Annotated in this window: 32 protein-coding genes and 1 tRNA gene; 18 read left to right on the top strand and 15 right to left on the bottom strand. The window is 67.1% G+C overall.

Going from position 1 to position 40,618, the window contains the following annotated elements; all coding sequences use genetic code 11:
• Positions 1-153 precede the first annotated feature (153 nt).
• Positions 154-441: an EscU/YscU/HrcU family type III secretion system export apparatus switch protein gene (locus ACPEES_RS18230; protein WP_435105014.1), complete on the bottom strand. Its 288-nt coding sequence runs from the start codon at positions 439-441 to the stop codon at positions 154-156.
• Positions 428-1,528: a flagellar hook-length control protein FliK gene (fliK, locus tag ACPEES_RS18225; RefSeq protein ID WP_435105013.1), complete on the bottom strand. Its 1,101-nt coding sequence runs from the start codon at positions 1,526-1,528 to the stop codon at positions 428-430. Before fliK ends, ACPEES_RS18230 begins: the two co-directional genes overlap by 14 nt.
• Positions 1,529-1,681: 153 nt before the next feature.
• On the opposite strand from fliK, the gene ACPEES_RS18220 reads away from it, so the two are divergent.
• Positions 1,682-2,587 carry a GGDEF domain-containing protein gene (locus tag ACPEES_RS18220; protein ID WP_435105012.1) on the top strand — a complete coding sequence of 302 codons (906 nt, stop codon included), beginning with the start codon at positions 1,682-1,684 and terminating at the stop codon, positions 2,585-2,587.
• A 13-nt stretch (positions 2,588-2,600) separates the two neighbouring features.
• Here ACPEES_RS18220 and ACPEES_RS18215 read toward each other — a convergent pair whose 3' ends face one another.
• Positions 2,601-4,121, bottom strand: coding sequence for an SPOR domain-containing protein (locus ACPEES_RS18215; protein WP_435105011.1), 1,521 nt, complete (start codon positions 4,119-4,121; stop codon positions 2,601-2,603).
• A gap of 1,064 nt (positions 4,122-5,185) precedes the next feature.
• Here ACPEES_RS18215 and ACPEES_RS18210 point away from each other — a divergent pair.
• The 3 genes from ACPEES_RS18210 to ACPEES_RS18200 all read left to right on the top strand — a co-directional run bounded on the left by ACPEES_RS18210 (position 5,186) and on the right by ACPEES_RS18200 (position 7,376).
• Positions 5,186-5,262, top strand: a tRNA-Glu gene (locus tag ACPEES_RS18210).
• Positions 5,263-6,196: 934 nt separating this feature from the next.
• Positions 6,197-6,910, top strand: a complete 714-nt coding sequence (locus tag ACPEES_RS18205; RefSeq protein WP_435105010.1) for a Calx-beta domain-containing protein — start codon at positions 6,197-6,199, stop codon at positions 6,908-6,910.
• Positions 6,911-7,073: 163 nt separating this feature from the next.
• Positions 7,074-7,376: a fibronectin type III domain-containing protein gene (locus ACPEES_RS18200; protein WP_435105009.1), complete on the top strand. Its 303-nt coding sequence runs from the start codon at positions 7,074-7,076 to the stop codon at positions 7,374-7,376.
• Between the two features lie 84 nt (positions 7,377-7,460).
• Here the strand turns inward: ACPEES_RS18200 and ACPEES_RS18195 are convergent, their stop codons facing one another.
• Entirely contained in the window at positions 7,461-8,891 is a 1,431-nt protein-coding gene (locus ACPEES_RS18195; protein ID WP_435105008.1) for an SDR family NAD(P)-dependent oxidoreductase, read from the bottom strand.
• 178 nt (positions 8,892-9,069) lie between these two features.
• Here ACPEES_RS18195 and ACPEES_RS18190 point away from each other — a divergent pair, with 178 nt between their 5' ends.
• Positions 9,070-10,158: a DUF4185 domain-containing protein gene (locus ACPEES_RS18190; protein WP_435105007.1), complete on the top strand. Its 1,089-nt coding sequence runs from the start codon at positions 9,070-9,072 to the stop codon at positions 10,156-10,158.
• On the opposite strand, the gene ACPEES_RS18185 is transcribed toward ACPEES_RS18190, so the two are convergent.
• A complete protein-coding gene (locus tag ACPEES_RS18185; protein WP_435105005.1) occupies positions 10,151-11,764 on the bottom strand; it encodes an FAD-dependent oxidoreductase in 1,614 nt (537 codons plus the stop codon). The genes ACPEES_RS18190 and ACPEES_RS18185 overlap by 8 nt on opposite strands.
• A gap of 60 nt (positions 11,765-11,824) precedes the next feature.
• A complete protein-coding gene (locus tag ACPEES_RS18180; protein WP_435105004.1) occupies positions 11,825-12,595 on the bottom strand; it encodes a class I SAM-dependent methyltransferase in 771 nt (256 codons plus the stop codon).
• A 207-nt stretch (positions 12,596-12,802) separates the two neighbouring features.
• Here ACPEES_RS18180 and ACPEES_RS18175 point away from each other — a divergent pair, with 207 nt between their 5' ends.
• A complete protein-coding gene (locus ACPEES_RS18175) occupies positions 12,803-13,993 on the top strand; it encodes a glycosyltransferase family 4 protein (protein ID WP_435105003.1) in 1,191 nt (396 codons plus the stop codon).
• A 117-nt stretch (positions 13,994-14,110) separates the two neighbouring features.
• On the top strand, positions 14,111-15,820 hold the full coding sequence (locus ACPEES_RS18170; protein WP_435105002.1) for an HAD-IIIC family phosphatase: 1,710 nt from the start codon (positions 14,111-14,113) through the stop codon (positions 15,818-15,820).
• A 14-nt stretch (positions 15,821-15,834) separates the two neighbouring features.
• On the opposite strand, the gene ACPEES_RS18165 is transcribed toward ACPEES_RS18170, so the two are convergent.
• On the bottom strand, positions 15,835-16,827 hold the full coding sequence (locus ACPEES_RS18165) for a lysylphosphatidylglycerol synthase transmembrane domain-containing protein (RefSeq protein ID WP_435105001.1): 993 nt from the start codon (positions 16,825-16,827) through the stop codon (positions 15,835-15,837).
• A gap of 24 nt (positions 16,828-16,851) precedes the next feature.
• A complete protein-coding gene (locus tag ACPEES_RS18160) occupies positions 16,852-17,946 on the bottom strand; it encodes a hypothetical protein (RefSeq protein WP_435105000.1) in 1,095 nt (364 codons plus the stop codon).
• A gap of 270 nt (positions 17,947-18,216) precedes the next feature.
• Here ACPEES_RS18160 and ACPEES_RS18155 point away from each other — a divergent pair, with 270 nt between their 5' ends.
• Positions 18,217-19,419, top strand: a complete 1,203-nt coding sequence (locus tag ACPEES_RS18155) for a hypothetical protein (RefSeq protein ID WP_435104999.1) — start codon at positions 18,217-18,219, stop codon at positions 19,417-19,419.
• A 26-nt stretch (positions 19,420-19,445) separates the two neighbouring features.
• On the opposite strand, the gene ACPEES_RS18150 is transcribed toward ACPEES_RS18155, so the two are convergent.
• From ACPEES_RS18150 to ACPEES_RS18140, 3 genes are all read right to left on the bottom strand, one after another.
• Positions 19,446-20,447 carry an NAD-dependent epimerase/dehydratase family protein gene (locus tag ACPEES_RS18150; RefSeq protein WP_435104998.1) on the bottom strand — a complete coding sequence of 334 codons (1,002 nt, stop codon included), beginning with the start codon at positions 20,445-20,447 and terminating at the stop codon, positions 19,446-19,448.
• Positions 20,448-20,501: 54 nt separating this feature from the next.
• Positions 20,502-22,163 (bottom strand): glycerol-3-phosphate dehydrogenase/oxidase, encoded by a 1,662-nt coding sequence (locus ACPEES_RS18145; protein ID WP_435104997.1) that lies wholly within the window; start codon positions 22,161-22,163, stop codon positions 20,502-20,504.
• Positions 22,164-22,371: 208 nt separating this feature from the next.
• Complete coding sequence (locus ACPEES_RS18140) at positions 22,372-22,959, bottom strand: Spy/CpxP family protein refolding chaperone (RefSeq protein WP_435104996.1); 588 nt, start codon at positions 22,957-22,959, stop codon at positions 22,372-22,374.
• Positions 22,960-23,296: 337 nt separating this feature from the next.
• Here ACPEES_RS18140 and ACPEES_RS18135 point away from each other — a divergent pair, with 337 nt between their 5' ends.
• Positions 23,297-23,509: a SlyX family protein gene (locus ACPEES_RS18135; RefSeq protein WP_435104995.1), complete on the top strand. Its 213-nt coding sequence runs from the start codon at positions 23,297-23,299 to the stop codon at positions 23,507-23,509.
• A gap of 104 nt (positions 23,510-23,613) precedes the next feature.
• The gene (locus tag ACPEES_RS18130) at positions 23,614-26,505 is read left to right on the top strand and encodes an EAL domain-containing protein (RefSeq protein WP_435104994.1); all 2,892 of its coding nucleotides are present in this window, start codon (positions 23,614-23,616) and stop codon (positions 26,503-26,505) included.
• Between the two features lie 20 nt (positions 26,506-26,525).
• Here the strand turns inward: ACPEES_RS18130 and ACPEES_RS18125 are convergent, their stop codons facing one another.
• Entirely contained in the window at positions 26,526-27,191 is a 666-nt protein-coding gene (locus ACPEES_RS18125; protein ID WP_435104993.1) for a hypothetical protein, read from the bottom strand.
• Between the two features lie 198 nt (positions 27,192-27,389).
• Here ACPEES_RS18125 and ACPEES_RS18120 point away from each other — a divergent pair, with 198 nt between their 5' ends.
• From ACPEES_RS18120 to ACPEES_RS18105, 4 genes are all read left to right on the top strand, one after another.
• Entirely contained in the window at positions 27,390-28,346 is a 957-nt protein-coding gene (locus tag ACPEES_RS18120) for an AEC family transporter (protein ID WP_435104992.1), read from the top strand.
• A gap of 28 nt (positions 28,347-28,374) precedes the next feature.
• A complete protein-coding gene (locus ACPEES_RS18115) occupies positions 28,375-28,710 on the top strand; it encodes a DUF3301 domain-containing protein (RefSeq protein WP_435104991.1) in 336 nt (111 codons plus the stop codon).
• A gap of 81 nt (positions 28,711-28,791) precedes the next feature.
• The gene (locus ACPEES_RS18110) at positions 28,792-29,328 is read left to right on the top strand and encodes a phosphatase PAP2 family protein (RefSeq protein WP_435104990.1); all 537 of its coding nucleotides are present in this window, start codon (positions 28,792-28,794) and stop codon (positions 29,326-29,328) included.
• 247 nt (positions 29,329-29,575) lie between these two features.
• On the top strand, positions 29,576-29,890 hold the full coding sequence (locus ACPEES_RS18105) for a diacylglycerol kinase (protein ID WP_435105016.1): 315 nt from the start codon (positions 29,576-29,578) through the stop codon (positions 29,888-29,890).
• 24 nt (positions 29,891-29,914) lie between these two features.
• On the opposite strand, the gene ACPEES_RS18100 is transcribed toward ACPEES_RS18105, so the two are convergent.
• Entirely contained in the window at positions 29,915-30,487 is a 573-nt protein-coding gene (locus tag ACPEES_RS18100) for an NnrU family protein (protein WP_435104989.1), read from the bottom strand.
• A 204-nt stretch (positions 30,488-30,691) separates the two neighbouring features.
• On the opposite strand from ACPEES_RS18100, the gene ACPEES_RS18095 reads away from it, so the two are divergent.
• The 4 genes from ACPEES_RS18095 to ACPEES_RS18080 all read left to right on the top strand — a co-directional run bounded on the left by ACPEES_RS18095 (position 30,692) and on the right by ACPEES_RS18080 (position 35,232).
• Positions 30,692-33,040, top strand: a complete 2,349-nt coding sequence (locus ACPEES_RS18095) for a helicase-related protein (protein WP_435104987.1) — start codon at positions 30,692-30,694, stop codon at positions 33,038-33,040.
• A 118-nt stretch (positions 33,041-33,158) separates the two neighbouring features.
• Positions 33,159-33,608 (top strand): FxsA family protein, encoded by a 450-nt coding sequence (locus tag ACPEES_RS18090; RefSeq protein ID WP_435104986.1) that lies wholly within the window; start codon positions 33,159-33,161, stop codon positions 33,606-33,608.
• A gap of 12 nt (positions 33,609-33,620) precedes the next feature.
• Complete coding sequence (locus tag ACPEES_RS18085) at positions 33,621-34,316, top strand: CPBP family intramembrane glutamic endopeptidase (protein ID WP_435104985.1); 696 nt, start codon at positions 33,621-33,623, stop codon at positions 34,314-34,316.
• 76 nt (positions 34,317-34,392) lie between these two features.
• Entirely contained in the window at positions 34,393-35,232 is an 840-nt protein-coding gene (locus tag ACPEES_RS18080; protein ID WP_435104984.1) for a D-hexose-6-phosphate mutarotase, read from the top strand.
• A 226-nt stretch (positions 35,233-35,458) separates the two neighbouring features.
• Here the strand turns inward: ACPEES_RS18080 and ACPEES_RS18075 are convergent, their stop codons facing one another.
• A complete protein-coding gene (locus ACPEES_RS18075; RefSeq protein ID WP_435104983.1) occupies positions 35,459-36,589 on the bottom strand; it encodes a zinc-dependent alcohol dehydrogenase family protein in 1,131 nt (376 codons plus the stop codon).
• A 98-nt stretch (positions 36,590-36,687) separates the two neighbouring features.
• Positions 36,688-39,981, bottom strand: a complete 3,294-nt coding sequence (locus ACPEES_RS18070) for an SdrD B-like domain-containing protein (RefSeq protein WP_435104982.1) — start codon at positions 39,979-39,981, stop codon at positions 36,688-36,690.
• Between the last annotated feature and the right edge of the window lie 637 nt (positions 39,982-40,618).

Below are 40,618 nucleotides of genomic sequence, written 5' to 3'. Positions count from 1 at the left end.
ACCGATGTCGGGCACCGCCTGCGGCGGTCCCCGACCTACGTGACCGAACCCACGGAACCGACCGGGCAACGCCGCCGCGCTCGCCGAAGCACCGCCGCTGCACCAATGGCCGTAGGTCGGCTGCACTCGGCAGCCGACAGGCCTCGGTGAGCGCTACCGGAACCCCTCCGGCAGCCGGCCTTTCACCAGGTAGGCGAACGCGATGACCTCCGCCACCGCCCGGTAGAGTGCTTCCGGGATTTCCTGGCCGAGCTCGAGTTGGGCGAGTACCCGGACGAGGTCTTCGTCGGCGTGCAGAGGGACGTCGTGCTCGGCGGCGAGGCGCAGAATCTCCTCGGCGGTAATGCCGCGCCCCGATGCCGTCACGCGCGGGGCGCCCTCACCGGAATACTCCAGCGCCACGGCGATCCGGCGTTCTTCCCGGGGATTATGCCTGGTCATCGATCAACCCTGTCGGCGGGTGGTTGTCGTCGGTTCGCGCGGTCGGCGGGACCTGGCTGACGCGTAAGCCGTGAACGGGGATGTCCGCCTGCTCTAGGGCGTGCGCCAGCTCGGGCAGCTCCGCGGCCACGCGTTCGCGCAGGCGGTCCGTGCTCGCGCTCCAGGTCACCGCAAGGCCTTCCGCCGTGTAGTAAAGCCGTGCCTCGACCTCGCCCAGGCCAGCGAAGGTGAGGTGCACTGTCACCGACCACGACGCGGACGTCGTCTGCTCGCCGCCATGCCCGCTACCGGATTCTTCGCGGATTTCCAGGCGCAGATCGTCCAGCCCTTCGCCGTGACGCAGCGGAAGCTCGAAGGCGAGTTGCACGTGACCATCCGGTGTGCGCGCGTGTAGCTGGTTGAGAAGCTGGCGCGACAGGGCCCCGTCCACCGCATCCCGCGCCGTTGCCAATGCATCGCTGCCGGGAACGTTGCCGCCGCGAGCGGGCGATGCGTCGGTACCGTCGGAGCGGGACGTCCGCAGTCGGGCAGCGAGTTGCATCAGTTTCGCACGGAGGTCACGTCCGGCGATCTCTTTCGCCGATTCCGGCGCCGCCGTGATCAGGCTCTCGAACAGCGTGCCCGAGTCACGTAGCGCCTGCCGCAGGCCGTCGGCGGAGGTGAGCTGTGCGGGCTGCGGCAGTGCGGCGAGGGTGGTATCGACGGCGCGTGCCACCGGCGGCGGCAGGCGTCCCGTTTCCGCCACCGTGCGCACGGCATTCAGGCTCTCGGTGACGGGGCGTTGACGTGGCAGGTGGAGGCGCTGCAGACGGGTGACGCTGTCGGTCTCCGCGGGTCGGCGTGCGAGGACTTCGAGTCCGCGCTGGCCACCGGAACCGGTGACGCGCAGTGTCGCCGTGTCCCCGGCCTGAAGGCCGGTTCCGGTGGGCAGGGGCAGGCGCATGCGGCCTGCCAGGAGTGCGAGTTGCCCGTTGGCATCCCGCGCCACGGTCGCGTCGAGAGTATGACCCACGGGCAGCACGCGCAGCGTTGGCCGTGCGTCCGGGGGAATGCTCAGGCGTGGCGGCGTCGGTGGTGGGGTGAACATGGGTGACGGGGACCTGTCGAAAAACCGACGCTTGCTCGAACACCGGGCGCGAAGATCCCGACAAGCGGCAGTAAGCGATTGATTGTCAGGGTTTCATGGTTTGATGGCACGGAATTCGCTCCGCTCCACCCGTACGACTGTCAGGGTGCCACCATGAACCGGGAACGCCAAGAGAAACCGATCTTCTGGGAAGTCGGCCGGCCGGACGTCACTGCGCTGGCGGGTCTGGGTGAAACCGGGCTGGCCTGGCTGCTCGCGCTGCAGCAGTCGGAGCGCGTCGATGCCTACTGCCGCTGTCTGGTGGGCTGGCTTCGAGAGCAGGCAGGGGTCAGCGCCCTGCGATTCGTCGATGACGAGGGTGTCGTGCGCTTCGAGTCCGGTACGCCGGGGACGGTGGCACAGGTATGGCGGCTGCCCGCGGATGCCGGATACAACGGCACGCTGTTGCTCGGCATCGCCGATCCGCAAGCCGGTACGGCCGTGCCGGCGATTCTCGCCGCGGCGGCGCCGCTGCTTACCCGCGTACTATGCCATGAGCGCGCCGTGAACGCTGCGCGCCGGGACCCGCTTACCGGGCTGCACAATCGGGCCGTCATGGAGGTCTCCCTGGAACAGGAGCTCAGCGTGGTCACGCGCCACGAGACCGACTTTTCCATACTCGTCATCGATGTCGACGACTTCAAGGGCATCAACGACCGGTGGGGGCACCGGGCCGGCGACGCCGTGTTGAGCCGGGTCGCCGACTGCCTGTGCGAGCACTGCCGCGAGTGCGATCTGGCGTTTCGCTTCGCCGGCGACGAATTCGTCATCGGGCTGCGTCATACCGACGAAGCCGGAGCCCACGCTGCCGGACGACGTATCAAACGGGCGCTCGAGAGCGCGCCGGTCGTCCACGATGGTGCGTCCATTCCCCTGACAGTGAGTCTCGGCGTGGCTCATGCGAGTGCCGGCGAGACCGTTGCCCTGCTGTTCGATCGCGCCGATCGAGATATGTATGCGGCGAAGGCCCGGCGGCGGGCACTGGTCGCCGACGTCGAAACCCGAGCGTCGGCACATTGACAGCGCGGACGCGCTATCGACGAATCGAGCCGAAGCGGCGAACGTAGACGTTGTCTGCGCCGATGCTTCCGGGTACCGCCGCCATCGCCGCTGACCGGCTCGGGTAGTCCCCGAGCAGCACCAGAAACCACCGGCCGTCCGAGTCGTCGATCTCTACAACGCGCGCCTGTTCCCGCACATCGGGGTGATCGGCCAGAAAGCGTCGCGTCGTTGCCTCCTGTCGTCCGGCGATGAGCTGTAGCGTGTAGTGATCCGCCGGCCGGCTTGCCAGCCAATCCCGCGAGCCGGGCGGAGCCGGTTTCTCGGTGTCGGTCGCAGTGGCGTCGTCGTTGCCTGCATCGGTTCCGGAGGCCGGGGTAGGGTCATCCGCCGGCGTCGACGAGTCCTCGGTTTCGGACGTGGCGGCCGCGGAGGCTGGCTGCGCCGGCTTTCGGGTGTCGGTCGGTTGACGGGTATCCGCGGCAGTGTCCGCCGAGGCGTTTTCATCGTCACCGGACGCAGCGCCATTGCTCGGGCGTGATTCCACCTGCCGTGACGGCGCGACGTTCCCATTGTCCGTGGTGGGGTCCGTCGCGGCGATGTCGATGGGCGTGTCGTCAGGGGTGGACGTTTCATCCGGCCGGCGGGCGACGGGGATATCCTCTGCCGGCGGCAGCGTCTCGCTCGGCGATGGCAATGCGAAGGCGATCTCCGGGGGCAGACCTGCCGGCTCGGGCGGTGGTTCCGGCGAAGCCGGATCGGCCGGAGTATTCCCGGTCTCTGTTGCCAGGGCATCCGTTGCCGGCTCGTCACCGTCTTGCGATGGATGCTCCCTATCCGTGTTGTCACTCGTGACGGTGGGGGGCGTGTCGGCGGGGGGCACCGCTGGCCCGTCGGTATTCGCCGGCGCCGGGGCGCTCGCCCATTGCTGCATGCCGAGAAGCACTGCCACCAGGGCGACGACCGGCAGTGCGACCCACAGCGGATTGAGTCGCGGCCGTTCCATCAGGGGCATCGGGCGAGGGTCTTCCGGTGTCTGCAGGCGGATGTGATGAATCTGCTCCGCGCCACGCCCGGTCTCCTGGACAAGCGCCTGCAGCCGCTCGGCTTCGGCTTCCGGGCAGATCAGCGCCAGCGGCATCGCGGCGCCGCGGGCGGCGATACGCCGGCCGAGAATCACGAGATCGCGAACGAGGGGCACGGGTAGTCCATGGGCGCCGGGCACGATCACCGCCAGGCTCCGGCGGCGGTCCTTCAGCCGGCCGGCGAGCGTCGCGGCGGCGTCGGCATCCCCCGGACGCTGCTCGGCATCGAGCATGAGCCGGCTGGCAAGGCGTTCGGCGTGATTGGCCGTGGCACTGTCGATGACCACCGCAGCGGTTTCGCGGTCACCGGCGACGGCACGCACCAGCGCGGGCACCGCGGCGTCGGTGGTGGCCGCCGTCGATGCGCTGACGACCGCGACATCACCGGTGCAGCGCAACAGGTACGTGACCAGATCCAGCCGGGCGGCAACATCCACGTCGTCCGTCAGCGCTGCCTCAGTGTCGCGCATGGTGGAGCCCCTCTTCGTCCATGCCCCGGCAAGCACGCGTGTTCAATGGTCGCAGAGGTCTCGCCCCGCGTCAGCGTCGTGCTCGCCTGACATGCCTTGCGTCGGCGCGAGTGCGCCTTGCCCCCGGAGCGCTGTGGCGCAGGGCAAGGCCTCTGAAAGAGAGTAGTCGCAATGCGGGGCGGTTCAGCGCCCCGAATCAGACGTTCGTTGTTTGCACGCCATTGTCACGCCATATGCGCTGCGGCGGCGTGACGCATCCCTCGTTGAGCGACTTCCGACACGGCAGCGACTGCCGTGTCGGCGCCGGACAACGCTGCGACGACTCCGCTGCGTGGTTGCGCCCGAGCCGTCGACGGCCGATCGGTGCCGCCGTCGGTCATGTTCGTGTGTTCTCGCGTCGCGGAGAGGAGACACATCGGAGGCCGAATCACGGGCATGGGAGGCCGGGAACGACCGGCGCGACGAAACAGCCAGTGGGTGTGCAGGCGCCGCCCTCGGTGGCGCTGGCGCCGCGGCCGCATACGAGTACCAGAACCGGGAAGCGATGGAGGATCTGAACGACGAGTACGAGCGCGGCGAGATACTAATCTTCTCAGAAGTATTGTCATGCGTCAGCCGGTCTGTGCGCCGATGGGGCAAGGCGCGAGGCGCGCCGTGTAGCCGGGCTACATAAGCGGTGAGCAACGCAGATCCCATCGGCGCACAGACCGGCCCAAAGGGAGCGCCACAGCGACCCGGTGGCGGCGTTGCGCTCGCTTGACGTGACCCTGCCCCGCCGGCGCGAGCGCGCCTTGCCCCCGAACCGCTCTGGCGCTCTGACACATGACAATACCTCTGAGAAGATTAGTAAGCCGCGAGGAGTATGAGCGTCGCAAGGAGGCGATCGAGGAGCGCTCCCTGATCGAATAGGCGCAAGGGAACCGCGCCGCCATCGTGGCGCTGGGTCCGGGCGCGTTGGCATCCGACGGTCTTTCGCCCGCAGCCGTGGACGGGATGAAAATCCGCGTGTCGTGCTTGACAGTCACCCAGCGCCATCATAAGATTTGCGCCGCTTTCACGGCAGCGTCCCCATCGTCTAGTCGGCCAAGGACACCACCCTTTCAAGGTGGCGACACGGGTTCGAATCCCGTTGGGGACGCCATTTCCTCCCATCGCACCCGGTTATCCGGCTCGTTTCCGACGTCGGGTACTATCTCCCCCGTGTTTTGCGACCAAAGCGGCGGTCGTGACCATAGCCCGCGTCCTGACCGCCATGGTACCGGCGATGACACGCGCTCACCGATGGCCTCGTGTGGGGTCAGCGCTACCTGCATCCCGGCTTCGCATCCGTGAGCCCACTGTTCCGGCTTGGGATGCTTCGCGCTAGTGTCCCGGAGCAGACGTTTGGTGCCCCGGTAGCGTGCCGACGGCCGTGCGCTGGAACACGTGGTTTGCACGGGCGCAAGCGTGCAAATGCTTCTGTCGAAGCGATCGCCGGGGAAACGTGATCCCGTTGGGGGTCGTGTTTTGGAGTGGTTATCGCTCGTTCTGTGCCATCGTTAAAAGGCGACGGAATTTGCGGGAAAACGAAGGACACGTGCGAATCGCGAACAACCGCGGCAACAGGCGGTTCTCCGGCTTGGAACGTCGGTTTGAAACCGCATGTGTGTACGAAAATGCAACGGTGGTGGATGTCGTCGAGCGACGACAGGAATTGACCGAGTAAACAGAATGTTACGTGTGCGCCGGAATGTGACGGAGCTGACATAACCGGTCATGCCGCGACTGGTAGGCTCTCCCGCCAATAAACAACCACGCCGGGCACGGCGGTTAGCGTACACATTCAACATTGGAGGCGGTTCAAGGGCGCTTGCCTACGTAAGATATTCCGATTCACTCATATACCGGTGACAAGGCCGTTTACGAATCGATTGCCGATCGATTGCGTTTGCGATGTTGTCGTCGGGGATTTCATCCCGTTGCCAAGTATTCGGTGCCCGTACGGCAGCGACAGGGGAGGTCATGCCTGACGGGTCATTTTCCGCAACGGGTATTTTTGCCGCAGTTTTCGGCAGCACAGAGCTGGGGGGATCGCTATGCGACTCATCAAAACGTTACTGATCACCACCGTCATTGCGGGCGGCCTGTTGACCAATGCACATGCCGGAAACGGAGGACCTCGCGCATTCGCGTTGACCTCCAATGCGTATTCGGTCGATGAAGGCGCCGGGCATGTCACGGTCACGGTGACACGGACAAAGCATTCCAATGGAAAAGGCTCCGTTTCTTACTCGACACGCTATGTCGATGGCGCGTCCAATGCGGCGGAATCTGGGACGGACTATGATGCGACGGCCGGAGAGCTGACCTTCTCCAAAGGGCAGTGGACCGCGTCATTCGATGTTGCCGTTAATGACAATGGCAATGACGACGGCGACAGAGTCTTCGAAGTCTACCTCTACGACCCGAGCACCAACCTGACCTCGCCCAGCGAAGCGACGGTGACCATCGTTGACGACGATACGTCCTCCACGACCGAGACCACCAGCTCGCTGACGGTGCAGTGGAGCGCCCCCACGGAGCGGGAGGATGGTGAGCCCCTGGACATGTCGGAGATCGGGGGCTATCGGATCTACTATGGCACCAGCAGTGACGCTCTCGACAACTCGGTCGAGGTCGCCGACGCATATGCCACGTCCTATACCATCGACGATCTGAGCTCGGACACCTACTACACGGCGGTCACCACGTACGACACTGAGGGCGTGGAGAGCGCGAAATCCGACGTTCACAGCACCACACTTCCCTAGAGCCCCGGTCGGCGCGGCTTCATATCCGTGCCACGTCGGTCATCGTCCCCGCTTATGGTCGCCGTGCATCCGAAGCGCGGCCATTTGCGGGGACGTGCCACTTCTCGCACGCCCTCGTCCAACAATATTATTACTTTTGATCGTAGCCATTGTCGGTGGCCACATGAACGGCGCGCAGGCAGCGTCTACGGGCGACGCCACGGGTTCATTGACGGTGGACTGGACCGCTCCCTCGAAACGGGCGGACGGTGAACCCCTGGATATGTCCGAAATCGGGGGGTACAGGATCCATTACGGCACGAGCAGCGGCTCCCGGGACACGATGGTCGAAGTAGCGAACGCCTATACGACTTCGTACACCATTGACGGATTGGCATCGCAGACCTGCTACATCGCCGTCACGACTTACGATACGCAGGGCGTGGCGAGTGCGCGGTCCGAGGTTCACAGCGCCACGCTTCCCTGACGGCGGGTCGGCGTTGTTCCTCACATGGCTGTCATCCACGGCGGGCGTACCAGACCGGCGCCCGCCATCAGTTTGCCGGTTTCGTCAACCCGCGTTGCGCTCGCCTGCCGGCATTGCGAACCGGCGCAGGTGCTCCAGTAGCACGGGAACCGGATCGGCGCCGCTGTCCTGGAACAGGCTGACGGTCTGGTCCGTGGCGAGCTTCGGCAGTCTCGGACAGTAGATGTCCATGTCGCGCGAGTGTTTCCGCAGGTATCGGCAATGGGCTTCGCCTGCCGTTTTTGCGGCCACGTACTCGTCCATGCCGTTGGGGAGCTCTTCGGCGAAGACTGTGGATGGGTAGAACGCATGCTGGAGCCCTTTCCCTCGAAGCGCGTCCACCAGCCTGGCGAAACCCGATACGTAGAATTCACAGAACGTCGTGAATGCCGGCACGGAGAAGTTCGTGCCGTCGGTGCTGCCGATCGGCGGTGTGGCGAAATAGTACAGGTGTGTGAACGCAACCTGCGGGGACCGCGTGGCCGTGATCCCGGAGAGATCCGCCTGAATGTCGCAGTGCGCCGAATCCGCTCGTCCGCCGTTGCGCGTAATGTCCTCGACGACGCGTGCCGCTTCTTCGTTGCCGCTGCGATACGTGACCGTGACCACGGCGCCTCCGGCAGCCAGCAGCTTGGCGGTTATCTCGCCGAGACCGCGTGATCCGCCAACGATCAACGCGTTCTGATTGGCGAATTCGGCGGGGTCGACGTATGCCTTCAGCTCGGCGACGCCGGGTTGGCGTCGCGGGGCGGGGAGCACGAACGCCCGCAGGGAACCGGCGACGTTCGCGCCGTCCAGGGCGACACGGACCAGTCCGAGCCGGGGGTCGAACCGGTCGACCGCGTAGCCCAGCGAGCGTGTGCTCGGGCGATCGCTCCAATGTAGCTCGAGATCCGAGTACAGGGAATGAAGCCCCGGGCAGTGCATGCCGACCAGGCGCGTGGTGGCTAGCAAAACGGCCAGCTGGTCGGGGGGAAGACGGGTCTGAAGGTTCGGGAACAGAGCCCGTGCCGATTCCCCATCGAGATGAAGGTCCAGTGTTCCCCGGCAGGTGGCGATTTCGTCGATGCCGGGATCGCGAGGCTCGCATTCCGCTGGGCTACTCGATATGGGCGCCTCCCCGGTGCCCGGAGGATTCCCTCGCCATACGAATTTCAGAGTGACCGTTATCGCCCCGTTGGCTGACAGGGCGATATGAACCGTGTCGTGCGTTTCATGGGTAACGGCGCAGGTCACCTGCTGATTCAGAAAAATGGGTTTCGGAAAGCGCGCGGTAAGCGATTCGAGGGCGAAAGCCCGATCGTTCGTGGCGGCCCACCCATCGAGCGCCGAGAGCAGGGAGTGGATGCCGTGGACGACGGGTCTGCCGAACAGCAGTCGTCGTGCCTTGAGCGGGTCCACGTGGATGGGGTTATGGTCGCCCGACAGGCGTGCAAAGGACTCTTGATCGGCCAGGCCGAAGGCTCGCTCGTGCATGGAGGCTCCGAAGGGTGACTGCCGGAGAGTGGGCCATACGGGGATCGGCTCACTGCAGTATTGGCAGTGCGTATCTTGCGATCAAGTGATTCGGCGACCACGCTTTCGGAAACTCATCGTCGCGTGACCGGTGACATTGGCAGCGCTCGTCGCGGTCGCGTGCGCGGAGCGTGGACGCATGATTCGAGTCGCAGTCCTGCTGGCCATTGCATTCGTCGTGATTGCCGAGTTCATTACGACGCCACGCGCTGTGCATCCGCCCAGTCCCGTCATCGAGGGTGTCGAGTTCGATTTCGGCAGCCGCCGGCAATACGCGCCGGGTAGCGACAACTGGGCGGTAACATGGGCGTCGGACGGCCATCAGTACGCTGTCTGGGGCGACGGCGGCGGCTTTGGTGGCAGCAACGAGGACGGTCGTGTGAGTCTCGGTGTGGCGCGGATCGAGGGGGCGTTCGACGCGATGGTCGGCGTCAACGTCTGGGGCGGCAAGAATGCCGAGCGTCCGGCACGCTTTACGGGCAAATCCGTCGGCATCATTGCCTTGGGTGAACGCCTGTACATGTGGCGCAACGGGGATGCGTCCAACAAGTCCGCGTTCCGGTTCTCGCGGCTTTATGTGTCCCGCGATCACGCGCGTAACTGGCAACCGACACGCGTGGAATTCGACTGGCGGGGGACGGATTCGGCGAAGCGCCTTTTCGCACCGACGTTTCTCCAGTTCGGCAAGGCCTACGCGAACGCGCGCGATGACTATGTGTACATATACGCGCCCGAAGCCTTCTTCCAGCGCTGGGAAGTCCAGTATCCGGGCGAGATCAGCCTGATGCGTGTTCCACGGGACCGGGTCGCACGCCCGCAGGCGTATCGGTTTTTCGCCGGGTTGGACGCGTCGGGGCAGCCCCGGTGGACGCGCGACATCGCCGCACGCAAGCCCGTGTTTTCCGATCCCGCCAACGGTGTGATGCGGGCCAGTGTCAGTTACAACCCGGGAATCGGCCGGTATCTGCTCACCGTTCAACAGGTGAGCCGTTTTCGCAGCCGTAACGGCTATATCGGCATCTACGATGCGCCCGAGCCCTGGGGGCCGTGGACCACCGTGCTGTTCGAGAATGCGTGGGAGACCGGTCTTCAGACGGGGGAGAAGACCGTGTTGTGGAATTTTTCCAACAAGTGGCTGTCCCGGGACGGCCGGGATTTCGTGCTGGTCTACACGGGCCCCGGTGCCGACAATCTCGGCGTGATGCGCGGGTCGTTCACGCTCAGGTAGTGGCGGTCACCGACACGGACGCGGGCTCGGTGCCTGCCGCCGCCAGGTGGTCGGCGAGGCGGTGTGCCAGCGCGACAATGGTCAGCGTTGGGTTGGCGATACCCGAGGTCACGAACACGCCGCTGGTCACGGCATACAGGTTGCGGGTGCCGTGGACCCGCAGGTCCGCGTCGACGACGCTGGTGGCCGGATCGTCGCCCATCCGGCATCCACCCATGTGGTGGTGGGACCACGAGATGCCTGTCGGTTGCTTCACGACCTCGCCGCCAAGCTTCGATACCAGCTCATGGAGTGTTCGTTTCCCGGCTTCGAGGGTCCGGCGGTCCGCCTCGCTCAGCGCCAGTACCGTATTCACGCCGGGCGTGCCGAAATGGTCGCGGGAGGCCGTATCGATGTCGATGCGGTTGAAGCGGGAGGGTTCCATTTCGATGCCGAGCGCTATCTCGAGCGTTTCCGGCCGGCCCGCGCGCATGTAAAAGCCGAAAACGATGCCTCCCAGACCGAGTGCGTGCATCCGGGGGACGAACTGGTAGCTTCGGCGCATCTCGTAGTGATCCGGGACCAAGCCCGGAATGCGAGCCTGATACGTCCACCAGGGGTGTTCCATGAATGCGTGACCGAGCCAGCGCTCGGCCGGCGGCCGCGGGGTCGTCGATGGCTGCGCCGTGCGCCCGTGGAGCAGGCGGACCGTCTCCAGCGTACCGCCGGCGATAACGAACCGCTGGGCGGAGACGGTGTATTCCCCGCCGCTCGGAGACCGCACCGCCGCGCTTCGCACGTTGCCGGTATCATCCGTTGTCAATGCGGTGACCGTCGCGCCGGCCACCAGGGTGACGTTGGTCCGCTCCGAGAGCTCCGGCAGGTAGTCCGTTGCGAAATGCACGGGCCGGTCCGTCGTGACCAGGCCCGTGGATTCGGGAACGGGATCCAGGACAATGCCCTTTGGACCCAGGAGCTCGTCCAGGGTGATGTCGTAGCCGCCGGATACGATACGCTTGACCGCAGTGATCAGGGGCTCGCGAATCGGCGGCAGCGGCGCCTCGCGCGGACCCATGTACCGGGAGAGCTCGCCGGCGCGGACGTTGAGCGTCTCCTCCGCGCGTACGTAGTACGGAGCCAATTCGGCATAGTCGATAGGCCAGCCGGGCGTGCCGCGCGCGTAGGGGGAGGAGGCGAAGTCCGCCGGCAACAGCCGCAGGCACCGCCCCGTCCAGATATTCGAGGTGCCCCCTACAGCCCGTAATCGGGTGGCCGGTGTGGGGTACGCCAGCGCCCCCGAATTACCGTAACGATCCAGCCGGCTGCGATGAGCGCCACCGCCTTGTGCCCCCGGCTCCAGGCCGGATTCCAGCAACAGCACCCGCATCCCGTGACGGGCGAGACGCAGGGCGACCGTCGTCCCTGCCGGTCCCGATCCGATGATGCATATGTCGAACGGCTTGCCGGCCGGGAGCTGCTCCAAAGCGGTGGGCGTGAGGCGGGAGAGTGGATCCGGCGGCTCCCGCGATGCCACCCACGCGCCGAAACCGAGTCCGCCCAGGCCAAGTCCGCCTGCTGTGCCGAGCGCTGTGCCGATGAAGGCCCGCCGGCTGATGCGACTGCCCATTCCCGCCCCCTGCGGTGCCGCTTGCACCGGAGACTGCCAGCGTTCGCGCGTGCGCCCCGGTTACGCCGGTTGGCGGCGGCACACTGCGCCGATCTTCTTGGTGAAAAGCCGATTCTTCTTCCCGTACATGATGAAGCAGGCACGGAAGAACAGCGTGAACAGCCCGGAGGCCGCAATGAGTACGTAGTTCAATGGATTTTTCCAGAATACGTACAGGTTCAGCGGAATGACCCGAATCTCGCCGAAACCCGAATACTCCAGCACCTGCCGCAGGGTGTATTCCGTGAACGTATTGTAATGATCGAAGTTCTGCGCGAGTGCTTCAGCGCCGGTTATGGGGTTGGCCCCATTCAGCGCGTGGCAGATCAGGGTGCCCCCAGGGCTGAGCTTGCGTCGGACAAGGGCCAGGAACTCGAGAATCTCCTCCTTGGTGAGGTGATTGAGCTCCTGTTCACAGAAAATGCAATCGAATGGTTCCGGGCTTTGCTCCAGGAACTCGAACGCGTTCGCCGTTTGGCAGTTCAGCCCCTTGCGACTGGCGTACTCGATCTTCTCGGGGAACGAATCGATACCGAGCACGTTGCGGTAGCCTTCCCGGGACAACAGGTTCACGAAGTAACCGGGCCCGCAACTGATGGCGAGAATCCGCGCGTCGCGATCAGCCGGCACATGGCGGAGATAGTTGTACCGGTAGAACTGGAAGAACTTACTGTAGCCACTCTCGATGTCGTCGGGAGCCTCCCAGAAGGAATCGAACGGTTCGATGCGGGCGGTAAGCGTGCGCTTGCCGCCGCCTGCCTCGGTTTTCGCGCTGTGGGCGGTGTCCGGCATCGTTCCCCCTGTCCCGGCTGTTGATTGGTAATGCCGTTTACTGGAGCGTATACGCGCGGGTGTTGCGTTTCCACTGCGAACTGCCAACCGGTCGGTGGCGTAGTCGATACCTGTCGAATATAGTGAGGTGAGGGTGATTGTCTGCGGATCGAACCGACGGGCAACGGCAGCGAGAACTTCCAGCGCGGGGGGGTGGGGGGCGGAGCGGTGAAGCTACTCTTCTGCAACTTCGAGTATCCCCCGCTTGGTGGCGGCGGCGGTGTCGTCAATGCGTGGCTCGCCGAGGAGCTGGCCACCCGGCATGACGTCACGGTGCTCACCTCCCAGGGGTTCCATCTGCCCCGTGAGGAAAAGTGCGGCGGGGTCAGGATCTTGCGGGTCCCGGTGTTGTTCCGGCGTCAGCTCGCCGCAGCCAACCTGCCTTCCATGTTCGCCTATATGGTCAACGGTATCCGCGAAGGGGGGCGGCTGCTCGAGCGAGAATCGTTCGACGTGATCAATACGCATTTCGTGCTGCCGTCAGGCCCCGTGGGGGCCAGGCTCGCGTATCGCTTCGGCATCCCCAATGTCGTCTCCGTGCACGGCGGCGATCTCTACGACCCGAGCAAGCGGACGTCGCCGCATCGCCACGCGTTGCTGCGCAGCTGGGTGCGGCGGCTGCTTCGCAGCGCCGACCACGTCGTCGGCCAGTCACAGAATACCCTGGACAACATGCGCCGGTTCTACACACCCGAGCTCGGCGGCGAGCTCATCCCCCTGGGCATCCGGCGGCCGCCGGCGGCGGCCGGAAATCGTGGCGATTACGGCTTCGCCCCTGACGAGATACTGCTGACGACGGTGGGGCGGCTGGTGGCCCGCAAGGCCATCACTCAACTGCTGACCGTGACGGCCGCTCTCGGTAACGCGAACGTGCGTCTACTCGTGATCGGTGACGGTCCGCAGCGCGACGAGCTTGTGCGCCGGGCGGGCGAGCTGGCGGTCGCTGACCGGGTTCACTTCCTCGGCCATGTGGACGAGGACGAAAAGTTCCGGATCCTGCGCATGTCGGACGTTTTCGTCTCCACGAGTCAGCACGAGGGGTTCGGCCTGGTATTCCTGGAAGGTATGGCGGCAGGGCTCCCGGTGGTGTCCTATGACCACGGAGGGCAGACCGACTTTCTCGCCAGCGACCGCACCGGCTATCTCGTGGCCCTTAACGACGAGACCGCATTCCTCGATGCCTGCCGGCGGCTGGTGCGCGAACCGGCGCTTGGAAAGCACATGGGGCAGGAGAATCGCGCGCGGGCAGAGGCGTTCTTCATCGATCGATGCGCCGAACAGTACGAACGGGTTTTCGAGGCCGCGGTGACAGCCTCGACACGCTCCCGGCGGCTGACCATCGGTGCCGGGCGTTACTGACGCTTCCCGGAGTCCTGTCATGGACCGCGGCACCAGCGCGGCAACGCATGGCAGTCCGCACGGGAAGCCGGGAGAACGACGGCGGCCGTGTGCGACGCCGTCGGGGGGCGACAGGCAATGAATAGCGGCGATCAGCTACGCGGCCTGGTGGTGGCCGACTTCAACGCGGCCAATCTTCTCGCGTATCTGCGCAACCACGACGACTGGCCGGCGGTCGTCTGCGACACGCATCCCTATGGCCAGGTCGTGCAGACGCTGCTGGGGGAGAACGGGCAGGGCCATTATGACTTCGCCGTCGTATGGACACGCCCTGAAAGCATGGTGCCCGCCTATCGCCGTCTGCTCCGCGGTGAAGAGGGCTCGGTGGACGCTGCGCTCGCCGAGGTCGATGAATTCGTCGGTCTCGTCACCCGGCTGGCGGAGCGGGCCGACAACGTCCTGATTCCCACATGGCACGAGTCGATGGCACGCGAGGCGTTCTCGCTGCTGGGTCTCGATACGGAGATCGGCCCGGATTATGCCCTGTTGCGCATGAACGCGAGGCTGGTTGAGCGCGTGGCGGATGTCCCGGGTCTGCAGGTGCTGAACGCAGCCAACTGGTTCGCATCGGCGGGCGAGAGCAGCGTCAGCCACAAGCTCTGGTACCTTTCCAAGGTTCCCTTCGGCAACCGCGTCTTCAAGGCGGCGGCTGCCAGCGTCAAGAGCGCGCTCAGGGGGATCCGGGGCAGGGGCCGCAAGCTGGTGGCGGTGGATCTGGACAATACCCTCTGGGGCGGCACCGTCGGCGATGTCGGCTGGGAACAGCTACGCCTGGGGGGGCATGACCCCCTCGGCGAGGCGTTCGCCGATGTTCAGCGGCTGCTCGCCGATTTCGCCCGGCGCGGCGTGCTGCTTGCCATCGTCAGCAAGAACGACGAGGCCGTGGCACTCGAGGCCATTGGGCGGCATCCGGAGATGATTCTGCGCCAGGACGACTTCGCCGGGTGGCGGATCAACTGGCAGGACAAGGCCGCCAATCTCCTCGAGCTCGTCGACGAGCTCAATCTCGGCCTGGATTCGGTGGTGTTTCTCGATGACAACCCGGTGGAGCGAGCCCGTGTGGCGGAGGCGTTGCCCGACGTGGCGGTTCCCGACCTCCCCGGCGATCCCATGGATTACGCCCGCGCGATCGTCGCCCTGCCGTGGTTCAATCCGCCGTCGTTGACCCGCGAGGATCGGCAACGCGCGAAGGACTACGTCCTCGAACGCAAGCGTCGCGTTGAATGCGCCGGCTTCGAATCCCTGGACGACTGGCTGTACAGCCTGGAGACCGTTGTCGTGCAGGAGCCGCTGGCGCCGGCCAACCTGGCGCGGGCGTGCCAGCTGCTGAACAAGACCAATCAGATGAACCTGGCGACCAGACGCATGTCAGCGGAAGAGCTGCAGGCATGGTCACAGGCGCCCGGGCACGCCACGTGGGTCTTCCATGTGGCGGACAAGTATGGCGATTCGGGCCTCACGGGGCTGCTCAGCGTGGCGCACGAAACCCCGGAACGGATGGGCATCGTGGACTTCCTGCTGAGTTGCCGTGTCATGGGCCGGAAGGTCGAGGAGACGATGGTCGCCGCGGCGGTGCGTTACGCCGCGGAAGCCGGTGTCGCCGAGCTCCGGGCCCGCTACACGCCCACGGCGAAGAACCGGCCCTGCCTCGAGTTCTGGCAGCGCTGCGGTTTCGAGTCATCGGATGACATCGACTTCCGCTGGTATCCGACGCGGGAATACCGCGTTCCCGCCCAGGTCACGCTGCGTGATAGCGATGCCGCGGAGGGGGTGCGTGGCGCGGGCTGAGTGCGCCACTGGTCTCATGCCCGCGGTCGCGCGATGGCGGGGCGACCCATGGTGAAGGAGTAGCCCAGCCACCACGGCAGCCACGCCAGTATCTGCAGCACCCGCGCGAGCAGCGCCAGGGTCAGCGATTGCGTGCTGGGGATGCCGTGGAGGGCGAGAATCATCACGAATACGCCCTCGAAGACCCCGATGCCGGCGACCGAGATGGGCAGACGGGATACCAGGAACGCGGAGAACACCGCAGCGAGGATCACGGGAAAGCTCACCGGCAATGCCAGCCCAAGGGTGAGTACCCAGAAGATCGCCACGGTGAGAAGCCCCTCGGCGACGCTGAGGAGCAGAAACGCCAATAGCGTTCCGCGGTGGTCGCGAAAGCCGAGATACGCCTCGTGTACCTTGAATAGCGCCTTCACGGCTCGAGTCGCGCTGAGTTTCGTCGGCATCCATCGCCGTATCAGGCGATAGGGCCAGTCGGACAGCGATGCGCCGACGGCGGCGATGAGCCCCAGCAACGCCACGATCACCGGCCAGGCCATCAGCTCGACGACGCCGTCGACGCTCGTCGATGCTGCCAGCAGCGCAATGGCGATCGCTGCCAGGGCCGCCGAGGCGACGAAGCCGAGGGCGCGTTCCAGCACGATGGAGGCGACCACGGTGCTCCCGGGCAGTCCCTCACGCTGTGCACACACCGTGCGAATGGCGTCCGCACCGAGCGTGGAGGGGAGAAACAGGCCCCAGACCATGGCGGCGCAGTAGATCTGCGTCGCCCGCAGCACCCCCAGGCTGAGATGCGCCGACCGCAATAGCAGGACCCACTTGTAGGCCATCAGCAGGCGGTCGGCGGTGACCACGACGAACGCGGTGCCCACCACCAACGGCTCGACCGTGCCGAGCACCGCCCAGTGCGCCGCCAGGCCGTCGCCCCACCAGACGATGGCCGCGAGAATGCCGATTGCCGCCGCCGGGCGCAGCCAGCGTGCCAGAGGAGCCAGGTATCGGTATCGCATGCCTCGTCCTGGATGTGTTCGCGTTCAGTCATCGTGCAGGCGCAGCCGGGCACGGCGAATCGAGAAATGGTCGTCGCCGGAGAACACCAGGTGAAGCGTGCGGCCGCCGTCGCGGATCCACTTGCCGGGAAACGTCCCCGTTTCCCCGGGGCCGACGTCCCAGCGCTCGGTGTGGTAGGCGGTGGTCCACGGGCCCCATGGCTCGGGTGCATCGTACACGGCGAACCCCCCTTCGAACCGGGTATCGATTCCCTCGATGGAACCGGGAAGTTGCTGCCACCAGAGGTAGCGCTGGATACCTGGATTGTAGGTCACCGAGGAGCGCAGGCAGTTGCCCGGATTGCCGAATACCGGTCGGCGTTGGGCCACGTCATCCGTCCATCTCGGCGTGCCGTCATCCCCCTGGCCGGCGAAGAACTCGTAGCGGGCCTTGTGGCGCAGCTCGTCCTTCGGCACCCGCATGAGGATCATGTGGTCCGCCGGCCGATAGGCGCTGGGACTGTCGGGGCTGTAGACGTATACGTGATCGTCCCGCGCGCCCGCATAGTCGCGGCCGAAGTTGAGAAACACGCAGTAGCCGAATCGCCGGAACCGCCAGGCGGCCCACTGCCAGGTTTTCCCCCGGTCACCGGACCAGCCGATGCGGCAATGCCGGCCGTTACCGTTGGCGTTGCGCATGAAGGCGTAAAGGGTGCCGTCGATCATCAGCAGGCTGCTGGTCTTCTCCCCGGACGGCCCGTTGCCTCGGCGTTCGAAGGTGGGGGCGCGCAGATTATGGCCCCGGGGGGATGCCGGCCCGCCCCGTACCCGCGCCAGCCCCTGGCTGAGCTTGCGTTCGACGAAGGGTCTGAATCCGCGGCCATCGGCATAGGCCGTATACAGGGCGCCGTTGTCGCCCCAGGTGACTGGCCAGGTGTCGCTTCCCGGCGCGCGTCGAACGATGCTCCACTCGGGCGCCCACTCCATCTGCGCGATGACCGGGCTCGGCGGTTGTGCCGGGCCGTCGTGCCCGTCCGGGCTCACGTTCGCCAGCGCGGCGACCGCCAGCGCCGTGAACACTGCCGCGAAAGGCCAGCGTGCGCGACGCGGCCGTTCGCCCGACTCCTTTGGATATACCATGCCCCAATGTCCCGGTAGGTTGTTGCCAGGCAGCGGCCGTATTGCCCAGAGGATGACCTTGGACAGCGGGAGATGCCCGCGAGGTCGGCCGAATCATCCCGGGCAACGCGTCGAGGTACGCATGTTGCGTAGCACCCACTACAGTGTAAGTAATAGTAATAAGCAGCCCCCACGCCACGTGGCCGGGGGCCATTACGACCGGCGGCACCACAGTTTTGGCGGGCAGCGGACGCCCGCGTGGAAAGGTCAGTACCAGTCGGGGGTGGTCGTATGGACACAAAACAGCTCAAGGAGCTGGATCAAGGTGCTTACATTCGTGCGAAGGTCTACGCTGGTCAAAAGTCCGCACTGCGTCGGTATGCGGAGCTCGTCATCGGCGACTTCAGCCTGCCGAGGCTCATCAAGTACGAGCTGATCATCACGCTCTTCGGGCCGCTGCCCGGCGCCCTTGGGCTCCTTCTGCGCCGGTACTTCTACCGGGCGCTGTTTCGCGAAGTCGGCCGGGGGACGGTGTTCGGCCGCAACGTCACCGTTCGTCATGGCCACCGTATCAGCCTCGGCGAGGGCGTGATCATCGACGATGACTGCCTCCTCGATGGCCGCGGTTCCGGGGAGGAGGGTCTGCGAGTCGGTGACGAGACCATCATCAACCGTCACAGCGCCGTACAGTGCAAGGTGGGCCCGATTCACATCGGTGCCGGTGTCGATGTGGGGGCAGGCTCGTCCCTGGTCAGCCAGGGGGGCGTGGAGATCGGCGACATGGTCGCCGTCGGCGGAGGCTGCAAGATCGGCGGTGGAGTGCTCCAGCTCGAGAGTACGGACGACGAAGCCGACAGCACGGAGCCCGACAGGCATGATTTCGTCAACCGTGGACAGCGCCGGTACTCGCGTGGACCCGTTCGGATCGGCAGTCGGGCGGTGCTGGGCCGGAGCGTGATCGTCATGGATGCGGTGCGCATCGGCGAGGATGCGATGGTCTCGGCGGGCATGGTCGTTCGCGAGGATGTCCCTGCGGACAACGTCCTCATGCCGCGCGACCGGCCGCTGGTCATGCCACGGGAGCAGTTCCGGCGACGTGGGACCCCGGCGCCTGCCGAACCGTCGGCCGGGACAGCCGCTGCCCCGGAGGTGCCCGCTACCGCACCGGAACCCGCGTCATCGACTGACGTGGATGTGGTGGCGCTGATCAATCGCGCCCTGGAGACGGTCAACGAGCAGCTCCCCCCGGAGCGGACCATCCGGTTGACCCCGGATGCTCCGTTGCTGGAGCCGGACGGGCCACTGGACTCCATGGGCATCATCAACCTGGTCGTGTCCACCGAAGAGGTGATTCGCGAGGAGACGGGGGTGGAGACGAACCTCACCACGCTGATCACGGACGGTCAGAATGCCGCCTCGCTCGCGTCCGTCGGCGATTTTACCGCCGCCGTTCAACGCGCGGTGTCGGCAACCTCAGCGACCGCCGGTCAATGATGCCAACGTGAGCCGGCAGCCGCCCGTTACTGGCGGCGCCCGATCCAGTTGCGCGATCGATACCAGTCCGCGGTCAGGCGCGCGCCGTCGCGAAACGACGTTGCCGGTGCCGCCCCGAGGATATCCGTCGTTTTCGTGCACGAGAAATAGAAGCTCTTGCGGAAGAAGTCCATACGCCGGCGATGCAGCGGCGGTTGGATGCCGAGCGGCCGCAGCGCGGTTTCCATGACGACGGCGGCTGCCATGAACGGCCACAGGGGCGCCCGCAGTTTCGGCGTACGTGCCCCCAGGGCCGTTGCGATCCCGCTCACCATGTCTTCGGTGGTGACCACTTCCCGACCGGCCAGAAGCAGCACTTTACCGACTGCCGCCGGTCGGGTCGCCGCGAGCCACAGTCCGCGTACGAGATCATCGACGTAGATGAGCTGGTGCTTGTTGCGGCCGGTGCCGATCATGAAGAATTTGCCGCTGTCCACCGCGCGGAAGAGTTTCAGCAGCCGGCCGTCACCTGGGCCGAATGTCTCCGAAATGCGCACGATGACCGTTTCCAGGCGGTCGCCGAATTCGCGTACCACCTTCTCGCCCTCGGCTTTCGTCACGCCGTAGATGTTGTCCGGCCGCAGTGGCGTTTCCTCGTCGATTTCACCGTCGAGAGCCGCCCCGTACACGCCGATGGTGCTGCCGTGTACGAATCGCCGAACCTGGTGCTCGGCGGCGATCTCCAGCAGGGTGCGTACGCCCTCGACGTTGACCTGCCAGAAGTGCTGGTCCGGGACGTTGGCCTCGTGCTGGGCGGCGGCCAGGTGGAAGACGACCTCCACACCTGCCATCGCCTGTGTGAGCGCCTCGCGATCGTTCAGGCTGACGGGCATGATCTCGATGCCGTGCTGGCGCAGCTCCTCGCGCCGCTCGTCTTCCACGGCGCTGTTGACCTGCCCCAGCGCAGTCACCTCGTGGCCGTCTTCCAGACTCAGTACGGCCAGCCTTGCGCCGATGAAACCGGTAGCCCCCGTTATCAGGACTTTCATCGCGTTCACCCCCCGGGCACATGCGTTGGTGGCCGGCGGCTCCCGCGCCGCCGGTCAGTCGGTAAAGGTCGGGAATCGCCCTTCCACGCGCGCGAGCTCGTCGCCGGTCCGGGTCTCGCTCCATCCGCACGCCTGCCCGGCGATTCGCGCGCACTGCCCCAGGGCGTCGGCGCCGGGGTGGCCGGCCGTGCCCAGGTCCGTGCGCCGGAAGACGATATCCGCAAGGGTGATTGCCGCTTCATCGTGAATGGCGCTCACCACCGCCGCGGCCGGCACATCGGTGTCGGCCAGTGTGCCGGCGAGCTCGGGGCGTGCCGCGGCATGGCGCAGGACATCCGAATACGCCGTGCCATGATTGTGCGCGAGGGCACGGGCGGCGGCGGGTGGCAGATCCGGCGCCTCGCCGCGAATGCGTGCCACCAGCCCTTCGAAATCCGGGATTGCGCCGCCGTGGAGTGGCTCACGGTCGGTCGGCGGGCGTCGTGGCGTTCGCCCGAGCTTGCGTTCGACCAGATCGAGCGCATCGGCCGCATCCCCACGGGCCATCGTGTAGCGCACGCCGATGAGGGTCACGAGCCCTTCGATGTGTTCCTCGCGTGCGTGGTCGATCAGCGGCGAGCGCTTGCCGTAGCTGAGGTCGACGGCGTCCGGGGCGTTCTCGCCGAAGGGGACGAGCCCGAAGTTGGCCATCCGGATGCGGGAAGGCGTGAGCCCCAGCCCGGGGTAGGCGCCGTTGACCTCCTCGATGAACTGCTCGAGCTCCGCGTGCGGCAGGGAAACCTTGTCCGCAGGGGCGTCGGTGACCTTGTGCCAGACGCCCACGAGGCTGTATTGCCGCCACGGTACGACGAACAGGTGACGCGTCGAACGGCTTAGCACTGCGTCGGGATCGCGGGTCTGACCACGCAGGGCGACGCCGTAGTGCGTGTCGAATCGCCGCGGTATGACGAAGCAGGTGTCCCGTGAATAGCTCACCCGCGCGCTGGGTGGATTCATGTCGCCCGCTTCGAGCAGGTGCCTGGCCCAGGGGCCGGCAGCGTTGACCACGGTACGGGCGCGGATGTCCATCTCGGTGCCTGCGCGCGTATCGGTTGCGCGCACGCCGACGACACGATCGCCGCGGCGGAGAAACTGCCTGGCTTCCACGTAGTTGCAGGCGACCGCGCCGCTCGCGACGGCCGACTGGACGAAGGCCAGCACCAGCCGCGTGGGGTTGTACATCTGGCCGTCGGCGAATACGGCGCCGCCAGTCAGCCCTTCGGCCGGCAGGCCGGGGAAGTGAGCCAGCGCCTCGTCCCGGGTCATGAACCGGGTGAGCGGAATATGCCGGGAGCGGTCGGCGATGCCCCGGTTCCGCCGTGGGGTGAGCGCATCGTAGACCAGCATGCCGGTGCCGAGAAATGCCTTGCCATCGCGGCCCGCGCCGTACGTGGGCACGAGAATGGGCAGTGGCTGAACGAGGTGGGGGGCGATGCGCAGCAACGCTGAACGCTCGGCGCAGGAGGCCCACAGGCGCTTGAGGTCGGAGTGCTGCAGGTAGCGAATGCCCCCGTGCACGATCTTGAACGAGTTGGCGGAGACGCCCGCCGCGAAGTCCGTGCGCTCGATCAGGGCCACTTTCAGGCCACGCAACGATGCGTCCCACGCCGCCGCGGCACCGAACGAGCCGCCCCCCACGATCAGCACGTCGAATTCCGTATCGCCGAGCCGCGCCAAGCAATGGTCCCGAACTAGCAACCGGCGTCTCCTCATCCCGTGGCGTCGAGTATCAGGCCGCCGGGCCTACGTTCTGTGACCCTGTCTACACGAAATATGTGAACTGCCCGGCCCGAGAAGTATAGACGGCGCACCGTCGAAACCACGGGGCCAACCCCAGCGTACTTCGGCGGCCGGCGGTGCGGCCGCCGAAGTACGCTGGGGTTGGCTATTGACCCATCATCCCGCCTTGCCCTTGTCGCGGCATATCGGACGGGTCGCCCATGCGGTAGCCGCCGCCCATGGGCTCGCGCATAGACCGGCGCTGACCGAGCCGCTGGCGTTGCTCGGATGTCAGAACGTCACGCATGGCGTTGCGCAGTCGTACCTGGTCGGCGAGCATCTCGCCGTGCAGATCGGCCATCTGCGCGTGCAGGTTCTGGACAGCATCCGGATCGGGTTGGGCGGTGGCCATGAGGCTGAGCATTTCGTCACGCAGGTCCATGAGCTGTGCCATACGGGCGAATTGCTCCTTGCGGTGCTCGCTTCGCAGCTCACGCAGGCGGGTCCGCTGCTCGTCGTCGAGGTCGATGCCGCGCATCATGCCGAAGCCCGCGTGCATCCCGCCCATCAGGCCCATGCCGTAGCCATGGGGTCCATCGGCCATGGCCGCATGGGGCATCATGCCCCCATGGAACATGGAACCGGTACCGCCCATCATGCCGCCCCTGGGGGGATGGGCGAGTGCGGTTGCCGTCAGGCCGGCGCTCAGTGCCAGCACGAGAGCGAGTGCGGTCTTGCGTTGCGGGTGCTTCATGAGATGACCTCCTCAAGGTCGGGAGAGCCGTGTGCTCCGCTTGTCCAGGTAGCGTAGCAATCGTCGAATCGCGGGGATTGACCGGGGTCAAACGGTTGGCGAATCGTGGTGCTCTTTGTTCCCCCGTGACGGTGGGCAGTGAGCACATGGGCCAGCGTGTGAGACCGTGTCGAGCGATTTGGCGGGCATGCACCGGTTCAGCGAGGTTGTTGTCGCAACCCCATCCGGGGTGGGTGCGCATGGGAGTGTCCGCATGACCAAGCGGATCGTCATGGAATGCGTTGCGATCACTGCGAATACGTAACCGGGAGGCCCGGGCGATGTGGGAGAAAAGAGCATGAGCGATGAACGCCTGCTCCAGGCGGAAGAGAAGCTTGCCTACCAGGAGCACAGCCTGGACAGTCTGAGCGAGGTGGTGAGTCAACAGCAGCGCCGGATAGAGGTGCTCGAAGCGTCGGTTCAACGCCTGGCACAACGGCTGGAGGCACTGGCCGACGAATGGCGTACCGGCGACAGCCCGCCCGAGACGGAGCGTCCACCGCATTATTGACGGGCGCGTGACCGCTCCTCCCCGCCGCCCGGCGGCGACCGCTTCTCGTATCGACTAGGTTTAAACGCAGGATCGGTGGGTGCCGGGCAGGGGGGCGAGTGGACGTGAGTTCGTCTACTGAGGTGGAGTGTCGACCACGGTGGCACGCGGCACTGTGGGTGGTTGCCATGTGGGGCGTTCTGGCGCTGGCGATCTGGGTGGTCGCGGGACCTGGCGCCATGCAGGCATCCGCGGGGGCATCATGGGCGTGGCAGCCCATGTGGCTGCTTTCCGGGCTCGCGTTGGTGGCCGTGCTTCTGTGGGGGCCGGGTATCTGGCCCGGTCTGCTGCTGGGCGGCGTTATCGGGTATGCAGTGCACGGCTGGCAATGGGGGGCGGCCGGCGGAGCATTGGCACTGGCGGCCGTATTCGGCGCCTGGCTCGCCCGTCGTCTCACCGGTACGCGGCGGCCGGTCAGCACGCCCCGGGAGCTGTGTCTGCTCGCGGTTGCAGCGGGTGTTTCGGCCGCTGTGGTGAGTGCCCCCGTGGCGACCACTGCCGCGGCCATGACGACACCGGATATGCACGCCATCGCGATTGCCGCTGCGTGGGTGAACGGGGTGCTCGCGAGCGTGGTGGGAACGCTCATCGTCGCGTCGCTGCTGCTGTCTGCCACCGCGGGACGGCCTCCGCGCAGAAGTCTGAACCAGGCGCTGCTGAGCACCGCTGTGGCGGTGCTGACGGTATGCGCGTGTTATCTGATCTTCAGCGGAATCCTCGCGGACTCCGAGTGGGCGGATCCGCTGCTCGCTGTGTTGCTCGTCCCCATGCTCCTGTGGACGGCGTACCGCCTGAGAGTCCGCGGTACCGCGCTCGTTGTCGGGTTGCTCGTCATCGGGATCGTCCACGGCTCGTTCCAGGGATATGGACCGTTTCCCGTCGGTGAGTCTTGGATGGCGCTGCTGATGATGCAGCTGTTCATCGTGGTGATCGTGCTCACCGGGCTGACCTTCGCGACGGCGCTTGACGACAACGAGCGCACCCACCGCATGCTCACGCGGACGCTCGCGCGCAGCGACAAGCGCGTGCGTGAGCGTACGGCGGAGTTGCTGGCCGTCAACCGCACCCTTTCCAACGAGATAACCCGGCACACCCGAACGTTGCGGCTCAGCCGCGGGCGCACTCATGTGCTCGAGCTGATTGCCACCGGCGCGCCCCTGGAGCGGGTGCTCGCGTGCCTGGTTGCTGAGACGGAGTCCGTCCAGTCAGGGCTCACCTGTGTCGCCATGGTGACAACGCCGGAAAGCCACCGATGGCGCATCGCAGCGGCGCCCGGTGTTTCCTCCGATTTGGCCGAGGCGGTGAGGGACGCCGTGCAGCAGCGTTGCCAGCAGGGCATCCGCGTGGATGAGCGCTGCCTGGTCGCCGATGTGCGGCGTCACCCCCAACTCGCGATGCTCCAGGGGCCTGCCGGGCGCGCCGGCGTGCGCGCCGCCTGGTGGGAACCCGTGGCCGCATCCGACGGTACCTTGCTCGGTGCGTTCATGCTCCTTCGGCGTTGTCCGGGGCCGCCGAGCGCTTACGATCTGGAAGTGCTCGATGCCGCCGCGCGCCTCGCGGGCCTCGCCGTCGAGCGCAAGCGTGTCGACGATCAGCTCCACGAGCTTGCCAACCGCGACCGGTTAACCGGGCTGCTCAATCGTGCGGCGTTCTCGGAGGCGCTGGCCAGCGCGGTCAGCCACGCCGAGCGCTCCGGCGAGCGCGTCGGTCTGCTGTTCTTCGACCTCGATGGCTTCAAGCAGATCAACGACTCGGTCGGCCATGCCGCGGGCGATGAGCTGTTGACGCGGGTTGCGCAGCGTCTGCGTGAGTGCACCCGGGCCGAGGACCGCCTGGGACGGCTCGGCGGCGATGAGTTCACGGTGGCGGTCGCCGATGCGCCGGATGCCCATGGCCTGCGACATCTTGCCGAGAAGCTGCTCGCCGAGCTCGCCGCGCCGTATTCCTTGCAGGGTGGCGAGCGGATGGTCACCCCCAGCATCGGCATCAGCGTTTATCCCGACGATGCCGCGAGCGCCGATGAGCTGCTCCGTCAAGCGGATATGGCGATGTACTGCAGCAAGCGCAGTGGCGGCGCCGTGGCCCACTTCTTCGCGGCACGCATGAACGAGGAAACGCGCGAGCGCATGCGCCTGGAGGCCGAGCTGCGGGAGGCGCTGTGCCGCGACGAGCTGGTGCTCTATTTCCAGCCCCAGTGGTCGCTGCGCACCGGGGAGATGACGGGCGTCGAGGCATTGCTGCGCTGGACCCACCCCACGCGGGGGCTGCTGTCGCCTTCGGCCTTTCTGCCCGCGGTCGAGTCGTGTGCGCTCAGCCGGCGTATCGGTCGATGGGTGATGGAGCACGCAGTCACGCGGGTGGCGGCCTGGGAGGCGCAGGGAACGCGACCGTTGCGGCTGTCGGTCAACATTTCTCCCGCGCACCTCAGGGCGCCGGAGTTCCTCGATGACCTCGATGCCGTGTTCTCGGCGACGACGCTCGCCGCCGAACGCGTCGAGCTCGAGGTCAGTGAGACGGGACTCGGCGAGGCGGGGGCGCGGCTGTCCGAGCGTTTCGATGGGTGCCGGGCCCGGGGCATTCGCTTCGCCATCAACGAGTTCGGTATTGGCTCGGCGTCACTGGCACGTCTGCGCACGTGCCCTGTCAGTCGGTTGAAGATCGACCGTGCCTTCGTCAGCGAGCTGTCGGTCGAGTCGTCTCACGTCAGCCTCATGGCCTCGATGGTCGGTCTGGCGCACAATCTCGGGCTGAGCGTTACCGCCGAGGGAGTCGAAACCGGAACACAGTGCCGGCTCGTTCGGGACAGCGGCTGCGACGAGGTTCAGGGTCGTTACCTCGGTGTGCCGGTCTGTGCCGATGCGTTTCTGGACATCCACCGTCGCCAGCTGCGACCGCCGGCGGCGAACGAGCGGCCCATCCAGCGCATCCGGCCGCTGGCGGACGAACGCGCCAGTTAGCGGCGTTTCCGCGGCGTGTGTCAGCGGCCGAACAGGCGCGAGAGAAACCCGCCGTGCCGGTTCTGACGCTCCGCGACCAGTCGTTGTGCCGTTTCGTGGGCTTCGCTGATGAGCTCGTCGAGGTGTTCGGCGACCTCGCTCGCCGTATGGCGCTCGGAATCGCTGAACACCGAGCCGTCCCCCTGAACACCCGCTTCCAGCAGGGCGTCACTCCAGGCGACGATGGTCTGACGCACGGTATCGAGCACCTCGGCGACGGCGTTCGGCGGCAGCGCGAGGCTAAGCCGTGCGTCGAGCCCGATGCGTTGCTGCATGGCCCTCAGGTGCTCGTCGTCGAACTCGATACGCGGAGGCTCGCGGGGGTTACGCTTGGCTTCGTCCCGCTCGAGGGCTTCGACGCCGGTGCGCAGCTCGTAGTCGCCGAGCTCTTTGGCGAGAGTCGGTGATATGGGGGCCGCTGCCCAGCCCTGGCCCGGCATCCACGCGATGAGGGTGGCATTCTGACCGCGTCGGTACACAGGGAGTCGGGCGTCCGGCGGATAGCCGTTGAGCTCCGATTTCAGCCAGGCGGTCACCGCTTTCGTGCGCAGAGCCGTGGCCATGAGCACCGTTCGCTGCAGTACCCGGGCGAGCTCCACATCCTCGTGGCTCGCCTCGTCGCGAATGGACGTTATGACACAGGCCATCGGTCCCCCCTCTTGAAGCAAGCGCCGCATGGTCCGTCACTGGGCGGTGGGCGAGCGTTCAGCGCGCCGCAAAGCGAGCGCTCGCCCTGGTGTTATCTTGTTGCACGGTCACGAAGCCAGCGTCATGCCAACGAGAACCGTTGCGTCGAAATTACAACCGCTGTGCTCACAGGCGCAACTAATGAATGTATCGATGCTTTGCCCAAGGGAGGTCGAACACCTATCGCTATCGTCAACACGCTAGCGCCGGTTTTTCTCATCATCGTCCTGGGATGGGGGCTCACACGTACGTGCTTTCTCTCCGACCGGGCACTGAGCGAGCTCAACCGCGTTACCTACTGGATTGGCGTGCCGTCGCTGCTGGTCGAGCGCATCGCCGGGGCGACGCCGGCATTCGCTGCGGTCACGGGGCTTCTGGCGGTGGGAGTGGGGGCGACCCTGCTGGGCATTGGCGCGGCCCTGGTCACCGCGTCCTGGCTGCGACTGCCTTCGGCCGCCGTGGGCACGTTCGTGCAAGGGGTGTTCCGGGGCAACCTCGCCTTCATCGGCCTGCCGGTGGTGGTGTATGCGTTCGCCGCCGACGGTGCAGCGGCGGGTGCGGAAGCCAGCGCTCTGCTGCTTTTCGGGCCGCTGGTGGTGGTCTATAACGTGCTCGCCGTGGCCGTGCTGCTAGCCGCCGGGTCCGGACGACGCCGAGGCGTGGCACGGGGGGTCGCCTACGGTCTTGTCACCAACCCCATTCTCATCGCCTGTGCCCTGGGGGTGACGCTGTCGGCGGCACAGGTGCACCTGCCGGTGTTGGTGTCGCGGACGCTGTCCGCCATCGGGCAGATGGCGCTGCCACTTGCGCTGCTGTGTATCGGCGGTACGCTGCACACGGCGAGGCTGCGTGGCCGTCTCCAGTGGGCCTGGGTTGGTGGGCTGATGAAAGTCGCACTGTTGCCGGCTATCGGTTGGGGCCTGGCCTGGGCGGTTGGCCTGTCGGCGGAGCACACCCGCATTGCGCTGATTCTGCTGGCATGCCCCACGGCGACTGCTTCTTACGTCCTGGCCCGGCAGCTCGGCGGTGACGAGGGCCTGGCATCGAGCCTGCTGCTGGCAAGCAGTGTCCTCGCGATTCCGGCAATGGCCGTGGTGCTGTGGCTGACAGCATGAGTACACGTTTGATGGCGGTGGAGCATCCATGAACCTCGCGGGCCTGTTGCCGTTGCTGATCCTCGCGGGAATCGGCTTGGTGTGGTGGACGAACCTGCGCGCCCGGGGCCAGGCACTGGCGCGCTGCCGCCGGGTCTGCCAGGCGCGGGGGCTGGAGCTGCTCGATCACACGGTGGCGCTGGAGCGTTACGGACTGCGCCGCGATACCAGCGGCCGCCTGCGGCTGACACGTTTGTACCGATTCGATTTCAGTGCCCCGGAGCAGGAGCGCGGCCACGGCTGGGTGAGCCTGGTCGGCGCCCGCGTCGTCGCCGTGCAGGTCGATCGCGTCGACGGCAGCGCGGACTACGAGCTGCCGCGCTGACACGCGGGCGTCATCGCGCGGTCAACACCACGCCACATGCCGGGCACAGGCTGGTGCGGAGTCCGGATCACGGAGGTGATCATGCTCCAGGTCAGACCAGGTGCCGGGTTGGTTCGCTTCGCTGCGGCGGAGCTGGCACTGTGCCACCGCATCAATCGCGCCTGCCGGCTGGCGCCCATTCGCTGGGTGTTCGCCGTGGTCAGCCGCCTTGGCGACGGTGCGTTGTGGTATGCCGTGATGGTTGCCCTGCCGGTCGCCGATGGCCGGCGTGGCCTCACGGCGAGCCTGCACATGGCGCTCGTTGCCGTCGTCGGCGTGGCCGCCTACAAGCTCGTCAAGGTGCACACCGCGCGTCCGCGTCCGTGCTCGGCCAGCAATGCGATCGAGCTCGCCGTGGCGCCGCTCGACCAGTACAGCTTTCCCTCCGGTCATACCCTCCACGCCGTGGGCTTCACGCTGGTGGCGGTAGCCTACTATCCGGCTCTCGTCCCGGTGCTGGCGCCATTCGCCGTGCTCGTCGCGTGCTCTCGGGTGGTGCTGGGGCTGCACTATCCCACGGATGTGCTCTCCGGAGCCTTCATGGGTGCCGTGATCGCGATCGTTTCCCTGAACGTGTAGGCTTTGCGCCTGCCCGCGCGCGGCCGCCATCGGCGCGCACCGGCGCTCCGTCGCGCCGGTGTGTGAGCGCCCATGGGGCGTGTTCCCCGGCGCCCGCGTAGCCCGGCTACTCTGCGCGCCTTGCGCCATCATCGGCGCCCGGATCGGCCGCCGCAGGACAATACCTCTGGGAAGACTAGTTAGGAGCGATTGCGTGAAACCTGGCAGAACGGGGCTGGCCCGCATCGTCTACGCCACTGGGTACTCCATGCGCGGTCTGCGCGGGGCCTGGCGCCACGAATCCGCCTTTCGCCAGGAGGTGTGTGCCTCCCTGCTGGTCCTGCCGCTGGCGGTGTGGCTCGGCGAGGACGCTGTGCAGGTCGTGCTCCTCGGCGCGAGCTGGCTGCTGGTGCTCATCACGGAGCTGCTCAACACGGCCGTGGAGGCGGTGGTGGACCGGGTCGGCGAGGAGCCCCACCACCTGGCCGGCATGGCCAAGGACGTCGGCTCGGCGGCCGTGTTCATGAGTCTGGTTCTTGCCACCTTCGTCTGGGGCGTGCTCCTGTGGGCGCGGTTCGCCTGAAGGCCTGGAACTAGTTCCAGGCCTTCAGGCGACGAGGGGCATCCCTATGAGCCAGGCGTGCAGCCACGTGACGAACGCGCCGTAGAGCACGAGCCCGCCGCCCAGGGCGAGTGCGTCACCCCAGCGACCGACCGGAACGTCCGGCACGGTGCGGGCGGTGCGGTGTTTCAGCGAGATCCGGTCCGCCACCGCCCAGACCAGAAAGCTCCCGAACAGGAGCACGTCGGCGAGCATGCCGTTGGTCAAAAGATGCGCCAGCGCCCAGAGCTTGATCGCGACGAGCATGGGATGGCGGGTGGCGCGGCGGAAGCGTCCCGGTAGATACGCCGCCAGCAGCAGGGGGAAGACCGGCAGCATCAGTACGAGCGCGGGCAGCCGAAGCCACTCCGGGGGCGTGTACACCATCACCGGGTTGCCGCGCGCCAGGGCATACCCCCAGATGATCAGCACCAGGCCGGCGGCCGCGAGCAGTGAGTACACGCCTTTCCACAACGGCTCACCCCACTGCCGGATGCGCGCCTCCCGCCAGTCCGCGGCCACGATGGCCACGCTGTGGGGGGCGAAAAACAGTACCAGCCCCAGAATCAGTACCGGCATGTCCCCCAACTCCCGATTGGCCCTGAATACCGTCGGTGCGATGCGGTGGTGCGGCGCACCCCTGATTCAGGATAGCAACACTCCCGTGTCCGGGTCTGTTGCATTTCCGGGAACTCCGGCTCCGGACGGCGAGACGGCGGAACACTGCACGGGCCGCCGGCCACGTCTGGCCAACGCACGGCGCCATCATTAGCCTTGAGCGCCATGAGCGATAGTACCCATACCCTTCCGGTCGACGCCCTGCGCGAGGATTTCGCCGCGGCTCTCGATCGCGGCCACGTCGTGGTGTCCGCGGCGACGGGCTCGGGCAAGTCCACGCGCCTGCCGGTATGGGCTGCGGAGCGCGGACCGGTGCTCGTGATCGAACCCCGGCGGCTCGCCGCTACCAGCCTGGCCACGTTCGTCGCCGCCGGTTTCGGCGAGGACCCCGGCGGGCGGGTCGGTTACGCGATACGGCTCGACGCCCGGTACGGCGACGGCACGGAGATCGTCTTCGTCACGCCTGGTATCGCCTTGCGGTGGCTCGCCTCCGGTCGCCTGGACGACTTCGCCACGGTGGTGCTCGACGAATTCCACGAGCGCCGCTGGGATACCGACCTGCTGCTGGCGTTGCTCGCCGGCTGGCGGAAACCGCCGCGGCTGGTCGTGACCTCGGCGACCATCGACGGTGATCGCCTGGCCGGCTACCTCGATGCCCGCCAGCTGCGCTCGGATGTCCGTGGCTACGATGTCGAGCTCGCCTATTGCGGCGCGCAAGCGCGGGAGATGCCACAGTCCGCCGGCCTCGCCCCACGGGTTGCCACGGCGGTGCGCCGCGCCCTCGACGAGACCGCGGGCGACGTGCTGGTGTTCCTGCCGGGTCGTCGCGAGATTCGCGAGGCGGCCTCGGCGCTTCAGGCCGTCCCCGCCGATGTCATCGCGCTGCACGCGTCCGCGCCGGTCGCCGATCAGCGGCGGGCGCTCACCCCGGGCGCACAGCGCCGGGTCATCCTCGCGACCAATGTCGCCGAGACGTCGCTGACGGTACCGGGGGTGACCGCGGTGGTGGACAGCGGCCTGGAGCGCCGCACGCTGCGCCGCAACGGGCGTACCGTGCTGGCCCTGCAGGCAATCGCCCGATCCAGCGCCGACCAGCGCAAGGGCCGTGCCGGCCGCACCGCGCCGGGGCTGTGTCTGCGCCTGTGGGGCAGCCAGGCACCGATGCAGCGGGTCACGCCACCGGAGGTGCAGCGCGAGGATCTCACCGAGCTGGTTCTCGCCGCCGCCTGCGCCGGCCAGCCCGCGGCGACACTGGGGTTCGTCGACGCGCTCCCCGACGCGGCGCTCTCCGCGGCGCAGGACCGGCTCGCGGCCATTGGCGCCGTCGACGACGCGGGCGTTGCCACCGAACGGGGGCAGCGCCTGTTCGCCCTGCCTGTGGACGCCTGGCTGGCGCACCTGGTGGTGGCCATGCCGGATGCCGCCTGCGCCGGATTCATGGCGGACCTGGCGGCGGCCCTGGCCGGTGGTGGCCTGGTTGCCCCGCCGCGGGATTCCGACGAGCGTGAGCGGTTATCCGAATGTCTCGGCCGACGCTGTGACGCAACCCTGCAGGTGGCCGCTCTGCGGGGCGTGGAGCTGCCGGCGGTGGCGGCGGACCGGCGCGATCTCCGCGAGGCACGGCGACTGGCCGCGCGGCTGCGGGAGGCGATGGATTTGCCTGCCATGCCGGCGCATATCGACGTCCATCCACAGACCGTGTTCGAGGCGGCCGCGGCGGCGCTGCCGGATATGGTCTATGTGCGCCGGGTCCGTCGGCGTGAGGCGTTGGGCAATGGGGGGAGCGAAGCGTTGGTGGGCGAGCGCTCGCTCTTCGGTGAGGCCGACGAAGCTGCGCTGGTGTTCGACGATCACAGCGTGCCCGCGCGTCGCGGCACGCGTCAGACCGTGACCGTCGCCACCTGCCTGGCGCCGCTGGCGCTGCCGGCTCTGGCGGTCCACGGCGTCGCCGAGGCGAACGTGGAATCACCGGCCTGGGACGGCGAACGACTGACGGTGACGATGCGCTGGTATCACGCCGGCCGCCAGGTGGATGAAGCGGAAATGACACCGACCGGTGAAGCGGCACGGGCGGCGATCGCGGATCTGGTGCTCTCGGGGCGGTTGCTCGCGCCCGCCGGCGAGTGCCTGGTCACGGATATCGAGGCCTGGTCGCTCTATGTCGCGCTGGGCCATGGCAAGGGCGAGGTGCCGGAGCCGCGGGAGTGGCTGCAGCGACGGCTGGCGGCGCTCGGCGTCGATACCGGTGACGACCTGGTTCTCATCGAGCCGGGGGATCTGGCTTTCGAGGGGGTGCCGAGCTGGGAGCGCGAGCGCTTCGATCGCACCTACCCGCGCACGGTATCGTTGACGGACCTGGACATGCGCGTGCACTACGATGTGCGGCGGCGAACGGTGACGGTCGAGAAGGTGGCCGGTACCCGCAAGCGGGATCCCCAGCGCTGGGAGCTGCCGGTGTGGTCCGGCTGGCGGGTGGAGTACAAGCGCGCCAGCCGGGTGGTGGAGGTACGTTGACCGCCCGGTACAGCGTTGCCGGCAGCATCTCGGGCGCTATCGCACGGCAACGCGCACCCAGTGAATCCGGGGACGGCTACGCGATACACTGCCCGTCTACGCAATCGGAGGGTTTACCGTGCCCGTCTTGTTCCTGTTGTTCGTCGTCGTTCCCCTGGTGGAGATCTACCTGCTGATCCAGGTGGGCCAGGTGATCGGCGCGCTGCCCACCATCGCGCTGTGCGTGCTCACCGCCATCATCGGCGGCCAGCTTCTGCGGCAGCAGGGGCTCGCGACGCTGAGCCGGGCCCGCGCGAACATGGATCGCGGCAGCCTGCCCGCCATGGAGCTGCTGGAGGGCATCGCGCTCGCCGTGGGCGGCGCCCTGCTGCTGACGCCGGGTTTTTTCACCGATGCCATCGGCTTCGCCTGCCTCATTCCCTACAGTCGCCAGTACCTCATTCGCCATGTGTTGCGCCATGTGAAGGTCAGCTACGGTCCCGCCGGTGGTCCACCAGGGGGACATGGCGGCAGGGATGATGCAATCGAGGGTGAATACCATCGCCGGGACCGTGGTCCGGACTCGTAGCGCCGGCGTTGCATGAGCACGTACCAGAGGGGCACCGCGATGGCGGGTGCGGCGGTGGAGCTCGTGCTCGCCGTACTGCTCGTGCCGTTGGCCTCGGTTGCGGCGGGCCTCATCGTCGGCACGTTGCCGGGGCCGGCACCCGCACCGTTCGCCGCGGTGCTGTTCGTGCAGGGCGTGCTCGTACTGGCAGGGGTGGTGGCACTGTGCGGCGGCCGGCTATCGGCGCTACGCGCGCTAGGGCTGGGCAGACCGCGGGTACGGGATATCGGGCGTGGCCTCAAGCTCCTGCTCGCGGTGTTCGCCGTGAACGTCGTTTTTCGAGCGCTCTTGTGGCTGGTGCTGCCCGACGCCGTGGTCGCGCAGATGGAGCGCCTCATGGATGTGGGCGGACTGGTGGTCGGCGGCGTGACACCGGTGCTCGTGGTCGCGCTGAGTCTTTTCATCGGGTTCTACGAGGAGCTGCTGGCCCGCGGTGTCATTCTGCAGCGGGCGATGCGGCTGCTGCCGGGCGCAGCCCTGCCGGTGGCGGTCTCCTCGCTGCTTTTCGGTCTGGGGCATCTTTACCAGGGCGTGATCGGTGTGGCGCAGACCGCGCTGGTCGGCGCTGTATTCGCCGTGGGGGTGTTGCGCTGGCAATCGTTGTGGCCGGCCATACTGGCCCACGGCCTGCTCAATGCGGTTTCGCTGCTGGTGCTGACGAACATCTGAATATCCGCGTGCCTCCGCGCATGCCGTGTGTTCCGGGGCATGCCGGGCCTTCGCGAAGCGGGAATACCGGGGGATCATGAACATCCGAGAGCATTACCGCGGCGACGACGTGCCGGCGATCCGGCTCGATCACGCCGACGGCAGTGGCGTCGAGATCGCATTGCAGGGCGGACAGGTGCTCCGCTGGTGGCTCGCGTCCGGCGAGGAGATGCTATACCTCAGTCCGCTGGCGCGTTTCGGCGACAACGCGGCAATCCGTGGTGGTGTCCCGGTGATCTTTCCGCAGTTCGCCGAACGTGGCCCACTGCCCAAGCACGGCTTCGCTCGCAACCGCCGCTGGCGGCTCGAAGGCCAGGGCTCTGACCACGCCGAGGCGGCCGTCACGCTGGTTCTGGAGGACGACGAGGTTACCCGGGCGGTCTGGGAGCACGCGTTCGCGTTACGCCTGCGCGTGGCGTTGGCACCGGGGAAGCTCACGATGCAACTCACCGTCTCCAACGAGGGCGGGACGCGGTTCGGTTTCACGGGTGCCCTGCATACGTACCTGCGTGTGCCGGACATGGGCCACGCAGCGATTCTGGGTCTCGCCGGCCGTCGTTTCGAGGAAGGGGGCGCAGCACGACGCCAGACCGAAGAGGCGCTTACGTGGCATGCCGGCGCCGTGGACCGGATCTATCCCGATGCGCCGTGGCCGCTTTACCTGGCGACCCGCGGTGAACCCAGGCTAGCGGTGCACGCGAGCGGGTTTCCGGACGCCGTTGTCTGGAACCCGGGTGCCGCGGGGGCGGGGGCTACGCCGGATCTACCCGACAATGCCCACTGCGGTTTCGTCTGCGTCGAGGCCGGCTGTGTCGCACAGCCGGTCATTCTGGCCCCCGGTGCGCAGTGGACCGGGGAGCAGTGTCTCCAGGCCTGATACCGGTTGTCTCGACCCATTGTCATGTGCCAGAGCGGCAGGAAGACAGGATAGGCGCGCGCCTGGCGGGTATGGCCGATCGGCGGCCGGCAGGCGAGCGATGTAATCCTGCACCATCGCGCCAAAGCCGGGGCGGGCTAAGCCCACCCCGCTGCGCTCGGGGCTTCGGTTGACGGGCGGCACCGGAGTCCGCTGGCCGTCAGCGCCCAGGTACGTCCGCCGGGGCTCAGTCGAAGCGAATGACCTGGCGGATCGCCTCGCCGTCGGCCAGGCGATCGAGGGCGGTATTGATGTCGTCCAGGGGCAGAGTGCCCGAGAGCAGGCGGTCCACGGGTAGACGCCCGTGGCGGAACAGCCGCAGGTAACGCGGCAGGTCGCGGCCGGGTATGCAACTGCCGACGTAACTGCCCTTGAGCGTCCGTTCCTCGGTGACGAGCCCCGCCTGCTGGAGTCGGATATGCCGGTCCGGATGGGCCAGACCACCGGTAACGGTGGTGCCGCCACGGCGCGTGATCTGATAGGCGAGCTCCAGCGCACGCTCGGAACCGGCTAGCTCGATAGCGTAGTCGACGCCGCCGCCAGTGGCCGCGCGAATCGCCTCGACGGCGTTCTCGTCCGTGGCGTTGAACGTGTCGCGGGCGCCGAGCTCCCGGGCCAGGGCGAGCTTGTGGTCCAGCGCGTCCACGGCGATGACCGGCTCGGCACCACAAACCAGAGCCCCGAGCAGGGCATTCAGCCCGACCCCGCCGAGCCCGACGACGGCCACGCTCGACCCCGGGACCACGCCGGCCGTGTTCACCGCGGCCCCCACGCCGGTGAGCACCGCGCAGCCGAACAGCGCGGCGTGCTCGAAGGGAACATCCCGGTCGATTTTCACCAGCGAGCGCCGCGAGACGACGGCGTGATCGGCGAAGGCGGAGACCCCGAGGTGGTGGTTGACCGTCGAGCCGTCGGCACGGGCGATGCGACGGTCGCCGCCGAGCAGCGTGCCCGCCACATTCGCGGCCCCGCCCGGCTCGCACAGGGCGGGGCGCCCCTCGGCGCAGGGGCCGCAGTGCCCGCAGCTCGGCACGAAGACCATGACCACGTGATCCCCGGGCGCCAGATCGTGCACGCCGTGACCCACCGCCTCGACCACACCCGCTGCTTCGTGGCCCAGGGCCATGGGGGTCGGCCGGGGCCGGTCACCGTTGACCACCGAAAGGTCGGAATGACACAGCCCGGCTGCGCGGACGGCGACGCGGACCTCGCCGTCCCCGGGCTCGTGGAGCTCCAGAGTCTCGATGGTGAGCGGGCGGCTGTCGGCGTATGGGCGGGATGTGCCCATGGTATTGAGCACGGCGGCACGGATCTGCATCGGGTCTCCTCCTGGCGCTGTATTGGCGAACGCCTTCAGCGTAGTACAACCCGTGGCGCCAGCGCGGCCGCCGTTGGCGGCGGCCGCGCCGCGTTGGCTCAGCCGTGCCGGCGGGGCAGCCCCCGCCAGCCGATACCGAGCATGGACAGGACCAGCAGCACCAGGCCGGGGAGACCGATCGCCGGAACCCCTGTCGCGGCAGTGACGTTACGGCGATAGGCGAAGTCCTGGGCGGTAGCGTTCTCGCCGCTGGCGAGGGTCAGATCGATGCGCTCGTCGGCACCACCGTCATTGTCATATACGGCGGTCATATTGGAACCGTTGCCGTCGACCTGGATGGTGTAGGAGTCCGGCGAGAGCCCGGAAAAGGCATAGTGGCCGTTCGCGTCGGTCGTGGTAGTGCAGGTGGGCCTGCAGGCGCCGCCTTCGAGCGTCACCGTTATGCCGTCCAGCGATGGTTCGCCCGAGTCTCGCTGGCCATCGTCGTCAACGTCTTCCCAAACGTTGCCCTCAATGCTCCCGCCGGAAGCGCCGGCGTCGTTCGGCATGTAACCGAAGTCCTGATCGAGCACGTCATTGCCGTTGGAAACGGTCACGGAGGAGACATGGTCTGCACCACCGTCGGGATCGCCGGTAAGATTGCTATCCGCCGGTGGGCTCACGGCGATGACGTAGTCACCGTCCGGCACGGATTCGAAGGCGTAGCTGCCGTCGGAGCTGGTGGTGATCGTGTCGCAATTGCTGCCGGGCGTGCAGGTGCCGTCGCGGAGCTCGACGGTCACGCCGCCGACGCCGGGTTCACCGGTGTCCTGGCTTCCGTCGCCGTCGAGATCTTCCCAGATGCGGTCACCGATGCGGCCGGTAGAGCGGTAGCCGAAGTCCTGGTCGAGCACTTCGTCGCCGTTGGCGAGGGTGACGGCGGCGATGTCATCGAGACCACCATCCGGGTCGGCGGTGGGATCGGTGCCGGCGGGCGCGGTCACTGCCACGGTGTAGTCGCCTGCCGCCACGGACTCGAACACGTACCCGCCGTCCGCGTCGGTGGTGACGGTGACACAGTCGCTGCCGGGGGTGCAGGTGCCGTCGCGGAGCTCGACGGTTACGCCGCTGATGCCGGGTTCGCCCGCGTCCTGGATTCCGTCGCCGTCGCGGTCTTCCCAGATTCGATCACCGATACGGCCGGTGAAACGGTAGCCGAAGTCCTGGTCGACGACATCCGCACCCTCGGTGACGGTGACGCTGGATTGGTGGGCCGATCCGGTACCGTCGGCGTCATACGTGGCGCTCCCGCCCGTGGGCGGCTGGGCGGCGACGGTGTAATCGCCGGCGGTCAGGCCGGTGAAGGCGTAGGCACCGGTGCCGTCGGTGGTCGTCGTGGGGCAGTCGCCGCCGGGGGTGCAGGTGCCGTCACGTAGCTCCAACGTCACATCGGCGATGCCGGGCTCGCCGGCGTCCTGGACCCCGTCACCGTCGAGGTCGTTCCAGATCCGGTCGCCCAGGCGCGCCGTGCGTACCGGCGTGGCTGTGCCGCCATCCGCCGGTGGCTCACCGGTGCCCGGATCCAGGGTGACCGTATTCTCGATGGTGGAAACGCTGACGGCGTCCTCCGGAATCACCGCCGCCAGGTCGTACGCTTGCGTGCTGAAGGCGGCGAGGGAGAAGGGGCCGAGCTGGCAGACCAGGGGCGAGCCGCCGCATACCCAGCCGCTGTCGCTGTTGTCCGGGTCGTAGTCGAGCTCGGCGGGCATGCTGTCGGTGAGCGTCGCGTCGTTGAGCGGCAGGGCACCGTAGTTGTCCACCTCGATGCGGAACAGCACCGTGTCGCCGGGGCTGATGGTCGTCGAACCGTCGGCGTCGATCAGCAGCTCCGTACGCTTGGACACGGCATACTTCGGAACGGCCAGTACCGTGGTGCCGATGTCGATGGCGGGGGCGCCGGTCGTGCTCGTGGCGGGGTTCTGCCCCCACACGGGCGCGATGTCGGTCTGGGTGTCGTCGTCGCCGGTGCTGTCGCAAATGGTCGGGGCGTTGTCACCATTGGGATCGTTGATCGAGTAGATCAGCGCACCGGTCATGTCGTTGTCGCCGGTGTCCGTAATCCGCAGGCTCTCCAGTCGATTCAGCGGCGTCGTCTGGTCGATGGTACCGTCGCGGTCGAAGTCCACGCAGACCGTGGTGTCAGCGACTGCCGTGACCCATACGGGGCTCATGTCCGCTTGCGAGAGGTCTTCCGTGCCCGGTGCGAAGCCGATTACCGACTGGCCGGTCAATCCCAGTGACGGTACCAGGGAAAAGCCCCAGTCATGGACGTTGTTGGTCTCGTCGGCGTCGACGACCGCCATGGCGTAGAAGGGGGCGTCGGCGAAGAAGCGCTGACCGCTCGCGCTGGTGCCGGTGTACTCGGCGCTGCTGCCGGCGGGAACCGTCACCGTCGCGGCAATGCCGCCGTCGTCCTCGACGGTGACATCGAGCGGCGTGCTTCCCGGGTTGTAGAGAAAGTAGTGAGCAGGATCATCGGCCTGCACCGTGCCCACTGGCGAGTAGTACTCATCGGACCATTGCGAGGTGGCCGGCACACGGTACCAGCGTGACTCGTAGCTGGAGTCGATGTCACCGGTGAGCAGGGTCAACTGGGTGGGGGCGTCGCCGGCGATGACGTCGCCTTCGGACACGTCGGCGAAGACATGGGTTTCGCCGGGCTGGAGCGTCACCGCGCCGGCACCGTTCAACGTCACCGTGGTCTCCGAATCACCCGCCATGACCATGGCGGAGACGGTCTCGAAGATTTCGCCGCCCTCGTTGGCGGTGTCCACGCCGATGGGGAGGGTATAGGTGTCGCTCCAGTTGCTGTCACTGTCCATTTCCACGGCACCGGCGAGCACGGAGCCGGGACTGGTGTTATACGCGGAGCGGGTCACCGACAACGCCTTGCTGGAGCCGAAGCGGTCACCGCCGTCGAGCCGGCAGTCGGTGAGATCGGTGCACGTGACCGAGGTGGTGACGTCGTAGGTCTCGTCGAGCACCACGACGTCCCCGGCGTGGAGCTCGTCGGTGCTGAAACCCGGGGGAATGCCGTTACCCGGATCGCCGTCGCCCCAGACTCCGGTGGTCGGCTGCTGGGGGTTGGTGACGTCCGTCTCGTAGCCGTCTTCGCGCTGATCGAAGTAGATCCGGGTGCCGTCCAACACGACCGATATCGAGACGATGGACCGGATCTCGTTGCCGGTGGCGCTGTTGAGCGCGCGGTTGAAGGCAGTGACTTCGTTCTCCGGCGTGGGCACGTAATACATCTGGTAGACGTTGGCGGTGGCTGCCATGACTGTTCCGCTGGTGCACAGCGTCAGCAGCCCGCTGATGGCCCGAAGGGCGCGTTTTTTGTGCTTGTTGGTCATTTTTATATCGGGTTGTTGGGCGTGTTGGACCGCTGTCCGGGGTCTCCGCCCGAGGTCGAGAACGCCGAATCCGATCGCGAAGATCGATGGGTCGTGATCGGCGTCAAATCGCATCAAGGAAGGCGAGCGTTCCCTGCCTCCGGTGAGATGCCGCGGAATTCCCTTGGCGGCGCTTGAGCAGCGGGGACTTTATGTAAAAGTGTGACGCATGTCAACGACTTGACCGTATCATCTAGACAGCGGGTCGCTCGCACCCTGACGCAGCCGCGAAGCCGGCCAGCGAGTGACCCACGCCGCGAATGGCCTCGATGGCAGGGGGCGAGTGGCGGAGGACCGCCCGCGTGGGCGGTCCAGCGCCGTTTTCAGCAGGTGCGGGTCGAAAGCGTGGAGATTCCGTGTCGGGGCGGCGATGATCGTCTCGCAGGCCTCGCGCTCACGGCAACGCATTGAAGCAAGCGGCGTTCGCTGGCCGATAGCGGGGCAGCGCAGGCGCCAACCCGCTCGGCCGCGCGGTCGTTCAGCCTTCGGCTTCCCGCTCCAGCACGTACTCCAGCCATTGTCCGGTGAGCCGGTCGGCGAGGCGGTTCTGCTGCTGGCGGGCGGAGAGGTTGTCGAGGTCGATCCACGACAGCGGCTG

The organism is Arhodomonas sp. AD133 (assembly GCF_051195215.1).
In the GTDB taxonomy this organism is placed as follows: Bacteria; Pseudomonadota; Gammaproteobacteria; order Nitrococcales; family Nitrococcaceae; genus Arhodomonas.
Note: the sequence above shows the minus strand (reverse complement) of the source record. Positions and strands in the feature narration are given on the sequence as shown.

Coding starts and splice junctions, on each gene's coding strand:
- ACPEES_RS18220 (WP_435105012.1), top strand. CDS start 1,682: ATGAACCGGGAACGCCAAGAGAAACCGATCTTCTGGGAAGTCGGCCGG.
- ACPEES_RS18100 (WP_435104989.1), bottom strand. CDS start 30,487: ATGCCGGTACTGATTCTGGGGCTGGTACTGTTTTTCGCCCCCCACAGC.
- ACPEES_RS18140 (WP_435104996.1), bottom strand. CDS start 22,959: ATGAAGCACCCGCAACGCAAGACCGCACTCGCTCTCGTGCTGGCACTG.
- ACPEES_RS18190 (WP_435105007.1), top strand. CDS start 9,070: ATGATTCGAGTCGCAGTCCTGCTGGCCATTGCATTCGTCGTGATTGCC.
- ACPEES_RS18105 (WP_435105016.1), top strand. CDS start 29,576: ATGCGCGGTCTGCGCGGGGCCTGGCGCCACGAATCCGCCTTTCGCCAG.
- ACPEES_RS18135 (WP_435104995.1), top strand. CDS start 23,297: ATGAGCGATGAACGCCTGCTCCAGGCGGAAGAGAAGCTTGCCTACCAG.
- ACPEES_RS18165 (WP_435105001.1), bottom strand. CDS start 16,827: ATGCGATACCGATACCTGGCTCCTCTGGCACGCTGGCTGCGCCCGGCG.
- ACPEES_RS18070 (WP_435104982.1), bottom strand. CDS start 39,981: ATGACCAACAAGCACAAAAAACGCGCCCTTCGGGCCATCAGCGGGCTG.
- ACPEES_RS18205 (WP_435105010.1), top strand. CDS start 6,197: ATGCGACTCATCAAAACGTTACTGATCACCACCGTCATTGCGGGCGGC.
- ACPEES_RS18230 (WP_435105014.1), bottom strand. CDS start 441: ATGACCAGGCATAATCCCCGGGAAGAACGCCGGATCGCCGTGGCGCTG.
- ACPEES_RS18160 (WP_435105000.1), bottom strand. CDS start 17,946: ATGGTATATCCAAAGGAGTCGGGCGAACGGCCGCGTCGCGCACGCTGG.
- ACPEES_RS18155 (WP_435104999.1), top strand. CDS start 18,217: ATGGACACAAAACAGCTCAAGGAGCTGGATCAAGGTGCTTACATTCGT.
- ACPEES_RS18185 (WP_435105005.1), bottom strand. CDS start 11,764: ATGGGCAGTCGCATCAGCCGGCGGGCCTTCATCGGCACAGCGCTCGGC.
- fliK (WP_435105013.1), bottom strand. CDS start 1,528: ATGTTCACCCCACCACCGACGCCGCCACGCCTGAGCATTCCCCCGGAC.
- ACPEES_RS18195 (WP_435105008.1), bottom strand. CDS start 8,891: ATGCACGAGCGAGCCTTCGGCCTGGCCGATCAAGAGTCCTTTGCACGC.
- ACPEES_RS18085 (WP_435104985.1), top strand. CDS start 33,621: ATGAGCACGTACCAGAGGGGCACCGCGATGGCGGGTGCGGCGGTGGAG.
- ACPEES_RS18170 (WP_435105002.1), top strand. CDS start 14,111: ATGAATAGCGGCGATCAGCTACGCGGCCTGGTGGTGGCCGACTTCAAC.
- ACPEES_RS18150 (WP_435104998.1), bottom strand. CDS start 20,447: ATGAAAGTCCTGATAACGGGGGCTACCGGTTTCATCGGCGCAAGGCTG.
- ACPEES_RS18115 (WP_435104991.1), top strand. CDS start 28,375: ATGAACCTCGCGGGCCTGTTGCCGTTGCTGATCCTCGCGGGAATCGGC.
- ACPEES_RS18075 (WP_435104983.1), bottom strand. CDS start 36,589: ATGCAGATCCGTGCCGCCGTGCTCAATACCATGGGCACATCCCGCCCA.
- ACPEES_RS18180 (WP_435105004.1), bottom strand. CDS start 12,595: ATGCCGGACACCGCCCACAGCGCGAAAACCGAGGCAGGCGGCGGCAAG.
- ACPEES_RS18125 (WP_435104993.1), bottom strand. CDS start 27,191: ATGGCCTGTGTCATAACGTCCATTCGCGACGAGGCGAGCCACGAGGAT.
- ACPEES_RS18110 (WP_435104990.1), top strand. CDS start 28,792: ATGCTCCAGGTCAGACCAGGTGCCGGGTTGGTTCGCTTCGCTGCGGCG.
- ACPEES_RS18200 (WP_435105009.1), top strand. CDS start 7,074: ATGAACGGCGCGCAGGCAGCGTCTACGGGCGACGCCACGGGTTCATTG.
- ACPEES_RS18080 (WP_435104984.1), top strand. CDS start 34,393: ATGAACATCCGAGAGCATTACCGCGGCGACGACGTGCCGGCGATCCGG.
- ACPEES_RS18215 (WP_435105011.1), bottom strand. CDS start 4,121: ATGCGCGACACTGAGGCAGCGCTGACGGACGACGTGGATGTTGCCGCC.
- ACPEES_RS18095 (WP_435104987.1), top strand. CDS start 30,692: ATGAGCGATAGTACCCATACCCTTCCGGTCGACGCCCTGCGCGAGGAT.